General features: G+C 65.9%; 51 protein-coding genes, 1 tRNA gene and 2 pseudogenes (2 of these 54 cut by a window edge). 20 read left to right on the top strand and 34 right to left on the bottom strand.

Features of this window, described 5'->3' with window-relative positions; genetic code table 11:
• From ACSQ2F_RS07635 to ACSQ2F_RS07555, 17 genes are all read right to left on the bottom strand, one after another.
• Positions 1–147, bottom strand: partial view of an ATP phosphoribosyltransferase regulatory subunit gene (locus ACSQ2F_RS07635; RefSeq protein ID WP_436021377.1) — the start only. Its footprint begins 1,017 nt before the window's first position; 147 of the gene's 1,164 nt are visible here — the first part of the coding sequence; the start codon lies at positions 145–147; its stop codon lies off the left edge, out of view.
• A gap of 72 nt (positions 148–219) precedes the next feature.
• The gene (locus ACSQ2F_RS07630) at positions 220–420 is read right to left on the bottom strand and encodes a DUF2065 domain-containing protein (RefSeq protein ID WP_436021375.1); all 201 of its coding nucleotides are present in this window, start codon (positions 418–420) and stop codon (positions 220–222) included.
• A 16-nt stretch (positions 421–436) separates the two neighbouring features.
• Positions 437–1,324 carry a protease modulator HflC gene (hflC, locus tag ACSQ2F_RS07625; protein ID WP_436021373.1) on the bottom strand — a complete coding sequence of 296 codons (888 nt, stop codon included), beginning with the start codon at positions 1,322–1,324 and terminating at the stop codon, positions 437–439.
• A 25-nt stretch (positions 1,325–1,349) separates the two neighbouring features.
• A complete protein-coding gene (gene hflK, locus ACSQ2F_RS07620; RefSeq protein ID WP_436021371.1) occupies positions 1,350–2,675 on the bottom strand; it encodes an FtsH protease activity modulator HflK in 1,326 nt (441 codons plus the stop codon).
• A gap of 2 nt (positions 2,676–2,677) precedes the next feature.
• On the bottom strand, positions 2,678–3,910 hold the full coding sequence (hflX, locus tag ACSQ2F_RS07615) for a GTPase HflX (protein ID WP_436021369.1): 1,233 nt from the start codon (positions 3,908–3,910) through the stop codon (positions 2,678–2,680).
• Positions 3,911–3,944: 34 nt separating this feature from the next.
• Positions 3,945–4,187 carry an RNA chaperone Hfq gene (gene hfq, locus ACSQ2F_RS07610; RefSeq protein ID WP_436021367.1) on the bottom strand — a complete coding sequence of 81 codons (243 nt, stop codon included), beginning with the start codon at positions 4,185–4,187 and terminating at the stop codon, positions 3,945–3,947.
• Positions 4,188–4,288: 101 nt separating this feature from the next.
• Complete coding sequence (gene der, locus ACSQ2F_RS07605) at positions 4,289–5,626, bottom strand: ribosome biogenesis GTPase Der (protein ID WP_436021365.1); 1,338 nt, start codon at positions 5,624–5,626, stop codon at positions 4,289–4,291.
• A 16-nt stretch (positions 5,627–5,642) separates the two neighbouring features.
• Positions 5,643–6,788, bottom strand: a complete 1,146-nt coding sequence (gene bamB / locus ACSQ2F_RS07600) for an outer membrane protein assembly factor BamB (protein WP_436021363.1) — start codon at positions 6,786–6,788, stop codon at positions 5,643–5,645.
• Positions 6,785–7,456, bottom strand: a complete 672-nt coding sequence (locus tag ACSQ2F_RS07595) for a YfgM family protein (RefSeq protein WP_436021361.1) — start codon at positions 7,454–7,456, stop codon at positions 6,785–6,787. Before ACSQ2F_RS07595 ends, bamB begins: the two co-directional genes overlap by 4 nt.
• 78 nt (positions 7,457–7,534) lie before the next feature.
• The gene (gene ispG / locus ACSQ2F_RS07590; RefSeq protein ID WP_436026770.1) at positions 7,535–8,818 is read right to left on the bottom strand and encodes a flavodoxin-dependent (E)-4-hydroxy-3-methylbut-2-enyl-diphosphate synthase; all 1,284 of its coding nucleotides are present in this window, start codon (positions 8,816–8,818) and stop codon (positions 7,535–7,537) included.
• A gap of 29 nt (positions 8,819–8,847) precedes the next feature.
• On the bottom strand, positions 8,848–9,801 hold the full coding sequence (locus tag ACSQ2F_RS07585) for a RodZ domain-containing protein (protein WP_436021359.1): 954 nt from the start codon (positions 9,799–9,801) through the stop codon (positions 8,848–8,850).
• Positions 9,794–10,636, bottom strand: coding sequence for a type IV pilus biogenesis/stability protein PilW (pilW, locus tag ACSQ2F_RS07580; protein ID WP_436021357.1), 843 nt, complete (start codon positions 10,634–10,636; stop codon positions 9,794–9,796). Before pilW ends, ACSQ2F_RS07585 begins: the two co-directional genes overlap by 8 nt.
• Entirely contained in the window at positions 10,633–11,793 is a 1,161-nt protein-coding gene (gene rlmN, locus ACSQ2F_RS07575) for a 23S rRNA (adenine(2503)-C(2))-methyltransferase RlmN (RefSeq protein WP_436026768.1), read from the bottom strand. The genes pilW and rlmN overlap by 4 nt, the downstream gene beginning before the upstream one ends.
• Before the next feature lie 75 nt (positions 11,794–11,868).
• The gene (gene ndk, locus ACSQ2F_RS07570) at positions 11,869–12,294 is read right to left on the bottom strand and encodes a nucleoside-diphosphate kinase (protein WP_436021355.1); all 426 of its coding nucleotides are present in this window, start codon (positions 12,292–12,294) and stop codon (positions 11,869–11,871) included.
• A 121-nt stretch (positions 12,295–12,415) separates the two neighbouring features.
• On the bottom strand, positions 12,416–14,536 hold the full coding sequence (locus tag ACSQ2F_RS07565) for a pseudouridine synthase (RefSeq protein WP_436021353.1): 2,121 nt from the start codon (positions 14,534–14,536) through the stop codon (positions 12,416–12,418).
• Positions 14,533–15,573: an SMC-Scp complex subunit ScpB gene (scpB, locus tag ACSQ2F_RS07560; protein WP_436021351.1), complete on the bottom strand. Its 1,041-nt coding sequence runs from the start codon at positions 15,571–15,573 to the stop codon at positions 14,533–14,535. The genes ACSQ2F_RS07565 and scpB overlap by 4 nt, the downstream gene beginning before the upstream one ends.
• Before the next feature lie 532 nt (positions 15,574–16,105).
• Positions 16,106–17,125, bottom strand: a complete 1,020-nt coding sequence (locus ACSQ2F_RS07555; protein WP_436021349.1) for an RluA family pseudouridine synthase — start codon at positions 17,123–17,125, stop codon at positions 16,106–16,108.
• Between the two features lie 54 nt (positions 17,126–17,179).
• Here ACSQ2F_RS07555 and ACSQ2F_RS07550 point away from each other — a divergent pair, with 54 nt between their 5' ends.
• On the top strand, positions 17,180–17,986 hold the full coding sequence (locus ACSQ2F_RS07550) for an outer membrane protein assembly factor BamD (RefSeq protein ID WP_436021347.1): 807 nt from the start codon (positions 17,180–17,182) through the stop codon (positions 17,984–17,986).
• A gap of 31 nt (positions 17,987–18,017) precedes the next feature.
• On the opposite strand, the gene ACSQ2F_RS07545 is transcribed toward ACSQ2F_RS07550, so the two are convergent.
• Complete coding sequence (locus tag ACSQ2F_RS07545) at positions 18,018–19,997, bottom strand: ATP-dependent DNA helicase (RefSeq protein WP_436021345.1); 1,980 nt, start codon at positions 19,995–19,997, stop codon at positions 18,018–18,020.
• Positions 19,994–20,197, bottom strand: coding sequence for a YdcH family protein (locus ACSQ2F_RS07540; protein ID WP_436021343.1), 204 nt, complete (start codon positions 20,195–20,197; stop codon positions 19,994–19,996). Before ACSQ2F_RS07540 ends, ACSQ2F_RS07545 begins: the two co-directional genes overlap by 4 nt.
• A 50-nt stretch (positions 20,198–20,247) precedes the next feature.
• On the opposite strand from ACSQ2F_RS07540, the gene ACSQ2F_RS07535 reads away from it, so the two are divergent.
• The gene (locus ACSQ2F_RS07535; protein ID WP_436021341.1) at positions 20,248–21,012 is read left to right on the top strand and encodes a PP2C family protein-serine/threonine phosphatase; all 765 of its coding nucleotides are present in this window, start codon (positions 20,248–20,250) and stop codon (positions 21,010–21,012) included.
• Positions 21,013–21,108: 96 nt separating this feature from the next.
• Here ACSQ2F_RS07535 and zapE read toward each other — a convergent pair whose 3' ends face one another.
• From zapE to ACSQ2F_RS07515, 4 genes are all read right to left on the bottom strand, one after another.
• The gene (zapE, locus tag ACSQ2F_RS07530) at positions 21,109–22,206 is read right to left on the bottom strand and encodes a cell division protein ZapE (RefSeq protein ID WP_436021339.1); all 1,098 of its coding nucleotides are present in this window, start codon (positions 22,204–22,206) and stop codon (positions 21,109–21,111) included.
• A gap of 10 nt (positions 22,207–22,216) precedes the next feature.
• Complete coding sequence (lpdA, locus tag ACSQ2F_RS07525) at positions 22,217–23,644, bottom strand: dihydrolipoyl dehydrogenase (protein ID WP_436021337.1); 1,428 nt, start codon at positions 23,642–23,644, stop codon at positions 22,217–22,219.
• A gap of 8 nt (positions 23,645–23,652) precedes the next feature.
• Positions 23,653–24,939 carry a 2-oxoglutarate dehydrogenase complex dihydrolipoyllysine-residue succinyltransferase gene (gene odhB, locus ACSQ2F_RS07520; RefSeq protein WP_436021335.1) on the bottom strand — a complete coding sequence of 429 codons (1,287 nt, stop codon included), beginning with the start codon at positions 24,937–24,939 and terminating at the stop codon, positions 23,653–23,655.
• A 95-nt stretch (positions 24,940–25,034) separates the two neighbouring features.
• Positions 25,035–27,893 carry a 2-oxoglutarate dehydrogenase E1 component gene (locus ACSQ2F_RS07515; RefSeq protein ID WP_436021333.1) on the bottom strand — a complete coding sequence of 953 codons (2,859 nt, stop codon included), beginning with the start codon at positions 27,891–27,893 and terminating at the stop codon, positions 25,035–25,037.
• 225 nt (positions 27,894–28,118) lie between these two features.
• On the opposite strand from ACSQ2F_RS07515, the gene ACSQ2F_RS07510 reads away from it, so the two are divergent.
• Complete coding sequence (locus ACSQ2F_RS07510; RefSeq protein WP_436021331.1) at positions 28,119–28,439, top strand: hypothetical protein; 321 nt, start codon at positions 28,119–28,121, stop codon at positions 28,437–28,439.
• 74 nt (positions 28,440–28,513) lie between these two features.
• Here the strand turns inward: ACSQ2F_RS07510 and ACSQ2F_RS07505 are convergent, their stop codons facing one another.
• The 4 genes from ACSQ2F_RS07505 to ACSQ2F_RS07490 form a co-directional block, all read right to left on the bottom strand.
• Positions 28,514–29,470 carry an NAD(P)H-dependent flavin oxidoreductase gene (locus ACSQ2F_RS07505; RefSeq protein WP_436021329.1) on the bottom strand — a complete coding sequence of 319 codons (957 nt, stop codon included), beginning with the start codon at positions 29,468–29,470 and terminating at the stop codon, positions 28,514–28,516.
• A gap of 26 nt (positions 29,471–29,496) precedes the next feature.
• Positions 29,497–31,290 carry an acyl-CoA dehydrogenase gene (locus ACSQ2F_RS07500; protein ID WP_436021327.1) on the bottom strand — a complete coding sequence of 598 codons (1,794 nt, stop codon included), beginning with the start codon at positions 31,288–31,290 and terminating at the stop codon, positions 29,497–29,499.
• A 76-nt stretch (positions 31,291–31,366) separates the two neighbouring features.
• The gene (locus tag ACSQ2F_RS07495; protein ID WP_436021325.1) at positions 31,367–32,299 is read right to left on the bottom strand and encodes an electron transfer flavoprotein subunit alpha/FixB family protein; all 933 of its coding nucleotides are present in this window, start codon (positions 32,297–32,299) and stop codon (positions 31,367–31,369) included.
• 49 nt (positions 32,300–32,348) lie between these two features.
• A complete protein-coding gene (locus ACSQ2F_RS07490; RefSeq protein WP_436021323.1) occupies positions 32,349–33,098 on the bottom strand; it encodes an electron transfer flavoprotein subunit beta/FixA family protein in 750 nt (249 codons plus the stop codon).
• Positions 33,099–33,282: 184 nt separating this feature from the next.
• On the opposite strand from ACSQ2F_RS07490, the gene murI reads away from it, so the two are divergent.
• Entirely contained in the window at positions 33,283–34,113 is an 831-nt protein-coding gene (gene murI, locus ACSQ2F_RS07485; RefSeq protein WP_436021321.1) for a glutamate racemase, read from the top strand.
• Between the two features lie 144 nt (positions 34,114–34,257).
• Here murI and ACSQ2F_RS07480 read toward each other — a convergent pair whose 3' ends face one another.
• Positions 34,258–35,115, bottom strand: coding sequence for a PEP-CTERM sorting domain-containing protein (locus tag ACSQ2F_RS07480; RefSeq protein WP_436021319.1), 858 nt, complete (start codon positions 35,113–35,115; stop codon positions 34,258–34,260).
• Positions 35,116–35,541: 426 nt separating this feature from the next.
• On the opposite strand from ACSQ2F_RS07480, the gene ACSQ2F_RS07475 reads away from it, so the two are divergent.
• The gene (locus ACSQ2F_RS07475) at positions 35,542–35,892 is read left to right on the top strand and encodes a hypothetical protein (protein WP_436021317.1); all 351 of its coding nucleotides are present in this window, start codon (positions 35,542–35,544) and stop codon (positions 35,890–35,892) included.
• Here the strand turns inward: ACSQ2F_RS07475 and ACSQ2F_RS07470 are convergent.
• Positions 35,865–36,056 carry a hypothetical protein gene (locus tag ACSQ2F_RS07470; RefSeq protein ID WP_436021315.1) on the bottom strand — a complete coding sequence of 64 codons (192 nt, stop codon included), beginning with the start codon at positions 36,054–36,056 and terminating at the stop codon, positions 35,865–35,867. The genes ACSQ2F_RS07475 and ACSQ2F_RS07470 overlap by 28 nt on opposite strands.
• 132 nt (positions 36,057–36,188) lie before the next feature.
• Here ACSQ2F_RS07470 and ACSQ2F_RS07465 point away from each other — a divergent pair, with 132 nt between their 5' ends.
• Positions 36,189–36,407, top strand: a complete 219-nt coding sequence (locus ACSQ2F_RS07465; RefSeq protein WP_436021313.1) for a hypothetical protein — start codon at positions 36,189–36,191, stop codon at positions 36,405–36,407.
• A gap of 1 nt (position 36,408) precedes the next feature.
• Here ACSQ2F_RS07465 and ACSQ2F_RS07460 read toward each other — a convergent pair whose 3' ends face one another.
• Together ACSQ2F_RS07460 and ACSQ2F_RS07455 are read right to left on the bottom strand one after the other, a co-directional pair.
• Positions 36,409–36,606 carry a hypothetical protein gene (locus ACSQ2F_RS07460; RefSeq protein ID WP_436021311.1) on the bottom strand — a complete coding sequence of 66 codons (198 nt, stop codon included), beginning with the start codon at positions 36,604–36,606 and terminating at the stop codon, positions 36,409–36,411.
• A gap of 13 nt (positions 36,607–36,619) precedes the next feature.
• Positions 36,620–37,006: pseudogene (locus ACSQ2F_RS07455) on the bottom strand (SOS response-associated peptidase family protein); the annotation flags it as partial.
• A gap of 96 nt (positions 37,007–37,102) precedes the next feature.
• On the opposite strand from ACSQ2F_RS07455, the gene ACSQ2F_RS07450 reads away from it, so the two are divergent.
• From ACSQ2F_RS07450 to ACSQ2F_RS07400, 11 genes are all read left to right on the top strand, one after another.
• Positions 37,103–37,189: transfer RNA gene (locus ACSQ2F_RS07450), tRNA-Leu, on the top strand.
• 247 nt (positions 37,190–37,436) lie between these two features.
• Entirely contained in the window at positions 37,437–38,648 is a 1,212-nt protein-coding gene (locus ACSQ2F_RS07445; RefSeq protein WP_436021309.1) for an integrase, read from the top strand.
• Positions 38,649–38,650: 2 nt separating this feature from the next.
• A complete protein-coding gene (locus ACSQ2F_RS07440; protein WP_436021307.1) occupies positions 38,651–40,435 on the top strand; it encodes a hypothetical protein in 1,785 nt (594 codons plus the stop codon).
• A gap of 9 nt (positions 40,436–40,444) precedes the next feature.
• Positions 40,445–42,259, top strand: coding sequence for a hypothetical protein (locus ACSQ2F_RS07435; RefSeq protein WP_436021305.1), 1,815 nt, complete (start codon positions 40,445–40,447; stop codon positions 42,257–42,259).
• Entirely contained in the window at positions 42,259–42,651 is a 393-nt protein-coding gene (locus ACSQ2F_RS07430; protein WP_436021303.1) for a hypothetical protein, read from the top strand. Before ACSQ2F_RS07435 ends, ACSQ2F_RS07430 begins: the two co-directional genes overlap by 1 nt.
• A 321-nt stretch (positions 42,652–42,972) precedes the next feature.
• On the top strand, positions 42,973–43,359 hold the full coding sequence (czcI, locus tag ACSQ2F_RS07425) for a cation efflux protein, CzcI family (RefSeq protein ID WP_436021301.1): 387 nt from the start codon (positions 42,973–42,975) through the stop codon (positions 43,357–43,359).
• Positions 43,360–43,452: 93 nt separating this feature from the next.
• Positions 43,453–44,754 carry a TolC family protein gene (locus ACSQ2F_RS07420; protein ID WP_436021299.1) on the top strand — a complete coding sequence of 434 codons (1,302 nt, stop codon included), beginning with the start codon at positions 43,453–43,455 and terminating at the stop codon, positions 44,752–44,754.
• A gap of 7 nt (positions 44,755–44,761) precedes the next feature.
• A complete protein-coding gene (locus tag ACSQ2F_RS07415; RefSeq protein WP_436021297.1) occupies positions 44,762–46,381 on the top strand; it encodes an efflux RND transporter periplasmic adaptor subunit in 1,620 nt (539 codons plus the stop codon).
• Between the two features lie 17 nt (positions 46,382–46,398).
• Complete coding sequence (locus tag ACSQ2F_RS07410; RefSeq protein WP_436021295.1) at positions 46,399–49,587, top strand: CusA/CzcA family heavy metal efflux RND transporter; 3,189 nt, start codon at positions 46,399–46,401, stop codon at positions 49,585–49,587.
• Positions 49,588–49,678: 91 nt separating this feature from the next.
• Positions 49,679–50,110 carry a hypothetical protein gene (locus tag ACSQ2F_RS07405; protein ID WP_436021293.1) on the top strand — a complete coding sequence of 144 codons (432 nt, stop codon included), beginning with the start codon at positions 49,679–49,681 and terminating at the stop codon, positions 50,108–50,110.
• A 249-nt stretch (positions 50,111–50,359) separates the two neighbouring features.
• Positions 50,360–50,968: a D-sedoheptulose-7-phosphate isomerase gene (locus ACSQ2F_RS07400; protein WP_436021291.1), complete on the top strand. Its 609-nt coding sequence runs from the start codon at positions 50,360–50,362 to the stop codon at positions 50,966–50,968.
• A gap of 38 nt (positions 50,969–51,006) precedes the next feature.
• Here the strand turns inward: ACSQ2F_RS07400 and ACSQ2F_RS07395 are convergent, their stop codons facing one another.
• The gene (locus ACSQ2F_RS07395; protein WP_436021289.1) at positions 51,007–51,351 is read right to left on the bottom strand and encodes a CzcE family metal-binding protein; all 345 of its coding nucleotides are present in this window, start codon (positions 51,349–51,351) and stop codon (positions 51,007–51,009) included.
• A gap of 165 nt (positions 51,352–51,516) precedes the next feature.
• Here ACSQ2F_RS07395 and ACSQ2F_RS07390 point away from each other — a divergent pair.
• From ACSQ2F_RS07390 to ACSQ2F_RS07380, 3 genes and pseudogenes are all read left to right on the top strand, one after another.
• Positions 51,517–52,204, top strand: a pseudogene (locus tag ACSQ2F_RS07390) (heavy metal response regulator transcription factor).
• The gene (locus ACSQ2F_RS07385) at positions 52,201–53,562 is read left to right on the top strand and encodes a heavy metal sensor histidine kinase (protein ID WP_436021287.1); all 1,362 of its coding nucleotides are present in this window, start codon (positions 52,201–52,203) and stop codon (positions 53,560–53,562) included. Before ACSQ2F_RS07390 ends, ACSQ2F_RS07385 begins: the two are co-directional and overlap by 4 nt.
• Entirely contained in the window at positions 53,559–53,741 is a 183-nt protein-coding gene (locus ACSQ2F_RS07380) for a hypothetical protein (RefSeq protein WP_436021285.1), read from the top strand. Before ACSQ2F_RS07385 ends, ACSQ2F_RS07380 begins: the two co-directional genes overlap by 4 nt.
• A gap of 26 nt (positions 53,742–53,767) precedes the next feature.
• Here ACSQ2F_RS07380 and ACSQ2F_RS07375 read toward each other — a convergent pair whose 3' ends face one another.
• On the bottom strand, positions 53,768–54,136 hold the full coding sequence (locus ACSQ2F_RS07375; RefSeq protein ID WP_436021283.1) for a DUF3703 domain-containing protein: 369 nt from the start codon (positions 54,134–54,136) through the stop codon (positions 53,768–53,770).
• Positions 54,133–56,182: the 3' portion of a heavy metal translocating P-type ATPase gene (locus tag ACSQ2F_RS07370; protein WP_436021281.1), read on the bottom strand. The gene runs 215 nt beyond the window's last position; 2,050 of the gene's 2,265 nt are visible here — the last part of the coding sequence; its start codon lies off the right edge, out of view; the stop codon is at positions 54,133–54,135. Before ACSQ2F_RS07370 ends, ACSQ2F_RS07375 begins: the two co-directional genes overlap by 4 nt.

Below are 56,182 nucleotides of genomic sequence, written 5' to 3'. Positions count from 1 at the left end.
GAGATGCTCCAGCAGCGGCGGCATCACGAGTTCGAAACCGTAGGCCCGTGCTCCGTCCAGCAGTTCGCGGCGGAGTTCCTCGATGCGCCGTGCCTGGGAAGGCAGGACGTCAGCGATGTGCTCGGGCAGCAGCCAAGCAGACGACATGTGAAATGACCGGGGGATTAAAAAAGAGATTGTACCGGCCGCCGGGATGGCGGCCGAAATATTGCCGGACGTTCAGTGCAGGAAGAACGCCAACATGAGCACGCCGGCGAGCATGCTGCCCAACCCGAACGCGCGGATCTGCCCATCGGACAGACGGGTGGCGGCCTCGAACACCCGGCGCCAGAGCGCCGGGTTGAGAAAGGGCAGCACCCCCTCGAAGACCAGCATCAGCGCCATGGCGCCGATGAGGATGTCGCCCGCCGAGCCCTCCATCAGCTGGCGCGGCGGGTCACTTGCGCGCGCCGCTCGGGGCGCCGCTGCCCATGGCCTTGAAGAACTCGGATTCGGCGTCCACCACCATCACGTCCGTCTTGTTGCGGAAGCTGGCGATGTAGGCGTCGAGGCTGCGGTAGAAGTGGGCGAACTGCGGGTCACGGCCGAAGGCCTGGGCGTACAGGGCCGATGCCTTGGCATCGCCGTCGCCCTTGACCTTCTGGGCTTCACGATAGGCTTCCGCGAGGATCACTTCGGCTTGGCGGTCGGCGTCGGCTCGGATGCGTTCACCTTCGGCGCGGCCGGTCGAACGCAGCTCGTTGGCCACTCGGGTGCGCTCGGACACCATGCGCTGGTAGACGGCGCTCGTGATGTTGGCCGAGAAGTCGACCCGCTTGATGCGCACGTCGATCACTTCGATGCCGAACGACTTGGCCTCGTCGGCCAGGCGTGCCTTGACGCCCTGCATGACGGCATCGCGGTCGGTGGCCAGCATGGCCTGCACCGTCCGCTTGGTCACTTCCTCGTTGAAGGCGGCCTGCACGATCGGGCTCAGGCGCGTCTCGAAGTTGCGCATGTCGGCAGCGCCGTTGCTCAGGATGAAGGCCTTGGGATCGATCAGGCGCCACTTCACGAGCCAGTCGACGACCAGGCTCTTCTTCTCGGCGGTGAAGATGGGGCGCGTCTCCGGGCTGTCGAGTGTCTGCACACGCCGGTCGAGGAAGATGACCGTCTGCACGGGTGGCGGCAGCTTGAACTTGAGCCCCGGCTCGTTGATGACTTCCTTGATCTCACCCAGCCCGTAGATCACGGCGAACTGCCGCTGATCGACGATGAACAAGGTGGACGACAAGACCATCAGCGCCACCAGGACGCTGGCCACGATAAAACCGATGCGGTTCATGAGTTCTGTACCTTATGGCGTGCGTTCAGCGGGTCTCGCGGTCGCGGCTGCGCGCGCCGTCACGTGAGCGGCTGTCGTTGTTGGCGCCGAGCGCCGAGGGCAGTGTCTCGGGTGCCGGAGCCGACGGCGCGGCCGCAGCCGGCGCCGGGGCACCGGAGCTCTGGGCGATCAGCTTGTCGAGCGGCAGGTACAGCAGGTTGGAATTGCTGCGGGCGTCGACCATCACCTTCGTGACGTTGGAGTACACGGTGCGCATGGCGTCGATGTACAGACGGTCGCGGGTCACGCCCGGCGCCTTCTGGTACTCGGCCAGCACCTGGGTGAAGCGCTCGGCATCGCCTTCGGCCTCGGCCACCACACGGGAGCGGTAGCCTTCGGCCTGTTCGCGCAGACGCGCGGCACTGCCCTTGGCTTTCGGGATGACGTCGTTGGCATAGGCCTGACCGTCGTTCTTGAAGCGCTCGCGGTCGGCGCCGGCCTTGAACGCGTCGTCGAAGGCGGCCTGGACCTGCTCCGGCGCCTGAACGCTGCCCACGTTGACATTGACCACCAGGATGCCGGTATTGAGCCGGTCGAGCTGCGCCTGAAGCGACTTCTGCAGGTCGGTGGCGATGGCGTCGCGCTGCTCGTACAGAACCGAATCCATCACGCTGCGGCCGACGATCTCGCGCACCGCCGATTCGGCGGCCTGCACGACTGCGGATTCCGGGTCGCGGTTCTCATAGAGGAAGGCGCGGGCATCCTTCACCGTGTACTGCACGGTGAAGCGGATGTCGACGATGTTCTCGTCCTGCGTGAGCATGGAAGACTCACGCAGACCGGTCGACTGCGCCACGCTGTTGCGGCCCACCTCGACGGTGCGCAGCTGGGTGACGGCCACCGTCTCGTGCGCCTGGAACGGATACGGGAAGCGCCACGAGAAACCGGCGCTCGCCGTGTAGTCGTACTTGCCGAACGAGGTGACGACGGCCTGCTGGCCTTCTTGGACGATGAAGAAGCCGCTGCCGAGCCAGATGAGGACGACGACGCCGGCAATCAGGCCGATGCCCACGCCGGCATTGCGCATGTCGGGCTGGTAGTTGCCGCCGCCCGGCCCGGGCGTTCCGGGCCGCTGGCCGCCACCACCCTTGCCGCCGAACAAGCCGCTCAAGCGGCGGTTGAAGTCGCGCCACATCTCTTCCATGTCCGGAGGACCGTCACCACGGTTGCCGTTGTTGAAGATCGGCTCGGGCCGTCCGCCCAGACGCCAGCGCGCTTGGGCGCCGAGGCCGGCGATCAGCACCGAAAGCGCTGACGCCACGCCGGAGACCCGGGCCGTGAGGCGGTCAGGCGATGAGGAAGATCGGCTCATGGTCATTGTGGTTCTTGAGGATGGGAGTCGGTGGAAGCGGCGTCGGCGCCCGTCTCGGCCACGTCAGCGCGTGTGCCGAAGATGGGGGCTGCATCCGTCGAGTTCAACTGGGTCGACAAGGTTCCCGCCGCAGCCGATGCGAGGATGCGGCGCAACTCGGGCAGACCACGGCCTTCGAGCGCGCTCACGAACACGCGCGGCACGCGCACGCCGGGTTCGAGCTCGAGCACGTCGATCAGCTCGCGGGGCTGCTTCGATTCGTCGAGATTATCGAGCTTGTTGTAGACGAGTACCTGCGGAATGTCCCCTGCCCCGATGTCGCGCAGCACCCGCTGCACCTCGGCCATCTGCTCGTCGAGCACCGGGCTCGCGGCATCGACCACGTGGAGCAGCAGGTCCGCGTCGGCGGCTTCCTGGAGGGTCGCCTCGAAGGCGTCGACCAGCTTGTGCGGGAGGTCGCGGATGAAGCCGACGGTGTCGGACAGCGACACCGAACGCGCCGCCTCCTCGATGTAGAGCTGGCGGGTGGTGGTGTCGAGCGTGGCGAAGAGCTGGTCGGCGGCGTAGGTCTTGGCTTTCACCAGGGCGTTGAACAGCGTCGACTTCCCGGCGTTGGTGTACCCGACCAGGGAGATGCGGAAGGTGCCGCTGCGCTCACGGGCGCGACGCTGCGTGCCGCGCTGCTTCTTGACGCGGACGAGCCGCTCCTTCACCGACTTGATGCGCTCGCCGATCATGCGGCGGTCGAGTTCGATCTGGGCTTCACCCGGGCCACCGCGCGTGCCGATGCCGCCGCGCTGACGCTCCAGGTGGCTCCAGCGGCGCACCAGGCGCGTGGAGAGGTACTGCAGCCGGGCGAGTTCGACCTGCAATTTGCCCTCGTGGCTCTGCGCCCGGGCGGCGAAGATCTCGAGGATCAGCATGGTGCGGTCGGCCACGGCCACGCCGAGGTGGCGTTCGAGGTTGCGCTGCTGGGCAGGCGACAGGGCCTGGTCGAACAGCACCGCCTCGGCCTGGTGGCCCTCGACCAGGGCCTTGATCTCGTCGGCCTTGCCCGAGCCGACGAAGAGTGCCGGGTCGGGCGCCTTGCGGCGGGCGACGACCCGCGCAACCGGCACGTCGCCGGCGGACTCCGCCAGCAAGGCGAGTTCGTCGAGGCTGGCGTCGAACGGCGAGTCGCCGCCGAAGTCCACCCCGACCAGGATGGCCCGAGGGAGGTCGGCCGCTGCAGTCAAGGTGCGAGGCGTCCCGTGAGGGGTGGCACGGGCGTCAGGCTTGTTCAGGGGCTTCGGCCGTGCTGAAGTTGACGGCCCGGCCCGGGACGACGGTCGAGATGGCGTGCTTGTACACCATCTGGGTCACCGTGTTACGCAGGAGCACCACGTACTGATCGAAGGACTCGATGTGGCCTTGCAACTTGATGCCATTGACGAGGTAGATCGAGACCGGCACATGTTCCTTGCGAAGAAGGTTCAGGAACGGGTCTTGGAGGAGTTGGCCTTTGTTGCTCACGATATGCTCCGTGTTTGGAAGAGTGACAGAGAGGGAGAGAGAGGGATAGACGGCACGTTAACACAGTGCTGCGCTGCGCCACCGGCCGCGGCCAATGGACTTCACTCCTTGTCGGTGAAGGGATTGTGCGAGGACTTCATTTCAATGCGCAGCGGTGTTCCGGTGAGCTTGAAGTGCTCGCGGAAGCGCCCTTCCAGGTAGCGCTTGTAGACGGCGGTGACATGCTCCAGCGAGTTGCCGTGGATCACGATGACCGGGGGATTCATGCCGCCCTGGTGCGCGTAGCGCAGCTTCGGTCGGAAAGCGCCGGCCCGCTTGGGGGCCTGGGCTTCCACCGCCTCCTGCAGCAGCCGGGTCAGCACCGGCGTGCTCATCTTGCGGCACGCCGAGGCATGGGCGTCGGCGATGGCCTGCCAGACGGGCCCGAGCCCCTGGCGCCGGATGGCGGAGATGCGCAGCACCGGGGCGAACTTGAGGAAGGCGAGCCGCTGCGCGATGGAGCGCTCCAGCACCTCGCGCTGGTAGTCGTCGATGGCGTCCCACTTGTTGACGGCCACCACGACGGCGCGACCACTCTCGAGGATGTAGCCCGCGATGTGCGCGTCCTGCTCCGACACGCCGAGCGTGGCATCGAGCAGCAGCAGCACGACGTTGGCGTCGGCAATGGCCTGCAAGGTCTTGACGACCGAGAACTTCTCGATGGCCTCGAACACCTTGCCCTTGCGGCGCAGGCCGGCGGTGTCGATCAACTCGAACTTCTGGCCGTTGCGCTCGAAGGGCACCGTGATGGCGTCCCGCGTGGTGCCGGGCATGTCGAAGGCCACCAGGCGTTCCTCGCCCAGCCAGGTGTTGATCAGGGTGGACTTGCCGACGTTCGGTCGACCGGCCACGGCCAGGCGGATCGGCTTGTCCACCAGGTCCTCGCCCTCGGCCTCGTCCTCGTCGACATGGAAGTCCTCGAGCACCGCCTCCAGCAGGCTGCGGATGCCCTGCCCGTGCGCGGCCGACACCGGATGAGGCGCACCCATGCCGAGCTCGAAGAACTCGCCCAGCAGCGGCGACTCGGACATGCCCTCGGCCTTGTTGGCCGCCAGGAAGACGCGCTTGTTCACCGACCGCAGGTAGCGGGCGATGTCGTGGTCTTGTGCGGACAGGCCGCCGCGCACGTCCACGACGAACACGACCGCGTCGGCTTCAGCCACCGCCTGTCGCGTCTGCTTGGCCATCTCCTTGACGATGCCGGTGGCGCTGTCGGGCTCGAAGCCGCCGGTGTCCACGCAGATGAACTCGCGGTCGCCCAGGCGACCATCGCCATAGTGGCGGTCGCGGGTCAGGCCGGCGAAGTCGGCCACGATCGCGTCGCGCGACTTCGTCATCCGGTTGAACAGGGTGGACTTGCCGACGTTGGGGCGGCCCACCAGGGCAATGACGGGTTTCATTGAAAAGCGCTTTGGTTCATTCGGACCGGAAAGCGTGCAACCCGCCTTCGCTGGTGACGATCAGGGTGACAGACCCGATGCGCGCCGGCGCCACGCGAATGGCCTCGCCATCGGTGGATTGGCGAGCGACGGGCGTTCCGTCGTCGCGGTTGAACCAGTGGACCATGCCTTCGCTGTCGCCGAAGACGACCGCGCTGCCGGCAATCAGCGGCGTGGACAGGCCGCGGTAGAGCATGGAATCGATGTTCCAGGCGACGGAGCCGTCGACGGTTCGCCAGCCGGTGATGCGGTCGTTCGTGTCGGCGCCGATCACCATGCGCTCGTCTGCCGAGATGCCGTCGTTGCCAGAGGCGTTGCGGGTCCAGATGAGGCTGCCGCGCTCGGCATTGACGCAGCCGACGGCCACCTGGAAGGCGCGGGCGCAGACCAGTTCGCCGGCCCGCGAACCCGGACCGACCAGGTCGGCCAGGCGCTCCACCTCGTTCGTGCCACGCGGTGAGGCGACCGTGGACTCCCAGCGCACTTCGCCCGTCATCGGGTCGAGGCCGGCGAGCTTGCCGCCCTGCCCCACCAGCAGCGTGTCGCGATACGCCTGCAGCACGCTGGCCTGGGCCAGCGTCAACGCATCTCCCGGGCGTTGCGCCGACCACAGCTTGCGGCCGTCGAGGACGTCGAAGGCGTGCACCGAGCGATCGACGGCGATGACGAACACCCGCTCGCCTGCCACCAGCGGCGCCGTGACGACACCGGAGGGCAGCTTCTTGCGCCAGGTCGGCGTGCCGTTGTCGATGGCAACCAGTTCGTTCTGCTGCGTGACGACCGCGGCGAATCGACCGTCGCTGCCAACCCCGGCGCTCAGCCGGGCCTGCACGTTCGCACGCCAGAGTTCGGCGCCGTTGTCGGCCTGGAATGCCACGACGTTGCCATCGTCATCGGCGACCGTGAAACGGTTTCCGGCGACAGCCACGCCCAGGGGGAAGCTCACTTCGCCCATGTCGTGTTTCCACATCTGGGCCACGACCAGCGTGGCGGCCAGCGGTTGCAGCGGTGTCGGGTCCGGCACATTGGGCCCGAACGAGCACGCGGCCAGCGAGGCGGCTGCCGTGCCGGCTGCGGCCCATCGCAGCAGCGAACGTCCGAAGCGCAGGGACTTCATCATCATGAAGTGGCCTTCTTGCCGGCATCAGCCTCGGGCGTGCCGCCCAGGGTGATGAGCTTGGCCTCGATCATGCGGCGGTATTCGATGCGGCTGTCCATCGCCTTGAAGGCTTCCTGGTACGCCGCGCGGGCCTCGTCGGTCTTGCCCTGGGCCGCCAACACATCGCCGCGACGGTCGGCGACGAGCGCCGCGAACGCCGGGGCATCCGCGCCCGCGAGTTGCTTGAGCGCTTCGTCGGGCTTCTTCTGCTCGAGCAGCAGCCCGGCCAGGCGCAGGCGGGCCACCGTCTTGTACTCGGCCTCGCCCGCGTTTTCCGCAACCCAGCCGAGCGTGGCGACGGCTGCGTCGGCCTGGGCCTTCTCGGCCTGGACCTTGGCCGTCAGCAGGCCGGCCTGCTGGGTGAAGCCGGTGCCGGGAAAGCGCTCCTTCATGTCGCCGAAGACACGCAGCGTCTTTTCCAGGTCGCCCGCTTGAGCCGCGCGATCGAGTTCGTCATACAACAGCCCGGCCTTGGCCGACTGCTCCAGCCCGCGCTTCTCCCAGTAGGCATAGGCGGCGTAGGCGCCAAGCACGGCCACCAGCACCCAGGTGATGAGGTTGCCGTACTTCTTCCAGAACGCTTTGAGCTGGTCGAGTTGTTCTTGTTCTTCGAGGTCGAGTTGCGTGGCCATGGATGTGCTTTCAGACGAAGGCGGGATTATGCGTCGAGCCGCGATGGCGGCCCGGGAGGCGGCGCGCGCCGCCGATGATCAGGCCGGCTGGGCCGCCGAGCCGTAGCGGGTCTCGATGTAGTTCTCGACCAGGGTCTGGAACTCTTCGGCGATGCGGTCGCCGCGCAGGGTCAGGGCCTTCTCGCCATCGATGAACACCGGGGCGGCAGGCGCTTCGCCATTGCCAGGCAGGCTGATGCCGATGTCGGCATGCTTGCTCTCGCCCGGGCCGTTGACGATGCAGCCCATGACGGCCACCTTCATCTTCTCGACGCCGGGATAGCGGGCCCGCCAGACCGGCATCTGCGCGCGCAGGTAGTCATCGATCTGCTTGGCGAGTTCCTGGAAGGTGGTGCTGGTCGTGCGACCGCACCCGGGGCAGGCGGTCACGCTCGGGTTGAAGGAGCGCAGGCCCAGTGACTGGAGAATCTCGAGGGCGACGACCACCTCCTGCGTGCGCGCTTCGCCGGGCTGCGGCGTGAGCGACACGCGGATGGTGTCGCCGATGCCGTCCTGCAGCAGCAGCGCCAGGGCCGTGGCCGAGGCCACCGTGCCCTTGGTGCCCATGCCGGCCTCGGTGAGGCCGAGGTGCAAGGCATGGTCACAGCGGCGGGCGAGCGCCCGGTACACCGTGACGAGATCCTGGACGCCCGACATCTTGCACGACAGGATGATGTTGTCCGGGTTCATGCCGATCTCGGCGGCCCGACGTGCCGACTCCACCGCCGACGTGACGATGGCCCGGTACATGATCTGCTGCGGCTCGAACGGCTCGGCGCGTCGGCCGTTCTCGTCCATCATGCGGGCGAGCAGTTCCTGGTCGAGGCTGCCCCAGTTGACGCCGATGCGCACGGCCTTGTCGTGACGTGCGGCAATCTCGATCATCTGCGCGAACTGGCGGTCGCCCTTGTCGCCCTTGCCCACATTGCCCGGGTTGATCCGGTACTTGGACAACGCTTCGGCACAGGCGGGAAAATCGGTCAGCAGGCGGTGACCGTTGTAGTGGAAGTCGCCCACCAGCGGCACGTCGATGCCCATGCGGTCGAGCTGGTCCCGGATGTGCGGCACCTGGGCTGCGGCCTCGGGTGTGTTCACCGTGATGCGGACCATCTCGGAGCCCGCCACGGCGAGTTCCTTGACCTGGATCGCCGTCTCGATGGCGTCCACCGTGTCGGTGTTGGTCATGGACTGGACGCGCACCGGGGCGCCACCACCGATGGTGACCGTGCGGGAACCCCAGCGGACCGTCGCCTGGCGCGTGCGGCGCTGGGCCGGCGCTGCCGGTTCGATGAAGTCGTCGAGGGCGGTGAAGGCGTCTGGCATGGTGCGGTCGAGCGTGATGGGAGGCAAGGCTATTTCAGTTCCAGCTTGGCGACGTTGTCACGCGAGGTCAGTGGCGTCAGGTCGACCCGCTGGCCCTTGAACGAGACCTCGGTGGCCTGCGCATTGCCGATTTTGACGCGGAGCGGGTATGCCCCGTCGAGACCGACGGTCTCTCCCGGCTGCAGCATGCGCGAGAAGAGCGCCACGCCGCGCCGGTCGATCACCTCGACCCAGCTTTCCGCCGTGGCCCGCAGCTGCAGCGGCGCGGACGATGTCGCGACCGCCGACGCCGGCCCCGAGGCGGCCTGCGCCGCGTCGGTCGGAGCGGAATGCACCGTCTCGATGGCGGGCACGGCGGGGGTGGCGGGCATGGCGGGCACGTCGGACGCGCCCGCGGCCGGCAGCACCGGCGCGGTGGCCGGCACGCCGATCACCGTGTCGATGACGGTCGTTTCCACGCCCGACGCGCCCGTCTCGGTGGCCTCGGGGGAAGTCGACGGCGAACCCGACGAGATCTCGTTGAAGCGCTCACCTACCCAACCGGCCGGCACGAGGTAGACGACGATGGCCAGGACGACGAGCCCGATCGCACCCAGGCGCACGGGACTCTTGAGGAAGCTGAGGTCCGCCGGCGACTGGCGCCCCGGCCGATCCCGGAACGGCTCGTTGATGCCGCGGCTCATGTGCTCCAGGCCGTGCCCGGGTGCCGCCGGCAACAGGGCCAGCACGGGGGAAGGATCGACCTTGAGCGTACGGCACACGGTCTGGGCCAGCGCGCGTGTGAACGCCGTGCCGGGGAGTTCATCGAACCGATCCGCCTCCAGCGCCTCGAGCTTCTGTGGCGCCACCTTCATGGCATTGGCGAGCGCGGCGATGTGCATGCCGCGGGCGAGCCGGGCCTCACGCAACAGGCTGCCGGCCGTGGCTGAGGGCGCGGGAGACGGCGCGGCCGCGCCATCGGGGCCCGGGGTGGTCTCACTCATTGAAGGCACCCCTGTCGAATGCAAGTGACTCCCGCGACTTCGGGAAACGGTTGCGCAGCTTCAGACCGAAGTCGTTGGCGCCCTGCTGGTTGCCGAGCTTCATCTCGATGCGGGCAGCCAGCCAGAGGGTCTGCGCGTTGGAGGTGGCCTCGGACTGGTTGACCCGGCGCACGTAGAAGCGCGCCCGCTCGTAGTCGCCACGGAGGTACAGCGTCTCGGCGTAGTTCACCGCGATCATCGGGTTGCCGGGCTCGAGCTCATACGCCCGGCGCAGCGTCGCCTCGGCTTCGGCCAGGCGGCCGGCACGGGTCTGGCACACGCCCGCGGCCAGCAGCGTTCGCGACGTGCCGTTGTACTGCGGCACGGCCAGCGCCTGGGTGAACTGGGCCTCGGCTTCGGGGAAGCGCTTGCGGCCGCAGAGGTGCCAGCCGTAATTGTGCATGGCGTCGGCGTCGCGCGGATTGATCGACAGCGCGCGCCGGTAGCTGTCCTCGGCAAGGTCGTCGTCACCGAGGGCGGAATAGATGAGGCCGCGCAACACGTAGCCTTCGCCGAGCGAGGGATCGGCCTGCAACGCGAGCTTGACCTCATCGAGGGCGGTGGTCAGCTGGCCACGGCGAAAGTAGGCGGAGGCCAGCTCGAGCCGCACGCGCGCACGACGGGCATCCTTGGTCTCGTCCGAAGCGGTCACCCGGTCCCGCGGCTGGTCACCGCCGAGCGGTGCCCCGGTGGCGTTCGGGAAGTCGGCGTTGGGCACCTGGACGCACGCGGCGATGGCGGCCGTGAGCAGCAGCACCGCGTACAGGGAGAAGCACCTCGGGCGAGCACGGGTCATCGGCGATTTTCCTCGGGAGCGACAAACGGAACGGCATCGTCGCCAGGGGGCGAGCGGTGCACGCGGATCGGGGCACGCGTCATGCGCTCGCTGGCGCGGGTGCGGTCCTGCACCTCGCCGGCGAGCTGCCCGCAGGCCGCGTCGATGTCATCACCGCGCGTCTTGCGCACGGTCGTCACCACGCCGGCATCGAGCAGGATCTGGGCGAAGGCGCTGACGCGTTCCTTCGGCGATCGCTTGAGGCCGGATTCGGGGAAGGGATTGAACGGGATGAGGTTGAACTTGCAGGACACCTGCTGGCTGATCTTCACCAACGCGCGGGCATGCTCCGGCAGGTCGTTCACGCCGTCGAGCATGCAGTACTCGAACGTGATGAAGTCACGTGGTGCCGCCTCGAGGTAGCGCTCGCAGGCCGCCAGCAGCTCGGCGATCGGGTACTTGCGATTGAGCGGCACGAGGTCATCGCGCAGCGGGTCGACGGGCGCATGCAGGGACACGGCCAGCGCCACGGGGCAGTCGACCCGCAGGCGATCGATCATGGGCACCACGCCGGAGGTGGAGACCGTCACGCGCCGGCGCGACAGACCATAGCCGTGGTCATCGAGCATGACCCGGAGCGCCGGAACGAGCGCGTTGTAGTTCTGCAGCGGCTCGCCCATGCCCATCATCACGACGTTCGAGATGGCGCGCTCACCCGGCGCCAGGTTCAGGCGACGGCGCAGGTGATGTTCGGCAAACCACAGCTGGGCGACGATCTCGCCGGTGGTCAGGTTGCGGCTGAAGCCCTGATGCCCGGTCGAGCAGAAGCGGCAGCCCACCGCACACCCGGCCTGCGACGACACGCACAGCGTGCCGCGGTCGGTCTCGGGAATGAACACGGTTTCCACGGCATTGCCGCCGCCGACATCGAACAACCACTTGATGGTGCCGTCGGACGAGGCTTGCTCGCTGATGACGTCGAGCGCCCGGACCTGGGCCACGCCGGCGAGCTTGTCGCGCAGCGATTTGGCCAGGTCGGACATGGCGGTGAAGTCGGCCGCGCCCTTCTGGTGGATCCACCGGAAGAGCTGCGTCGCGCGGAAGCGCTTCTCACCGAGCTTCTCGCAAAACGCGGCCAGACCGTCGAGGTCGTATTCGAGGAGGTTGGCCGGGGTCATGATGTTGGGGTCCTCGCGCATGGCTTTGACGATGGCGTTGTGGCGACGCCAGAGCCCGGCGCGAGGCCAGCCGCTTCAGCGGCTGTAGACGTTGGCGCCGGGGAAGAAGAAGGCGACTTCGGCGGCCGCCGTTTCGGGCGCATCCGAACCGTGGACGGCGTTGGCGTCGATGCTGTCGGCGAAGTCGCCGCGGATCGTGCCCTTCTCGGCCTTCTTCGGGTCGGTGGCGCCCATCAGGTCACGGTTCTTCAGGATCGCGCCTTCGCCTTCGAGGGCGGAGATCACGACCGGGCCGGAGATCATGAAGTCGACCAGGTCCTTGAAGAAGGGACGGGCCTTGTGCACGGCGTAGAACGCCTCGGCTTCGTTGCGCGACAGGTGGGCCATGCGGCAAGCCACGATCTTCAGGCCTGCGCCCTCGAAGCGCGACAGGATCTGGCCGACCACGTTCTTCGCAACGGCGTCGGGTTTGATGATGGAAAGGGTACGTTCGATCGCCATGATTTTTTCTCCTGAATCAAGCACTTGGCAAAGCCTTGGATTCTAACGCTTGAACCCGGGTTCCCAGGGAGTGGGAGCCCGGTGCATTTTTCAATTCTCGTGTGACGGCAGACCCTGTCGGTCAGCGGCCGCGTCGGCCGCCCCCGCCCCCGCCCCCGCCCCCACCGCCACCGCCGAAGCCGCCGCCACCACCGCGGTTGCCGCCGCCACCACCACCGCCGAAGCCACCACCGCCGCCCCGGTTGCCGCCGCGGCCGCCGCCCTTGCCGCCGCGACCGTGGAACGCATCTGCGCCGAGGTAGCCCATGGACGTCTGCAGCGGATCCGGCTCACGCGGACCGCCCTTCTTCTGTGGCGTGCGGGGCGGCGCACTGCCGCCCGCGCCGAAGCCGCCACCGCCGCGGCCGAAGCCTGCGCCGCCCGCCGGGCCGCGCGGCTTCTGCACGAAGCGCTTGTCGAAGGTCTGCTCGAGCGGGTTCGGGATCTTGCTCGGATCGAAGTCGAGGTCCTCGTCGCGGTCGAAGTCGTCCGCAGTGCGTTCCCGGGCCTGCGCCGGCACCGCTTGTTGCTGAGGTGCATTGCCCCGGTTGCCGCTTCGGCCACCGCGGTCATTGCGCTGCTCGTTGCGGCCTGCGTTGGCGTTGGCATTGCCACGGCCGCCCAGGCGATCGTTGCGGTTCTGGTTGCCGCCCCGCTCGCCACGGTCGCCACGCTCGTTGCCGCGTTGCGCCTCGCCGCCCCGTTGGCCATCGTTGCCCCGGGCCTCGCGGCGTTGACCGTCCTGGCCGCCCGCCAGCCGACGGATCGTCTTGACGTCGTCATCGCTCAGGTCGACCCAGACGCCACGCTTGAGCCCGCGCGGCAGTACCACGGTGCCGTAGCGGATGCGGATCAGGCGGCTGACGGTCAGCCCGACGGTATCGAACAGCTTGCGGACTTCGCGATTGCGGCCTTCGGTGATGACGACGCGGTACCAGTGGTTGGCACCTTCACCGCCGCCATCCTCGATGGACTTGAAGCTCGCCGTCTGGCCTTCGACGGGAACGCCTTCCAGCAGCTTCGCCTTGGCGTGCGGCTCGAGGGTGCCCAGCACGCGCACCGCGTATTCGCGTTCGACGCCGAAGCGCGGGTGCATCAGCTGGTTGGCCAGCTCGCCGGAATTGGTGAAGAGCAGCAGGCCTTCGGTGTTCAGGTCGAGGCGACCGACCGACTGCCACTTGCCCTGCTGCAGTCGCGGCAGGCGACGGAACACGGTGGGACGGTGCTCCGGATCATCGTGCGTCACGACCTCGCCCACCGGCTTGTGATACGCGATGATCCGCGGCGGCGGCGGCACGATTCGCACGCGCACCGGCTTGCCTTTCACCTGGATGCGGTCGCCGAAGGAGATGCGCTGGCCGATGTGGGCCGGCTCGCCATTGACGGTGATCTGGCCGTCGAGGATCAGCTCCTCCATGTCGCGGCGGGAACCGATGCCCGCCTGGGCAAGCACCTTGTGCAACTTGGGCGCGTCGGCATCGGGTTGCAGCACCCGCTTCGGGGCGCCAGGCGCCTCTGCCTCGGCTTCGGCCTGCGCTTCGGCGCCGGCGGCGGCCTCGCCCTCGGCCTCGGATGCCAGCTCGGAAGCCGCGTCGGCCACCGCCTCCGCAGGCTCGGGCGACTCGACGTCGAAGTCACCGGAAATCACCTGGGCGAACACGGCGCCGGCTTCTGCGGCAGCGGGGGCCACGAGGCTCTCGACGTCGGGGCGCGGCGCCTCGCCATCACGGGCCTCGCCGCGCGCGCGGTCCTTGCGGCCTCGCCGGCGGTTGCGGCCGCTGCGGGTGCCTTCGCCGCCCTCGCTCTCGCCCTCGGCTTGGGCGCCCTGCTCGGCACCCGCTTCGCCAGCATCGCCAACGTCGGCCGATGCGGCCCGCGCCGGCTCCGCGGCCGGCGCGCCGGCGTTCGACTCGGCCGCAGCGGAGTCGACCGACGCCTCACCACCCGCCTCGGCTTCCGCCTTGGCCTTCGGAGATGCACGACGTTTGCGGGCCGGCTTGGCCGCGCCTTCCGGCTCGGCTGCCCCCTCCGCGGCGGCCGGCGCCTCGGCGGAGGCGTCGGCGGCCTCGCTCACCGCGACAGCGTCGGCGGACGCCACAGCCGCCTTGGTGGTGCGGCGCTTGCGCGCCGGCTTCGCCTCGGAGGCGGGCGCCTCGGTGGAGGCATCCGGCGCAGTCGCCGTGGAGTCTTCGGGTTGGGTCATTTTTCGGGGTCCATCGGGGCGGCGTCTGCCGCAGGCTCGGAGAAGGAGGAAGACGTCGCCGCAGGGTCGCGCCGTTCGTCGGGGGAAGACAGGCCGGCGGCCTCGGGCGTCTCGCCGTCGGAGGCCGCCTCGGGCGGCTCCGTCGACGGGACAGGAAGGGAAGCGTCAGTCAGCTGCGGTTGCACAGCGGCTTCGGCAGCGGCTTGGGGCGGATCATCCGCAAGCGGCAGGTCATGGGGCAGCGGCGGTTCTCGCTCGGGCGTTGCCGAGGGGAACCCTGCCGTCGGTTGAATGGGGGCGGCTGCGGCATCCGCCGAGACATTGTCGCCGGGCGGAGGCAGCGAGGGCGCCGGGGAATCGGACGCGGGCGCGGCGCTGTCGGGATCATCGGCTTCGATGGCCGCCGAGGCATCGGCTGCCGGGTTGTCAGCCGATGCGCCGGCTGCGTCGACGGGCGCTGGCGCCGGCTCGTTCTCGAGCAGCGAGGCCTGCTCGGCCTCGGCAAGTGCGGCCACGGCGCCGAAGGACGCGGCGTCGAGGGCCGGCAGTTGCTCCAGGCTCGACAGGCCCAGGTCATCGAGGAACTGCCGGGTCGTGGCATAGAGGGCCGGGCGGCCGGGCGCTTCCCGGTAGCCGATGGTCTCGATCCAGCCGCGGTCCTCGAGCTGCTTGATGATCTGCGAACTCACCGTGACGCCGCGGATGTCTTCGATGTCTCCCCGCGTGACAGGTTGGCGGTAGGCCATGATGGCCAGCGTCTCCATCACGGCCCGGGAGTATTTGGGCGGCTTCTCCGGGTTGAGGCGGTCCAGGTAGTCACGCATCTCGGGCCGGCTCTGGAAACGCCAGCCCGTCGACAACGCCACCAGCTCCACGCCGCGATCTTCCCAGTCCCGCGTGAGCTCGTCGAGCAGCATGCGCAGGGTGTCGGGGCCGAGTTCGTCGGCGAACAGCGTGCGCATGTCCCGCAGGGGCAAGGGCTGCTGCGCGCAGATGAGCGCGGTCTCAAGGACGCGCTTTGCATCCTGTGTGTTCATGGGCGTTCGTGCAAGTTCTCGGCCGGGGATGCCGGCAGGCTGGGTCGGGGGCGGTTTCTTTCAAACCTGCGGTCTCTGCGACGGGGCTCGGACTCCGGAGCCTGGGGTGGACGACAGTGCCAAAGTGCTGACGGGCGAACGTGGCGCGTGATGTGGTCTTGGGGCGAAGGGCTGAACAGCAATGCAGGCGGCAACCGCTGCGGCAGATCGGCGGCATCGCCGCAGACCGGCTCGACTGCCTGGCTCGCTTGCCCGGCCCCACCTTCGTGATACCTGCCAGACGCCTTGGCGGCGCGTTGCTCGCGCGGCCGAGGCGGACCAGGCAGCGGCCCACGCCCCACTCCCACCACCGTGCCCGGATTCCATCCATGTCGGCACGATCGCTTTCCCGGGCTTGACGCTGGTCACACCGACGACTTCGGGTGCCGCCAGGGAAAGGTGATGGCTGCATTGTATAGGCAATGTGCCGCACGGGTTCGCCGCGTGCATCCGGGCTTGCCCCAGCGGTCGGGCGTCGCCGACGGGCGGGCGATCACGCCGCGGGATCACCCTCTTCCATGATCCGGTTCCAGGCGGGCGCCAGGTCGGCCGGTGGCGGCGCATCGAACCACATCCATTCGCCACTCACCGGATGCGCAAGCCCCAGGCGAACCGCATGAAGCGCCTGGCGTGCCAGACCGAGCGCGGGACGGCCGCCGTACAACGCGTCCGACACCAGGGGATGGCCCCGCAATGCCATGTGGACGCGGATCTGATGGGTGCGACCGGTGTGCAGCTTGCAGCGCACCGCCGTGAGCGCCGGGACACCGTCAGGGGCGAGGATGGACAGTGGCGTGACGTCGGTTCGCGCGGGCTTGCCCTGCGACAGCACGGCCATCTTGACCCGCGACTGCGGATCGCGCGCCAGCGGGGCGTCCACCGTGAAGGTCTCGCCGTGCAGGCTGCCGTTGACGATGGCGATGTACTCGCGGTGGACCTCGCGTGCGGCGATGGCGCGGACGAGCGATGTGACAGCCTGCAGCGACTTGCCCACCACCATCAGGCCCGAGGTGTCCTTGTCGAGACGATGCACGATGCCGGCGCGGGGCAGCGAGGCCGATGCCGGGTGGCGGTGGAGCACGGCATTGAGCAGCGTGCCGGACCAGTTCCCGGCCGCCGGGTGCACGACCATGCCGGGCGGCTTGTCGACCACCATGAGGTGCTCGTCCTCGAACACGACCGCGAGTTCGATGGGCTCCGGCCGGAACGCGCGGCTCTCGGGCGTGGGCACGATGTCCACCACCAGTTCCTGACCGGCCTGAACCTTGCGCGACGGCGTGTCGGCCACGCGGCCGCCGAGCTGCACGTGGCCTTGCTCGATCAGGCTCTGCAGGTAGTTGCGCGAGAACTCCGGTGCCATGGCGACCACGGCCTTGTCGAGCCGCCCGCCGTGGAACTCGCGGCCGAGCAAGGTGGAGCGACGCTCCGGGGCATCGCCGACCGGCGTTTCGACGACGTCGTCGTCGACCTCGGAGAGCCCGTTGTCCGCGGGGGTTTGCACAGGGTGAACCATATAATCGTTGCTCTTCTCTATTGACGGACCGCGCCACTGGCGCCACCCATGCCGATGACCCGGAACTCCCCGACCCGCCGACCCAGCCGCCCTTGGCACGCCGCAGCAGCTGCGCTGGCCGCCTCGATGCTGGTGGCCTGCGGCTCGACCCCGACGGACGAAACCGCCGGCATGAGCATCGAGAAGCTGCAGTCGGAGGCCCGTGACGAAGTCGAGGCCGGCTCGTTCGAGCGGGCCATCAAGCTGTACGAACGGCTGGAAGGCCGCGCCTCGGGCACCATGCTCGGGCAGCAGGCCGAACTCGAACGCGCCTACCTGCTTTACCGCACCGGTGAAAAGGCACAGGCGCTGGCCGTGATCGAGCGCTTCATGAAGCTGCACCCGACCAGCCCGGCGTTCGACTACGCACTGTACCTGCAGGGCATCGTCAACTTCAACGACAACCTCGGCATTTTCGGCCGACTGTCGCGCCAGGACCTCTCCGAACGAGACCAGCAGGCGTCGCGTGATTCGTACCAGTCGTTCAAGCAGCTGGTCGAGCAGTTCCCGCAATCGAAGTATGCCGACGACGCGGTGGTGCGCATGCGCTACATCGTGAACGCGCTGGCCGCCTACGAATTGCATGTGGCGCGCTACTACTTCCGCCGGGCCGCCTACGTGGCCGCGGCGAACCGGGCCCAGCAGGCGATCCAGGAATTCCAGACCTCGCCCTCCACCGAGGAGGCCTTGTCGGTGATGGCCCAGAGCTACGATCGCCTGGGCCTGGTTCAGCTGCGCGACGATGCCGTGCGGGTGCTGCGCCAGAACTTCCCCTCGAGCCGCTACCTGGCCCAGATCCCGACCGACGCCAAGACGCCCTGAGCAACGCGACGCCCCTCGCCGGGGCCGCCGTTCAGAACGGCAGCGCCTCGGCCGAGAGGGTCGAAAGCCACGCCAGCGCCTCGGCCTCGGTCATGACGCGCGTCATCGGCGGCAGCGCCTCGCGCAGGCGCCGGCCGTAGTTCATGCCTGCCATGCGCGGGTCGCACACCACCAGCAGGCCCCGGTCCGTTTCGCTGCGGATGAGCCGGCCGGCTCCCTGCTTGAGCGACACGGCCGCCTCTGCGACGAAGTAGTCCGAGAACGGGTTGCGGCCCTCGCTCTCCAGGCGCTTCACCCGCGCTTCCACCAGCGGATCGTTGGGTGGCGGAAACGGCAGCTTGTCGATCAGCACGCACTGCAGGGCTTCCCCGGGCACGTCGATGCCTTCCCAGAAGCTCTGTGAGCCGACCAGCACCGACCGCGGCTGCGACAGGAACTGCTGGAGCAACTGGCGCTTGGGCGCCGTGCCCTGCAACAGCACCTGGATGGGATCCCCCTCGGCCTCGAATGCGTCACGCAACCGTTCCCCAATGGCGTTCAGCGCGCGCAAGGTCGTGGTGAGCACGAAGGTGCGCCCGCCCAGGGCCCGCGCGCAGCGCGCCGCCAGCGTGGCCACGGCGGCCTGGTGACCCGAATCGCTGGGCTTTGGAAAGCCGGCAGGGATGTAGAGCCGCGCATGGGCGGGATAGTCGAACGGGCTGCCGACGCGCAAGGTGTCGGCGTCCTCGAGACCGGCGGATTCGGTGAACCAGCTCAGGCGGTCGTCGTCGCCCAGGGTGGCGGACGTGAAGATCCAGGCCTTGTCGCTCATCCCCATCTGTTCGCGCAGTGCCTCGCGGACGTCGAGGGGCGACTCCACGAGCCGCGCCTGATGCGGGGTGACGTCGATCCATCGCACCCGGCCTGGCGTGGCCGGCGCGGCGAACATCTCGCACTGGTGCAGGAAGTGGGTCGCCCGCTCGGCGAGCTTCGGAAAATCAGCGGCGGTCTCCGCCACGCGGTCGATCCCGTGGCGAGCGGCCGTGCACGCTTCGCCCACGGCATTGAGCGCGGCCAGGAAGTCGGCGTTGGTGGAGCGTTCGTCCCAGCGCAGCTTGACGGTGCCGCGCAGGTCGCGCAGGTGGCCGGCCGCGGCCAGGCGCAGGTCGCGCGCGGCATGGTCACAGGCGCCGGCGAGTTCCTGCCAGGGCACGAGCCCGCGGGCATGCTGCAGGCCGGCCGCGAGCAGATCGCGTGCGAAGTCGATGACCTGGGCCGTGCCCAGCGTGCTGCCGAGGAACTGGACGCCGGCCTCGGACAGCTGATGGGCCTCGTCGAAGACCGCCACCTCGACGCTCGGCAGCAACTCGGCCACGCCGCTGTCGCGCAGGGCCATGTCGGCGAAGAACAGGTGATGGTTCACCACCACCACGTCGGCCGCCATGGCTTCCCGCCGCGCCTTCATCACATGGCACTGGCGGTAGTCGGCGCATTCGCTGCCGAGGCAGTTCTCGCGCGAGGAGGTGACGAGGGGAATGACGCTGGAGCGCTCGTCGAGCCCCTCGAGCTCCGCAAGATCACCCGTCTTCGTGGACTGGGACCACATCTCCACCTTGGCGAGCGTGCGCACGGCGAAGCGGTCCGGCAGCTGCGCCGACTCGCGCGCCTGGCGCATGCGATGCAGACACAGATAGCTGCCCCTGCCCTTCAGCAGCGCCAGTTGCGTGGGCAGCTTGAGGGACTCGCACAGCCGCGGCAGGTCACGCAGGAAGAGCTGGTCCTGCAGGCTCTTCGTGGCCGTGCTCACCAGGGCGCGCTTGCCCGACAGCAGCGTGGGCACGAGATAGGCGAAGGTCTTGCCGACGCCCGTGCCCGCCTCGGCCACGAGCGCACGTTGCTCGTCGATGGCCAGCGAAACCTCGTCGGCCATGCGCTGCTGCACCTCGCGTTCGGTGTAGCGCTCATCGGCCTCGGACAGGGGCCCGCCCGCGGCGAATGCCTGGGCCACGGCCTCGCGCAACGGACTGCTCATGCGGGTTCGGGGGGCTCGAGTTCGGCGTGCAGCCGCGCGATTTCGTCGCGCAGGCCGAGGCGGCGCTTCTTGAGGCGGCGCAGGGACAGGTCGTCGAGCGGCGTCGACCCGGCGGCCTCGTCGATGAGGCTGTCGAGTTCGGCGTGTTCGATCCGGAGTTCGATCAGGCGCCGCTCGGGGGAGTGGAGGTTGTCATCCATCACGGCGGCAGTGTGTTTGCATCAATGCAAAGCGATTATAGTTTTCGACCATGAGCACCTCCCCTGGATATCGCCTGTCCGCCGCCACCGGCATTCACCGTGGCGACCGCGCCTACCAGCAGGACCAGGTTGAAATCCTCGCCCACCACCGGGTGCCGGGCTGCGCCCTGGCGGTACTGGCCGATGGCATGGGCGGCAAGAGCGGCGGCCGCAAGGCGGCCGACCAGGTGATCCTCACCGCGCGCCAGCTCTTCGAACGTCACGGCGCCCTCCAGGACGACCCGGCCGAGCTGCTCAAGCAGCTGGTGCTCGAGGCGCACCTGATGATCAAGCTCACGGCCATCACCGCCGAAGAAGAGCCGCACAGCACCGTGACGGCCTTCCTGATCAGCCCGTCACGCCAGTGCGACATCATCCATGCGGGCGACTCCCGGGTGTACCACTTTCGCGGCCCCGACCTCGTTCGCCGCACCATCGACCATTCGTTCGTGCAGCGGCTGGTCGACGAAGGGCAGATCGCCGAGGAAGAGGCGAACAACCACCCGCAGTCCAACCTGCTCACGGGCTGCCTGGGCACGTTCCAGGACCCGCCGCTGACCTTGCACCACATCGACCGCCTGGAAATCGGCGATTCGCTGTTGGCCTGCAGCGACGGTCTCTGGCATTACTTCACGCCCAAGGAACTGGGCGCCATCGTGCATACCCTCCCCCCGCGCGAGGCGAGCGAGATGCTGGTGAGCAAGGCGCGCCAGCGTGCGCGCGGTGCGGGCGACAACCTCTCGCTCGCATTGGTGCGCCTCGAACCACTGAACTGACGGCTCCGGTTGCGCCACGCGACGCCGCGCAGCGCGGCGTACCGTGGTGCGTCACCTACCGCAGGCCATGGCGCAGCGGCCTGGCCGCCGCCAGGTTCAGGTGAGCGAGGTGTCGACGTCCCGACGGGCCAGCGCAAGGAACTCGGCCGACTGCATCTCGTTGAGACGAGACACCGTGCGGGGGAACTCGTGCGACAGGGGGCCCTCGGTGTAGAGCTCCTCGGGTGGCACGGCGGCCGACATGATCAGCTTCACGCGCCGGTCGTACAACACGTCGACCAGCCAGGTGAATCGGCGCGCCTCCGAGGCATAACGGGGCGGCATGTGGGGCACGTCCGACAGCAGCACCGTATGGAACTGCGTGGCGATCTCGAGGTAGTCGTTCTGTGAGCGGGGACCGCCACAGAGCGTCTTGAAGTCGAACCACACGACGCCGCCGGCCTTGCGGCGCGCCTGCAGCTCGCGGTGCTCGATGTGCAGCACCGGCTCTTCGTCCCGCGCCTCGGCCAGGCGCTCGAAGGCCTGCGTCATCGCGGCATCGGCGGCCTCGTCCAGCGGCGTGTGGTACAGCTCCACCTGCTCCAGCGAGCGCTGCCGATAGTCGGTGCCGTTGTCCACGCTCAGCACCTCCATCTTCGCCTTCAGCAGCTCGATGGCGGGCAGGATGCGGTCCCGGTGCAGGCCGTTCGGATAGAGATCGTCGGGCTTGAAGTTCGACGTGGTGACGATGCTCACCCGGTGCTCGAAGAGCGACTCGAGCAGGCGATGCAGGATCATCGCGTCCGTGACGTCGGCCACGTGGAACTCGTCGAAGCAGATGAGGCGGTAGCGGCGCGAGATGCGCCGCCCCAGCTCGTGCAGCGGGTTGACCGTGCCCTTCAGCTCCGACAGCTCGCGGTGCACCTCGCGCATGAACTCATGGAAGTGCAGCCGCGTCTTGCGGGTGAGCGGGACGGCGTTGAAGAAGCAATCCATCAGGAAGCTCTTCCCCCGCCCCACGCCGCCATACATGTACACGCCCCGTGGGATGGGCGGGTGGCGCAACATCTTGGTCAGCGCATTGCTGCGCCGGGCCTTGTAGTCGAGCCACTCGTTCTCGCAACGCTCCAGCGCGTCGACCGCGCGCAGCTGCGCGGGGTCGGCGGTGAAACCGTGCTCGGCCAGCGTTTGCGCGTAGAGCTCGCGAACTCCCACGGGCCGGCCGTCAGAAGTTGAGCGTGCGCTTGTCGACCGCCAGCGCTGCTTCCTTCGTGGCCTCGCTGAGCGAGGGGTGCGCGTGGCAGATGCGAGCGATGTCCTCGGCCGAAGCCTTGAACTCCATCGCCACCACCGCTTCGGCGATCAGCTCCGATGCGTAGGGTCCGACGATGTGCACACCGAGGATCTCGTCCGTCTTGGCGTCAGCCAGCATCTTCACCATGCCGGTGGTGTCACCCAGCGCCCGTGCCCGACCGTTGGCCATGAACGGGAAGCTGCCGGCCTTGTAGGCCCGGCCGGAGGCCTTGAGCTGCTGCTCGGTCTGGCCCACCCACGCGATCTCGGGCGAGGTGTAGATCACCCACGGGATGGTGTTGAAGTTCACATGCCCGTGCTGGCCGGCAATGCGCTCGGCCACAGCCACGCCCTCTTCCTCGGCCTTGTGGGCGAGCATCGGGCCGCGCACCACGTCGCCCACCGCCCAGACGTTGGGCAGGTTGGTCTTGCACTCGTCGTCCACGGCGATGGCGCCGCGCTCGTCAAGCTTCAGGCCCACCGCGTCGGCGTTCAGGCCGTTGGTGTTCGGCACGCGGCCGATGGAGACGATCAGGCGGTCTACCGCCAGCGTCTGGGCTTCGCCCTTGGCATTCGCGTAGGCAACGGTCACGCCGCCCTTGCCTGCCTTGACCTCGCCGATCTTGACACCGAGTTCGATGTTCAGACCCTGCTTCTTGAGCGCCTTCTGCGCTTCCTTGGCAATGGTCTCGTCGACCGCGCCCAGGAAGGTGGGCAGCGCCTCGAGCACCGTGACCTCGGCACCCAGGCGACGCCACACCGAGCCCATTTCCAGGCCGATCACGCCCGAGCCGATCACCCCGAGTTTCTTCGGCACCGACGGGATGCGCAGCGCGCCGTCGTTGGAGAGGATCAGATCCTCGTCGAAGGGTGCACCGGGCAGCGCACGGGCGTTGGAGCCGGTGGCGATGATCACGTGCTTGGCGGTCAGCGACTCCTCGGCCGCGCCGGTCACCTTGATCTCGTAGCCGGCGTCACCGCCCTTCACGAAGGAGCCGCGGCCGTGGAAGAACGCGACCTTGTTCTTCTTGAAGAGGAACAGGATGCCGTCGTTGTTCTGCTTCACGACGGTGTCCTTGCGGCCGATCATCTTGGCCACGTCCATCGTCAGGTTGGACAGCCCGATGCCGTGGTCGGCAAAGTGATGGCCGGCCTGCTCGAAGTGCTCGCTGGACTGCAGCAGGGCCTTCGAGGGGATGCACCCCACGTTCGTGCAAGTGCCGCCGGGGGCCGGGCCGCCCTTCTCGTTCTTCCAGTCGTCGATGCAGGCGGTGTTGAAGCCCAGCTGGGCCGCGCGGATGGCCGCGATGTAGCCACCGGGGCCGCCGCCGATGACGACCACGTCGAATTGCTTGCTCATGGTGATCCTCAGATGTCGAACAGCAGGCGGGCCGGGTCTTCCAGCGCTTCCTTCATGGCCACCAGGCCCAGCACGGCTTCACGGCCGTCGATGATGCGGTGGTCGTAGCTCATGGCGAGGTAGTTCATCGGACGCACGACGACCTGGCCGTTCTCGACCACGGCACGGTCCTTGGTCGCGTGAACGCCGAGGATGGCCGACTGCGGCGGGTTGATGATCGGGGTCGAGAGCATCGAGCCGAAGGTGCCCCCGTTGGAGATCGAGAAGGTGCCGCCGGTCAGTTCCTCGAGGGACAGCTTGCCGTCACGGGCCTTGGCGCCGAACTCGGCGATCGTCTTCTCGATGTCGGCGAACGACATCTGGTCGACGTTGCGCAGCACCGGCACGACGAGGCCGCGCGGCGAGCCGACGGCGATGCCGATGTCGAAGTAGCCGTGATAGACGATGTCGTTGCCATCGACCGAGGCGTTGATGATCGGGTACTTCTTGAGCGCGGCGACAGCGGCCTTGACGAAGAAGCTCATGAAGCCGAGCTTCACGCCGTGCTCCTTCTCGAACTTCTCCTGGAACTTCTTGCGCATCTCCATCACGGGCGCCATGTTCACTTCGTTGAACGTGGTCAGGATGGCGTTGGTGGCTTGCGACTGCAGCAGGCGCTCGGCGATGCGGGCGCGCAGGCGGCTCATCGGCACGCGCTGCTCGGGACGCTCGCCCAGTTGCTTGGCGGTGGGCGCGGCGACGGCAGGCAGCGGCTTGGCCACGGCCGGTGCGACCGGCACGCTGACGGCCTTGGCGGCGGGCGCTGCGGCGGCGGCCGGCTTGGCGCCACCCTCGAGGGCGCCGAGCACGTCGCCCTTGGTGACGCGGCCGTCCTTGCCGGTGCCGGCCACGCTGGAGGCCGACAGGTTGTTCTCGGCCAGCAGCTTGGCCGCAGCAGGCATGGCGACATCGCCCTTGCCGCCGACGGCCGGAGCGGGCGCGGCAGCAGCTGCCGACGGCTGGAGGGCGCTCTCGGGCAGCGGCTTGATTTCCAGCGGGCTGACCATTTCCTTGGCTTCGGTGTCGATGCGGGCGATGAGCTCCTCGCTCACGCAGCTTTCACCATCATTCTTCACCAACTGCATCATCACGCCGGCCGCGGGCGCCGGCACTTCCAGCACGACCTTGTCGGTCTCGATCTCGACGAGGATCTCGTCCTGGGCGACGGCTTCGCCCGGCTTCTTCTTCCACTGCAGCAGGGTGGCTTCGGCCACGGATTCGGACAGCTGCGGGACCTTGACTTCTACGATTGCCATGTTGTTCTTCCAGAGAATGGGGGGTGCGAAGTGAACCGGTGCGGACGGTGACGGCGGCCTTCTGAGCCGCCGCCCCGCTCACGCGACGGTGTGCATCACTTCGTGAGGACGAAGCCCTTGAGCTTGCCGAACGCCTGGTCGAGCAGCGATTTCTGCTGCTCCTGGTGCAGGTGGGCGTAGCCCACTGCCGGCGATGCCGAGGCCGGACGGCCGGCATAGCCGAGCTTCTGGCCTTCCACGAGGTTCTCGTGGATGTAGTGCTGCACGAAGAACCAGGCACCCTGGTTCTGCGGTTCGTCCTGCGCCCAGATCACTTCGGTGACGTTCGGGAAACGCTTCATCTCGGCGGCGAACGCCTTGTGCGGGAACGGGTAGAGCTGTTCCACGCGAACGATCACCGTGTCCCACGCCTTCTTCTCGTCGCGACGCTTGATCAGGTCGTAGGCGACCTTGCCCGAGCAGGCGATGACGCGCTTGACCTTGTCGGGCTCGATCTCGGAGCGGCCCGGGCCGATGACGGTGCGGAACTCACCCTTCGTGAAGTCGGACAGCGGCGAGCCGGCGTCCTTGGCACGCAGCAGCGACTTCGGCGACATCACGATCAGCGGCTTGCGGAACATGCGCACCATCTGGCGACGCAGCACATGGAAGATCTGGCTGGCCGTGGTCGGCTGCACGATCTGCATGTTGTTGTCGGCGGCCAACTGCATGAAGCGCTCGAGGCGGGCGGAGGAGTGCTCCGGGCCCTGGCCTTCGTAGCCGTGCGGCAGCAGCATGGTCAGGCCGTTCGCACGACCCCACTTCACCTCGCCGGAGGCGATGAACTGATCGATCACGACCTGGGCGCCGTTGGCGAAGTCGCCGAACTGCGCTTCCCAGATCACAAGGGTGTTCGGGTCAGCGCTCGCGTAGCCGTATTCGAAGCCGAGCACGGCCTCCTCCGACAGCAGCGAGTCGATGACGACGAACGGGGCCTGGTTCTCGGCGATGTGCTGGAGCGGCGTCCAGGTGCCTTCGTCCCACTTCTCGCGGTTCTGGTCGTGCAGCACCGAATGGCGGTGGGTGAAGGTTCCGCGACCGCAGTCTTCACCCGACAGGCGCACGGGGTAGCCGCTCGCCACGAGCGATGCGTAGGCGAGGGACTCGGCCATGCCCCAGTCGACGTTGATCTCGCCGCGGCCCATCGCGGCGCGGTCGGCGAGGACCTTTTCCACGAGCGGGTGCGCCTTGAACTTCGGAGGCAGCGCGGTGATCCGTTCGGCCAGGCGCGTGACCTCGGACAAGGGCAGTGCGGTGTCGGCCGAGTCGGTCCACTTCTTGTTGAGGAAGGGGGACCAGTCGACGGCGTACTTGCTCTTGTAGTTGGTCAGGACCGGGTCGACGGTGTGCTTGCCGGCATCCATCGCGGCACGGAAGGCCTTGACGAGTTCGTCCGGGCCCTCGGCCGCCAGCGTGCCGTTGGCCACCAGCTTGTCGCCGTACAGCTTGCGCGTGCCGGGGTGCTGGCCGATCTTCTTGTACATCAGCGGCTGCGTGAGCGCCGGGGTGTCCTGCTCGTTGTGGCCGAGCTTGCGGAAGCAGACGATGTCGAGGACGACGTCCTTGTTGAACTCCTGGCGGTAGTCGAGCGCCAGGCGGGTGCACAGCACCACGGCTTCGGGGTCGTCGCCGTTCACGTGCAGCACCGGAGCCTCGATCATCTTGACGACGTCGGTGCAGTACAGCGTGGAGCGCGTGTCGCGCGGGTCGCTGGTGGTGAAGCCGATCTGGTTGTTGATGACGATGTGGACCGTGCCGCCGGTGTAGTAGCCGCGCGTCTGCGCCAGCGCCAGCGTTTCCATCACGACGCCCTGCCCTGCGAAGGCGGCATCGCCGTGCACGAGCACCGGCAACACGGTGTCGCCTTCCTGGTCGCCACGGCGGTCCAGGCGGGCCTTCACCGAGCCCTCGACGACCGGGTTCACGATCTCGAGGTGGGACGGGTTGAACGCGAGGCTGAGGTGCACCGGGCCGCCGCGGGTTGACACGTCGCTCGAGAAGCCCTGGTGGTACTTCACGTCGCCGGACGGCAGGTTCTCGGGCGCGGTGTGCTCGAACTCGGAGAACAGGTCCTTCGGGGACTTGCCCAGGGTGTTCACCAGCACGTTCAGGCGGCCGCGGTGGGCCATGCCGATGATGATCTCCTGCACCCCCACTTCACCGGCGCGCTGCACCACTTCGTCGAGCGAGGCGATGAAGCTTTCGCCACCTTCGAGCGAGAAGCGCTTCTGGCCGACGAACTTGGTGTGGAGGTAGCGCTCGAGGCCTTCGGCAGCGGTCAGCCGCTCGAGGATCTTGACGCGCTCTTCAGCGGAGAAGCTCGGCTTGGAGCGGATGGATTCCAGCCGCTGCTGCCACCAGCGCTTCTCGGCTGGATCGGTGATGTGCATGTACTCGGCACCGACGGAGCCGCAGTAGGTTTCGCGCAGCGCCTGCACGATCTCGCGGAGCGTCATCTGCTCGGCGGTCGTGAAGTAGGTGTTCGTGGCGCTGAACGAGATGTCCATGTCCGCCTCGCTCAGGTCGTAGAACGCCGGCTCGAGTTCGGGGATCTTGGGACGCTCCTGGCGCTTGAGCGGGTCGAGGTCGGCCCAGCGCGAACCGAGGAACCGGTAGGCAGCGATCAGGGACTGGACATGGACCTGCTTGCGCGCGACGGCGAGGTCGGCGTTGCTGGCCTTGTTGCCGAAGGCATTGGCCTTGGCGCGTTGAGCGAACGACTCGACGATGGGCGCATGGGCCACGTCGCGGGCCTCGGTGCCATCAGCCGCAGGAACGTTCTGGAGGGCGTCGAAGTACGCACGCCAGTTGTCAGGCACGGAGCCCGGGTTGTCGAGGTAGGCCTCGTACATCTCTTCGACGTACGGCGCGTTACCCCCGAACAGGTACGAGTTCGACCTGTATTCCTGCATCATTTCGCTCACCTTTCACACCGGTTTCCGGTGTTGTAGTGGGTTGATAAACCTTCCGCGACACGGCTGCACCGGTTGGCGGATTGCGACCCGCCTTGACTGTTACCAGCAAGGGGACGGGAAGGACCTGTAGAGTCTGAGGGCGCTACTGTAGCACCGAAGCTTCTACGGGGTTCCCACAGCGCTGTTCGCTCGTTCACGATAACAACACCCGTGGAAAATCGGCGGATGCGCGTGATCGAGATCCATCCGGACGCCCCGGCCAAGCCACCGGCGGGCGCCCCTTGCAACGGGTGCGGCGTGTGCTGCCTGGCCGAGCCGTGCCCGGCGGGGATGGTGGTGAGCGGACGCCGCCACGGCGCCTGCTCGGCGCTCCAATGGGACCCATCCGAGGGCCAGTACCGGTGCGGACTGGTCAGTGCACCCGAGCGGTTCGTGCGCCCGGCGTGGTTGGCGCGACGCTTCGTCTCGCCCCTCGCCCGCCGCTGGATCGCGGCAGGCCGGGGTTGCGACTGCGACCTGGAGCCGCAGCCGCCCGGCGCGCGCTGAGCGGCACCGGTTCATTTCGGCCGGCCGGCAGCGCTGGGCGCGCCGTCAGGCCCGGCCAAGGCGCCTGGGGCGTGTCAGCCGAGCGCCAGACGCTGGCGCGCCGCCTGGTACTCCGCCGCCAGCCGCGCCACGACCTCCCGGGCCGGCAGCACCTGCTTGATGTGCCCGATGCCCTGGCCACAACCCCAGATGTCCTTCCAGGCCTTCTTGGACTCGCCGCCCGAGAAGTTCATCTTGCTGGCGTCGCTGACGGCCAGGTTCTCGGGGTCGAGACCCGCGTTGACGATGGAGCCGCGCAGGTAGTTGCCATGCACGCCGGTGAAGAGGTTGCTGTAGACGATGTCGTCGCTGTTGCTCTCGACGATCATCTGCTTGTACGCATCCACGGCCCGCGCCTCGTCGGTGGCGATGAAGGCCGAACCGATGTAGGCGAAGTCGGCACCCATGGCCTGGGCGGCCAGCACCGCGCCGCCGCTGGCGATGGAACCGCTCAGGGCCACCGGGCCGTCGAACCACTCACGGATTTCCTGGATGAGGGCGAACGGGCTCTTCACGCCCGCATGACCGCCGGCACCCGCTGCCACGGCGATGAGACCGTCCGCGCCCTTCTCGATCGCCTTCTTCGCGAAGGTGTTGTTGATGATGTCGTGCAGCACCACGCCACCCCAGGCGTGCACCGCGTCGTTGACGTCCGCCCGGGCGCCGAGCGAGGTGATGATGATGGGCACCTTGTACTTCGCGCACAGCGCCAGGTCGTGCTCGAGTCGGTCGTTGCTCTTGTGCACGATCTGGTTGATCGCGAACGGCGCGGCGGGCCGATCGGGGTTGGCCCGGTTGTGGGCGGCCAGCGTCTCGGTGATCTCGGCCAGCCACTCCTCGAGCACTTCCGCCGGGCGGGCGTTGAGCGCCGGCATCGAGCCGACCACGCCGGCCTTGCACTGCTCGATGACGAGCTTGGGGTTGCTGATGATGAACAGCGGCGAGCCGATGATGGGCAGCGGCAGGTTCTGCAGGATGGGTGGCAAGGACACGAGCGTCTCTCCAGGCAGCGGGCGGATCAGAAGGAATCGAGGGCCAGCGCCGTCACGCTGTCGGCACCCTCGAGGATGGCGGTGCGCAGGCTGCTCGTGCGGCTCAGGATGTGCTCGGCATAGAAGCGCGCCGTGGCGACCTTGGCTTCGAGGAAGGCACGATCGCCCTCGCCCGCTGCCAGCTGTTTCTCCGCCACGAGCAGGGCGCGGCCGAGCTGCCAGCCGGACACGGCGTTGCCGGCCAGCATGAGGTACGGGACGGAGCCGGCGAACACGGCGTTGGGCTTGGCCTTGGCGTTGGCCACCACGAAATCGACCACTTCCACGAAGGCGGTGCGGGCGGCCGTCAATGCCTTGGCCATGGCGCGTGCCGCAGGCGAGTCGCTCCGGGCGAGCTCGGCCTCGGTCGCTTCGATCTGGGCGGCGATGCCCCGGGCCGTGGCACCACCGTCGCGAGCCGTCTTGCGGCCGACCAGGTCGTTGGCCTGGATGGCGGTCGTGCCTTCGTAGATGGTGAGGATCTTGGCGTCGCGGTAGTACTGCGCCGCCCCGGTCTCCTCGATGAAGCCCATGCCGCCGTGCACCTGCACGCCGAGGTTGGTGACCTCGAGGCTCATCTCGGTGCTGTAGCCCTTGACCAGCGGCACCATGAATTCATAGAAGGCCTGGTTCGTCTTGCGGGTGGCGGCATCCGGGTGGGCGTGCTGGGCGTCGTACGCCGCGGCCGCCGTGAGGGCCATGGCGCGGCAGCCTTCGGTGAGCGAGCGCATCGTCATCAGCATGCGGCGCACGTCCGGGTGGTGGATGATGGGCGCGCTGCCGGGCATCGAACCGTCGACAGGGCGCGACTGCACGCGGTCGCGGGCGTACTGCACCGCCTTCTGGTAGGCACGCTCGGCCACCGCGATGCCCTGCATGCCGACGGCGTAGCGGGCGGCATTCATCATGATGAACATGTACTCGAGGCCGCGGTTTTCCTCGCCGATCAGCTCGCCGATCGCGCCGCCGTGGTCACCGAACTGCAGCACCGCCGTGGGGCTGGCCTTGATGCCCATCTTGTGTTCGATGCTCACGCAGTGGGCGTCGTTGCGCTCGCCGGGATTGCCGTTGGCGTCCAGCCGGAACTTGGGCACGAGGAAGAGGCTGATGCCCTTCACGCCCTCGGGTGCGCCCGTCACGCGCGCCAGCACGAGGTGCAGGATGTTCGACGCCATGTCGTGCTCGCCGAACGTGATGAAGATCTTCGTGCCGAAGAGCTTGTAGGTGCCGTCACCCTGCGGCTCGGCGCGCGTGCGCACCAACGCCAGGTCGGAGCCGGCCTGCGGCTCGGTGAGGTTCATGGTGCCGGTCCACTCGCCGGAGATCATCTTCGGGAGGTACTTGGCCTTCTGCTCGTCGGAGCCGGCGGTGAGCAGCGCCTCGATGGCGCCATCCGTCAGCAGCGGGCACAGGGCGAAGCTCATGTTGGCGCTGTTGAGCATCTCGATGCACGCGGCGCCGATCGTCTTCGGCAGGCCCTGGCCACCGAAGTCCTGGGGGTGCTGCAGGCCCTGCCAGCCGCCTTCACCGAACTGGCGGAACGCCTCCTTGAAGCCCGGCGTCGTCGTGACCTTGCCGTCCTTCCAGGAGGACGGGTTCTTGTCGCCCTCGATGTTCAGCGGCGCGAGCACGCCTTCGTTGAACTTCGCGCATTCCTCGAGCACGGCCTGCGCCGTCTCGGGGCCGGCTTCCTCGAAGCCCGGCAACTGGGCAACGGCCTCCAGACCGGCGAGTTCCTGCATGCAGAACAGCATGTCCTTGACGGGGGCGACGTAGCTCATGGCAACTCCTGGAATCGTGATTCAGACAAGAAAAAGCCCGTCGGCCATCGGCGAACGGGCTGGGAGCGAACAGGCCTTACAGGGCCTTGACCAGTTCGGGCACGGCGGTGAAGAGATCCGCCTCGAGACCGTAGTCGGCCACGCTGAAGATGGGCGCTTCCGGGTCCTTGTTGATCGCCACGATCACCTTGGAGTCCTTCATGCCGGCCAGGTGCTGGATGGCGCCCGAGATGCCCGCGGCGATGTACAGCTGCGGCGCCACGATCTTGCCCGTCTGGCCGACCTGCCAGTCGTTGGGCGCATAGCCGGCGTCCACCGCGGCGCGGCTCGCGCCGAGGGCTGCGCCCAGCTTGTCGGCCAGCGGCGTAAGCACTTCGTTGAACTTGTCGCTGCTGCCGAGCGCCCGGCCGCCCGAGACGATGATCTTGGCGCCCGTCAGTTCAGGCCGGTCGTTCCGGGCGATCTCCGAGCCGACGAAGGTGGAGCTGCCGTTGTCGGCCGTGGCCGCTGCGCTCTCGACCGCGGCGCTGCCGCCGGTGGCCGCTGCCGCGTCGAAGCCGGTCGTGCGCACGGTGATCACCTTCACCTTGTCGGTCGACTGCACGGTGGCGATCGCGTTGCCGGCGTAGATCGGGCGCTCGAAGGTGTCGGGGCTCACCACCTTGGTGATGTCGCTCACCTGGCCGACGTCGAGCAGTGCGGCCACGCGCGGCGCCACGTTCTTGCCGCTGGCCGTGGCCGGGAAGACGATGTGGCTGTAGTTGGCGGCGATGGCCAGCACCTGGGCGGCCACGTTCTCGGCGAGGCCGTGCTCGAGGCCGGGAGCGTCGGCGTGGATCACCTTGCTCACGCCGGCGATCTGGGCGGCGGCCTTGGCGGCTTCAGCCGCGTTGCTGCCCGCGACCAGCACGTGCACGTCGCCGCCCAGTTGGCTGGCGGCCGTCACGGTGTTCAGCGTGGCGCCCTTGATGGAGGTGTTGTCGTGTTCTGCAATGACGAGAGAGGACATGTCGTGTTCCTGTTCGTGCTTCTGTTCGGTCTTGTTCGTCGGGCGCCGGTCAGATGACCTTGGCGTCGTTCTTGAGCTTGCTCACCAGCGTGGCGACATCGGGCACCTTGATGCCGGCGCTGCGCTTCGGGGGCTCGCTCACCTTGAGCGTCTTGATGCGCGGGGCCACGTCCACGCCCAGGTCCGCCGGCTTCACGACTTCCAGCGGCTTCTTCTTGGCCTTCATGATGTTGGGCAAGGTCACGTAGCGCGGCTCGTTCAGGCGCAGGTCGGTCGTCACGACCGCCGGCAGCGTGAGCTTGAGCGTCTCCAGGCCGCCGTCGACCTCGCGGGTGACGCTCACGCCGTCGGCGGCGAGCTCCACCTTGCTGGCGAACGTCGCCTGCGGCAGCTTGCCGAGCGCGGCGAGCATCTGGCCCGTCTGGTTGCAGTCGTCGTCGATCGCCTGCTTGCCCAGGATCACGAGGCCCGGCTGCTCCTTGTCGACCAGCGCCTTGAGCAGCTTGGCCACCGCCAGCGGCTGCAGCTCATCGGTGCTCTCCACCAGGATCGCGCGGTCAGCGCCGATGGCCATCGCCGTGCGCAGCGTCTCCTGCGACTGCGTCGGACCGCACGAGACGGCGATCACCTCCGTGACCACGCCCTTCTCCTTCAGCCGCACGGCTTCCTCGACGGCAATCTCGTCGAACGGGTTCATGCTCATCTTCACGTTCGCGATGTCCACACCGCTGCCGTCGCTCTTCACGCGGACCTTGACGTTGTAGTCCACCACCCGCTTGACTGCCACCAAGACTTTCATGCTCGAAGCTCCTGAGATACCGCTGTTGAAGTTGCACGGATTCTAGGTTTGCCCAACGCCCACACCGCTGGCGTGGCTGGCAAAAGGAAACGAACGATCGTGCTATTTTTTCGATTGTGCCACGACTCTTTTCGGGGGGCGAGCTTTTTCTGGCCGCCATGGGCTCCGGTAGACTGCCGCCGCCATGCCCTCGCCCGCCGCCCCCCTTCACGATCCGACCGAGACCTTGCTCGGCGTCTTCGATTCCGGCCTGGGAGGCCTGTCGGTGCTGAGCGCGCTGCACGACACACTGCCCGCCAACCCGAAGCTCTACGTGGCCGATTCGGCCCATGCGCCCTACGGGGAGCGCAGCGACGCATTCGTCACCGAGCGCACCCTGAAGATCGGCGAGCACCTCGTGGACGCCGGCGCAGGCCTCATCGTGGTCGCCTGCAACACGGCCACGGCTGTGGCCGTCGCGGCGCTGCGCGAGCGCTGGCCCGGGGTGCCGGTCGTCGGTGTGGAACCGGCCATCAAGCCGGCGGTGAAGGCGTCCCCGACGGGGCGCATCGGCGTGATGGCAACCCCCATGACACTGCGCAGCCAGAAGTTCGAGCGCCTCGTCGAAGCGCACGGTGCTCAGGCCACGATCGTTCGCCAGCCCTGCCCCGGCCTCGCCGGGCAGATCGAGCGGGGCGACCTCGACTCGCCCGAACTGCGCGCCATGATCGACGGGTTCTGCGAGCCGCTGCGCGCCGCGAGGGTCGACACGGTCGTCCTCGGCTGCACCCACTACCCGTTCGTCAGCCGGCACATCCAGGCCGCCATGGGGCCGCAGGTCAGGCTCATCGACACGGCCTGGCCGGTGGCCCGCCAGACCGCCCGCCTGCTCGGCATGGATCCCGACCTCATACAAGCCACCGAACGGTTGGGCAGCGTGCGCCTCCAGACCACCGGCGATGTGGCACACCTGCGCGAGGTGGCGTCGTTGTGGCTCTCGTTTCCTTGCGAAGTGGGCGCCGCGCCGGTCATGTGACCCTTCGAGCCTCGGCTGCGAGGCGGCCGGCCGCGCTTCAGCAGCGACGAGCTCCGCCTTGCGCGTGAATTGGTCGGCGCATGCCCTCGCAGCCGCGACGCGCTCGCGGCGAGCCTCAGCCGGTCGGTTCGCAAGCAGGCCGCGTCAGGCTCGACGGCGACTCCGACGGGCCGACACGCTGACAACCGCCACGCCAAGCGCAAGCAGCACGACCGTGCCGGGCTCCGGGATCGGCGCGCTGACGTCGACGTAGGTGCCCGCGTTCATCCATCCCGTCATGACGTTGTCCGTCGGGTTGGTGATGGACAGCACGAACGAGCCGCCATCACCGAGGCGGTAGCTGAACACGTCGGACAGGCTGCCGCCGTAAGCGCTGGTGATGGAGGCAAACAGGCTTGCGCTCACGCGGTTGCCGAGGTCGGCCATGGTGAGGCTGGCGAACGAATTCGTGGCGTCGATGTTGAACCACGTCGCTGCTTCAAGTGGCAGCGCGTCGCCGAGGATGCTCAGCGTGCAGAGCGTGGCGAACGACATCGTGACCCCGGCGCCGAGCGAGAAACCCCGGCGCCACTCGGCCGACATGTTGAGCTCCGAACCGTTGCCCGCCTTCGCCCGGCCGGTGGCACTGAGGCCATAGAGGTATACCTCTGCAGAGCCAGACCCGTAGTAGTCCAGCGCATAGGATCGCGCAATCGTCTCGCCAAGGGTCGGGGGCGGCCCGCTGGAATTGTGAAGGCCGGGGCTGCCTCGCCAGCCATCCCAGCTTGCCAAGCCCGCCTCGTCGATGCCCACTTGGTCGCGCGCTCGCGCGCTCGCAGTGCGCTCGCTCAACGACGCCCAGTCGCCGTCGAGGCTGTGTGGCCCGTTGAACTCCGGCGAACTAAAGCGCAACGGTGGCAGGCCCCCATCAAGGACGAGGCGTGCCGTGTAGTCGGTGGCGTGGGCGAGGACCGCCCAACCGACCAGGAGCGCAGCCGCGGCGCTTTTTGCGATGGCTTTCATGCTCTCACCCCCGTACCCCGGTCATGCGTCAGGGTCGAGTCGATGGTAGAGGGCCAAGCGCGCCGGCAGTCCCCCTCGAACCGGGGTTCACATTGCAATATGCGGTCCTGTTTCCGCCCAATCGGTACGGGGGGCATCTTCGCCGCCGAACGGAAGTCAGCATGCAGCGCCGACGCGGTCGATGCGCCGCCCGATCTCCTCGATCGACGGCACGCGCCGGCCGACCTTCCGGCGGGTTCGCCCCGCGCGCACGACCGCGGGCGCACGAAGTGCGCGAAGCCGATTCGGTCGCCCCTTGTGGTACCCGGGACGGGAACCAAATCGCTAGGATTGGTGCGGTCTCGCACGCGGTGAGCGGGATCCACGCGGGATGACCGCGAGTTTCACGCATGGGGACCGAACCGTGGCACTGGATAGAATCCCAGCATGCTCGTCGAAGTCGTCGAACTCCGCGCCACCGGGATGAAGCTCACGCCCGAGGAGGTCGCCGCGGCCACTCGCCACACCGGCAACCTGACGATCACCGCCGACGGCGTGGCCTACCTGCACGCCGGGGCGCACTACGCCCGCGACCACATCATCCAGCCCATGATCGAGGTCCAGGTCGGCCCGATGAAGGGCGACGACTTCATGCTCCGCGGCCGGCAGTACGTGGCCTACGGGAAGACCTCCGCCATGAACCCGCAGGCCTGGTGGTGCCGGAACCTACGCGGCGACCACATCCCGGCGACCGTCCAGCAAATGCACCGCTACTCCGGCGGCGACTCGCATGCGTAGATCTCGGCCGCCTCCTCGGGCGACAGGTCACAGGCCTCGTCCCAGAGGTGACCGGACACTATCTCTGCAATGTCCGCCGGGGACTTCCCAGGCATCAGCCGGCCGAGCGCCATGGTGGCGCGGTCAAACCATTCGGCGCGGTCGCAGTGGGGCGGAAGTTCCATCTACTCATCGTAGCGCTGCGGGGCTCCCCTGCGGAATACCGCACAACCCGCGAGCCACATTGCGGCGCCTGGCTCATGCCATGAGCCCCTACCCTGGGACTATCCCTCTGTCATCCAACAGAGGAGTGTGGAATGAGCCGATACGAACGAGTGAACCAGCATGCGCGCTACCGCGCGACGCCTGCGGCCGGCGGGCCGGCACAGGTCAAGGAGTGGGAGGTGCGCTTCTTCGAGCCCGGCGGTGCGGCGAATTCGGCGTTCTACGCCTCACGGCGTGATGCGCTCGCAGACATCCAGCGCGAAACCGGGCGCGGCCGGAACTGCGAGGGCCCGTTCGCTGTCGGCTGGTAGGTCAGAACGGCGCCGGCTCGACCGAGGAGGCGGTGCGGGTCACCTCGGCGTGCAGGCGCCGCATCGACTGGAGCATCAGGGCGACCTCGGCCGGCGGCATGCCGTTCCGGCTGCGCTCGAGCAGCTTGATGAGGGCCTCGAGGTGCTCGACGTTGCCGCGGGTGAAGCTGTAGGCGTGCGGAAGCACTGGTTTCGGCACCGGCATGCTCGCCTCAGAAGAGTTCACCGGTGGCCGGGTCAAGCGCAACAGGCGTCGCCTCGCTCACCGTCACGAGCGGGCCGGCGCTGAACTTCTCGACAGGCCACTGGCGGACCATAGTGGCGGCCTCGTCAGGCGTGCCGCGCAACCACACGTCTTCGTCCGCCTCGTCGATGACCACGACCATGCGCTTGTCCTGCTGCTCTGGTGGCAGGACGTTGCCAGCCTTGTCGACCTCGGGCCGGTGCATGCGGCGCATCAGCTCGTGGCTGTCGGCGTTGATGGTGATCATGGTGTAGGTCTCCACGACCTCGCCGGCCGGGCCGTGCCAGCGGTTCCAGAGCCCGGCCAGGCCGATCGGCCCGCCATCCGCTGCGGCGAACTTCCAGGGCTCGTGCTTCCCGCTCTCCCAGTTCGGCTATTCGGTACTTATGAAGCCGCTTGCGAAATCGGGCGCTTCCTGCAGAATGGACACATTACTATTGATGTGTCCGCTGCCGGCGTGGCGAAATGGGTATACGCAAGGGACTTAAAATCCCTCTTCCTTGCGGAAATGCGGGTTCGAATCCCGCCGCCGGCACCATGGCGGACGCGCTCATCGCGCAATGTCAACTCTGGAAAAGTCTGGCGTTCGTACGCTGCCCTCGCTCCGCCTTACTTTGGCGCAGCCCATCGCGGTCCCGGGCGGCCTGTGCGTGGAACTCACTCACCGGGACAAGCCGGTCACGTACTGGCGAAGGCCCCTCGGCAGTACATCCACGCGCTCGACAGAGTTTCGCTCCCTTCCTCTAGTTCTAGATGGTTCTGGGGCCCCGTGGATTCCAGGCTGCTTGTGGCTGCTTGAAAGGGCTCAGCTCAAGCCAAGGAACATCAGCTCTCTAGGGCCTATCGCGCAGGATCTTGCCGCGTATAAGGCCTTTCTTGACTTCCTGTCGCTGCAATGGGATGACTTCTCGGCTGTCGAGAAGTACCTACGCCCCACCTACCTGTACCACAACCGGCTTCAACACCTCGTCGACGCTGGCGAGTTGAAAAAGTCGACGGCCGCGCGCCGCATGTCGACGGTCATTAGCTTCTATCGATTCCTCATGCGGACCACCCGAATGCGCTTCTCGCCGGCCAATGAGCCGTGGGTGGAAAAACAGGTGGGCATTGAGTATCGAGACAGCAAGGGGTTCAGGCAGGTGGCAGCGGTCACGACGACGGACGTGTCCATCAAGGCATCTAGGCGCGAGGACGCGTGGGGCGAAACCATTAGCGATGGTGGTCAGCTCCGTCCCCTGACCGTGCCGGAGCAGCGAGTCCTCGTGGCTGCCCTGAAGGAACTGGGGAACGTAGAGTACGAGCTGATGCACTACGTGGCTTTGCTTACGGGCGCCCGTGAGATGACGGTATTAACGCTCCGACTTCGAGACGTGATGTGCTCGCCGGCCCTGGTTCCCCAGTGGTCGCACAAGATCCGGTGTGGCCCCGGCACAGGCGTGGACACCAAGCGGGATGCCACCAACGTCTACCTCTCAATTCCCCGCGCACTCTACGAGATGCTGCACAACTATGCCGTCTCGGCCAGGGCGAAGCGGAGGCGAGCAAAGACCAGACTTGGCGAGGATCCTGAAAATTACCTGTTCCTAACGCAGCATGGGCAACCCTACTACGAGTCCAAGTCGGACCGCACAGTGGTAAGCAGCTTCGATGCGCCTCTGCGTCGCTCCGCGCTCAGTGGCCGACCCCTGCGCAAATTCATCAAGGAAAGCGTCATTCCCCATGTGCGCAAGACAACTCCGAGGTTCAGCTATCGATTCCACGATCTTCGAGCCACATTTGGTATGAATTGGGTTGACTACCAAATGCTTCAGGCTGGCCCTGAAGGCTTCGCCAACCGATACCTGTGGGCAAGGGATCAGCTCAGAAAGCTGCTGTGGCACCGGAGCGGGACTACCACCGACAGGTACTTGGAATACCGAGCGCACATGAAGCACCTGGAACTGGCGCAGCAAGGCTGGAGCGACCACTTAGTCCATCTGATTAAGGGAGTGGCATAAGCGTGTCAAACGTCGGGCCTGCGCCCCCGTGGCAGCGATGCACGCCCACCTACCTCAAAACGCTGCCCGTCCTGGACTTCCCGTTCGTGCAGCCGCTCAACATTTACAACCCGGCCAACACTGTGCTGCGCTTCGCCGAAGGACAACGGCTATTGGCATTCCAGTGGTGCTACCTTCGCCGAGACGGAAAGGGACGCAATACCTCCTTCGACGCCTCCTCGCTTTCCCAGCAAAGGGTCAAAGCGATGCCTTTGGCCTTGGAGCGACTGTGCATGTGGTTCCGCTTCAATAACTCGAGGCCGCGGTCTGTCCAACATGCACTTCACACCTTGAGCGCCATGCTCTCGTGGGCTGACCTACCTCGACACTTGGGCCGCTTCGAGGCGCTGCTCAGTGACCCCGATCTGGCTTTGGAGGCACTCAAAACCTACCACGCCTTTCTTCGCAGTCAACTGCAAAGCCATGGAGCCGCCTCCGGGACAGTTGCCGGAAGGGACCAGTTTGCTATTGCCTGCCTGTCTGAAATTCACGGTCGGACATACAAGGACCAGATCGAGCCGCTGCAGCGTGGAATGCCCAGACGGACCACGGCTCCCGAGGCAGAAGTTGTCAGGGAGTTCAGCTCCAGGCTTCAGGCCATCTTCGACTCGGCGGCCGGAATCATTTTGGGCGGCGGCCCACCGGGATCTTCCCGGTTGCTCAAGGTCTCGGCCTCCGACAAATCAATGGCAATTGAGTTGCGAGACGGTTACGGTCCTCTACGGCTCATGGAGCTGGCCTGCGTGGCATTCGCTGGCCTCGTGCTTGTAGATTCCGGCGCGAACTTATCGGTTCTACAGGCGTATGAAGAGCCAGACGACCTGGAAGAACAATTGGCAGATCCCGACCGCATCAGCCTCACGCAGAAGGCAGTGAAGTTCCGTGCTGGTGGTAGAGCCGTCGAGGTGCACCTGTCCGCCACCTCGATAACTCGTCTGAAGACATATCTTCAGGTGCGCGAGACGCTCGTTACCTCGCTCGGAGGGGACGACATCGCGCAAATGTTCATTCGGTGCAGCTACGCGCACCCCACCAGCGAGCCGACCACAATCAGCCCGCTTGACCAAGCCTTCTTGTGTTACATCAGGCGCAAAGTTGCCCGGATCGGCGCGACGCTTCCTAGCGTGACACTGCGACAGCTGCGAGCGTACAAACAGCAGGACTTGGTCAAAAAAGCTCCGCTTGCAGCCGCTGCTAAGCTCATGGGCCATAGCATCCAAACCGCCATCCTCGCCTACTGCACGGCCCAGGAATCTACGCGACGTGGCGAACTAGGTCAGTTCCTAGGTTCGCTACAGAAGACCGTGATGACTGCATCTGGAACCGCTCAGAGTCAATCGCACTCAGAGGTCATCCCCGTCGGTATCTGCGCAGACTTTGGAAAACCTTCTGCTTTAGATTCTTCGGCCGTCGTATCGCCAGACTGTAGGAAGGTCGAAGGGTGCTTCTTCTGTGACAACTACCGCCTCCACGCTGACGCGGAGGACATAAAGAAGTTGATGTCATGTCGGCGTGTGCTCACGACAATCATGCCTCTGAACGACGATGCCATGCGCGCTGAGCGGGTCTACACCGCCATCGTAGATCGCATCAACACACTGCTCGGTGAACTCAAGCGGTGCCAACCTCAGGTCTATGAGACCGTGCGCATGGCAGTCGAAGAACAGGGCCAACTCACGCGCTACTGGACCAACAAGCTGCAGCAATTGCACCTACTGGGCATGCTGCGGGAGTCAACCACCCGATAGGCGTACCTGATGCACGATTCACTCCACACGCCTGTTGGCGTCGCCGCATTAGGCGAAGCTCCGCCGCGGTTCTTTTTCCCTTGCGATACGCCGGTGAGTTACGACACGTGCGGCGCGGTGGCCTCGCGATTCGGTGACCACGCGTGGGACTTCACAAGCATGAGCACCGACGGCACGACGACCAAAAAGCTCCACTTCTACGCTGCGGACTTCGTGTCCACGCCGGCGTCGGAACTTAGCCGTTTAATCCGAGAGCAGCACAAAGCTCTGATGTGGCTTCACATCGATGCAGGGAGGACCAGAGCGTGGGTGACCTTGCAAAACACAAACTTTGCCTTGCACGCTTGGTGTAGAAAGGCGGCCGACAAGGAAGTCGACCTCTACACCTTCCTGACCAACCCTGAATGGGTTGCCGAAGGAGCCCTCGACCTCAACGCGCACTACCTCACCATGACGCCTGCCGCCTTGCAGACGCTGTGGCGGCACCGTCGTCAGTTGGGCGCGCCCGTAGACCTTCCGCTTCAAAGACTTCGGAGTGCCCTGAATGAGGAGGTCAGGCGGCGTCCCAGCACGAACCAAACACCGCTCATTCCGTCACGCCTCTATTGCGAAATTCTGGCGACCCTTGGCGACCGAATGAGCGCGATTGAACACGAACTGGACGACCTGATAGATGCCTACGCGGATTTCCAGGCCGCTTCGCCAGGCGTCTCGGAAGGTGTTGGGAAGCTCATCCTGGGACGGCTCACCGAGCATCAGGCCACCCTGATGTTGGTGGTTGCTGCGTACACCGGGATGCGCATCGGAGAAGTATCTGTTCTTCCGCTCGAGGGTGCACTTATAGAGTTCGAACACGTCGGCGCAACGCACTACGAGGTGAGAGGGCCCACCTATAAGTTGAACAAAGGGGTGAAGCGCTGGACCACGTGGGTAACGAGCGATCAAGGCGCTCGTGCTGTGCGACTCGGTCAACGGATCGCGCGAGTGATTGCAAAGCAGCACGGTAAGCCCTCGAAAGCCGGCCAGCAAACACTTCTGTTCCCGTCGACGCAAAATCCCTTTAGGTCTATGACCCCGACGATTCGGAGGCGCTCATTGCTTCGGTTGCGGGAGCGCATTTGTCCGCTGATCGAGCAATCAGACATCGACGAGCTCGACCGCTTGGAACTTGCACGCGGGTGGTCACGCGACAACATCCTGGTCGGCAAAAGTTGGCCTCTGGCGTTTCACCAGTTGCGCCGTAGCTTGGCTGTCTATGCTCACCGTTCAGGCATGGTCGGCCTGCCTGCGCTCAAGGCGCAGTTGCAGCACATTACCCAGGAGATGACCTCGTACTATGCCGACGGGTTCTCTAGAGCCGTGAACCTAGTGTTCGACAGCAATCACTTCTCGCATGAATGGAACGCCGCCAAGGCTGAGAGCAGCTACTTTGCGTATGCCTTTGGAGTCTTGTTCTCCGACGAGACCCTGCTTGGGCAGGGAGCGCGGCGAATGGCCGACACGTTGGAGTCGCGGAGCCGTCAGGACACCCTCCGCTTGTTTCAGCAGAACAAGCTGGCTTACCGCGAGACCCCTCTAGGAGGCTGTTCATCAACCGAGGCATGCACAACCCATCCCCTGGAGCCAATCCCGTATGACTGCTTGGAGAGGAACTGCGTGAATCAGGTGGTCTTCGGGAGCCGCCTCGACGGCGTCATCACGTTTCAGCGAGGAGCTGTTGCCACTTTGGAGAGGGACGAAGCCGGGAGCGTCGAGCACCGATTGGAAGTTCGCAACCTGGAGGTTCTGCTTAGGGCCCGTGACCGGTTCTCGAAAGGTACCTAATGGCGGCGAAGAGCCAGGTCGAAAAATACTATCAGGCCCTTGCGCGGCTTCAGAGGCGCGGGGAGGTAATCAACAACGATGCCGTGGCCAGGGAAGCTGGCTCGGGCAAGGGCAGCATAAAAAAGTCGAGACCGGGGTACGCGGCACTCGTTGAGGCCATCGCTCTGGCCGCGCTCGAGCAGAAGAAGGTCAAAGCGTCGGCAGATCCCGTCCCTCGGCTCAAGCAGCAGATTGCAGTTCTAGAGCAACGCATCGATCGCGCATTGGAACGAGAGCTGTGTTTGTTGAACGAGGTGTACCACCTTCGGGAGGAGAACGCTCAGTTGAAGCAGGGCCGCCTGGCTGTGGTCAAAGTTGACCGCCCCGGGTCTCGAGGAAGTTCAAGCCTCTAGAACTGCGATGGGCCGCGAGCAAGTCGAAGACGTTACAGCCGAACGCGTGAGCATGCGGTCAGGAGGGGTCGAAACTTCGGGGACGGGTTGCTTTGCGGCCATCGAGTTCAGGACTGTCTAGAGAATGCGGGGCGATTCACCTTAACAACGTCGCGTCGTCGCAACGGTGAGCGACAACCTAACGGCACCTGTCCGGGGTCCCCACACATTACGGAACGGTAATGCGGCAGTCGGACGACTGAGGGTTGATGCGGCATACATTTCGCGGCAGTCATTCCCGCGCTGCACCGCCAAAAACAAGTCCACGTATACTTTTCGATCATGCGCCGCGCCTTGACGGTATTCCTTCTGTTGATCTTGCCCCTGCAGCTCTCCTGGGCTGTAGCCGCTGGCTATTGTCAGCACGAGAAAGCCACGAACGTGGCAGGGCATATGGGGCATCACGAGCATCAACACTCGCCAGGTAGCGAGAAGGCTGTCGGCGAGCTGGCAAAAACGAGTGCCGCTGAGAAGCAGGACACCGACGAGAAGCCGCAGTGCGTCGACGATGACTGTGCGTATTGCCACTTGGCCAGCCTCAAGGCGGTCGGGGCGCCAAGCATCGCCCTCGAAGTCGGCGCCGAATCGATCCTCACGCCGCAGATGCTCCCAGCGATCGAGTCGCCCATGAGCGCTCGCATCGACCGTCCCAATTGGCGTGCCGACTAGTCCGGCGCGTTCATTCCTCTCATCAGTCCTTACTGACAGCACGAACGCACCGCCGGACTCTCCCCTCGTTGTTCTTCAACTTTGGAGTGTTCGATGCGCTTGCACCTCGCGCCGCTGCTTGCGGCGGCTTTTTCCATACCGGCTTCCTTTGCGCAAACAGGCGGAGCTGCCACTGCCGCTCCCTCGGCATCGCCAGCCGTCGCCCCTGTCTCGTCCAAGACCATTTCGTTGAGGGAAGCCCTCGAAACAGCGCTGGCGCAGAACCCTGAGCTGAAGTCGGCCCGCTACGAGCTCGAGGCGACAGAGGGTGCGCGCCAGCAATCGACGAGTCGGCCGAACCCGACGATCGGCCTTGACGTCGAAGACACGCGACGGGCCACGCGCTCCACCACCGTTCTGCTGACCCAACCATTCGAACTCGGCGGGAAGCGCGCCGCGCGCATGGCCGTGGCGGACCGCTCACGGGACGTCGCAGAGGCGCAACTGGCCGCTCAGACCGCTCAAGTGAGGGCGGCCGTGACCTCCGCCTACTTCGACGCGCTTGTCGCGCAGGAGCGTGTGCGTTTGGCCGAGAGTTCCCTTTCATTGGCCGAAGGCGCTTCCGCCGCTGCCAACAAGCGAGTGACTGCCGGGAAGATCTCTCCAGTCGATGAGACCCGCGCGCGGGTTGCGGAATCGGGTGTGCGTATCGAGCTATTGCAGGCCCGTAGCGAACTGCGTTCGGCCATCTATGCGCTTCGGGCCGCGACCGGCGCACCTCAAGGCGCGTTTGACGCCGTCTCCGGGGCCGCCCTCGAATTGCCGACGCCGGTCAATGACGCTGAATTGGCTCGGGGGCTTGCCGATGCGCCGGCCGTTCGTCAGGCACAACGTGACTCCGAGCGTTTTGCTGCGCTTGCCGAAGTCGAGCGTTCGCGCGCCACACCTGATCTGACGGTCAGTCTTGGGGCGAAACGCGATGCCGAGGCGGGGCGCAACATGGCCGTCTTTGGGGTGTCAGTGCCGATCCCAGTCTTCGACAACAACCGGGGAGCGCAGCTGGAATCGCTGCGGCGCCTCGATAAAGCAATTTCAGATGCGCGAGTCACTGCCACACGCGTTGAGACCGAGGCCCTGCTATCCCAAGAGAAGCTTCTGACCGCCCGAGCCGAGGTCGAGTCGCTTCAGCGCGAGGTGTTGCCTAGCGCTCAGGGCGCGTATGACGCCGCGGCGAAGGGTTTCGACCTCGGCAAGTTCGGCTTCCTGGACGTGCTTGACGCACAGCGTACCCTGCTGGCCGCCAAGGGGCAGTACCTGCGCGCCTTGGCTGAAGCTCATCGCTCTCGCATCGAGCTCGACCGCTTGCTTGGCATTTCCGAACAGATCACCTCGGCCGAGCGGCCGGGTCAGCCCTGAGGTTCTGATGAAATTCGATATGAACAACGCTGCGTCCAACGTCGGACGCAAGCAACTGATTGCGATCGTGCTCCTGGTCGTCCTGGGGCTTGTCGCGGCCGTCGCAATCCTCCGCACCGATCCGGCAAAACCTGCCGGGGACGGTCACGGTGAGCACAGTGAGGGCGGCGGGCACGGGCACGATGAGGCCAAAGGCCATGCCGACGGTGAACACCACGGGGACAAGGCTGGCGACGCGCATGACCACGATATAGGGCATGGCGATGGCGAACACCACGACGAGGCCGTGAAGAAAGGCCCGCATGGCGGGGATCTGTTCACAGAGGAGAAGTTCGGCATCGAAGTGCAACTGGCGGAAGACGGTGGCAAGGCCAACTTCAAGGCGTGGCTCTTCCAGGACGGCAAGCCGGTGGCGCCGACGACGGCCAAGGTGTCCATCAAGCTGGTCCGTCCGGGCGGCGAAGAAGAGGAACACGCTTTCACGGTGGACGGCGATGGGCTGAAAAGCGCGAAGCCGGTGGCGGAGCCGCATGTCTTCGAGGCCACATTGGCGGCTCAGACGGCGACCGAACCCTTTGTCTTCACCTTCTCTAAGGAGGAAGGCCGTATTGCCTTGTCGGATGCGCAGCTCAAAGCCTCGGGCGTCGTCGTGGAATCAGCGTCCGCTGCGGCCATTCGTTCTACGCTGCAGCTGCCGGGTGAGATTAGGTTCAACGAGGACCGCACGGCGCACGTTGTCCCCCGCGTGGGCGGAGTCGTGGAGAGCGTCGCCGCGAACCTCGGCCAACAGGTGAAGAAGGGTCAGGTGCTGGCGGTGGTCTCGAGCGCCAGCGTCTCCGAGCAGCGCAGCAGCTTGCGCTCCGCGCAGCAACGCCTAGCGCTGGCGCGCACGACGTACGAGCGCGAGAAGAGGCTGTGGGAAGAGAAAATCTCGCCGCAGCAGGACGTGCTCCAGGCCGAGCAAGTCTTGCGTGAAGCCGAAATCACGGTCGCCAACGAGCAGCAGAAGCTCGGCGCCATCGGTGCTGGGAGTGGAGCAGGCGCCCTCGGCCGATACGAGTTGCGCGCACCGTTCGACGGCATGGTCGTGGAGAAACACATTGCGCTCGGTGAGATGGTCAAGGAAGACGCGAACGTCTTCACGATCTCCGATCTGTCGTCAGTCTGGGCAGAACTCAGCATCGGCGCAAAGGATCTGGACCAGGTGCGGGTGGGCGGCAAGGTGCTCGTTCGTTCGACAGCCTCCGATGCACGAGCCAACGGCACGGTGTCCTTCGTTGGGTCGCTGATCGGGGAGCAGACGCGAACAGCAAAGGCCCGCGTAACGCTAAGCAACCCGGAACTGGCCTGGCGGCCGGGGTTGTTCGTGAACGTCGACATCGTTGCGTCCGAGGCGGCCTCACCTGTCACGGTGTCGGCAGACGCTGTGCAATCCATCAACGAGCAGCCCGTGGTGTTCATCAAGGTGCCTGGCGGCTTCGTGCCCCAGCCTGTGCGCACCGGGCGTTCCGACGGCAAGCGCACCGAGATCATTAGCGGTCTGCGCCAAGGCGCCACGTACGCGGCAGCAGGCAGCTTCATCGTGAAGTCGGAGCAGGGCAAGGGCTCGGCGACGCATGAGCACTGAACGGATCGGACCTCGTCATGTTTGAAAAGTTGATCCGTTTTGCCATCGAACAGCGATGGCTTGTGTTGCTGGCCGTGCTGGGCATGGCCGGGCTGGGTGTCTACAACTACCAGCGACTGCCGATCGATGCGGTGCCGGACATCACCAATGTCCAAGTGCAGATCAATACCGAAGCGACCGGCTACTCGCCACTCGAGACCGAGCAGCGCATTTCCTATCCGATCGAAACGGTCATGGCAGGTCTGCCGGGCCTGCAGCAAACTCGTTCGCTGTCGCGATACGGGTTGTCGCAGGTCACTGTGATCTTCGCCGACGGCACGGACATCTACTTTGCACGCCAACTCGTCAACGAACGCATCCAGGCTGCGCGTGAGCAAATGCCTCCGGGCATTTCGCCCGTGATCGGGCCCATCTCCACGGGCCTGGGCGAGATCTACCTGTGGACGGTGGAAGCAAAGGACGGCGCGAAGAAGCCTGACGGTACCGACTACACGCCCACCGATCTGCGCGAGATTCAGGACTGGATCATCAAGCCGCAACTGCGCAACGTGCCCGGTGTGACCGAGATCAACTCCATCGGCGGTTACGCCAAGGAGTACGAGGTTGCACCGAGTCCGGAGAAGCTCTTGGCCTACGGTCTCACGATGGGTGATGTGCTGACGGCATTGGAACGAAACAACGCCAACGTCGGCGCCGGCTACATCGAGAAGCGCGGCGAGCAGTACCTGATTCGGGCACCTGGCCAAGCCCGCTCGCCCGATGACCTGCGCAACATCATTCTCGGCAACGCCGACGGCGTTCCTATCCGGGTGCGCGACGTGGCCAACGTCGGTGTAGGCAAGGAGCTGCGGACGGGCGCGGCCACGGACAACGGCCGCGAAGTCGTCCTCGGCACAGTCTTCATGCTGATCGGCGAGAACAGCCGCACGGTTTCGCAGGCCGTTGATCGCAAGATGGTGGAGATCAATCGCAGCCTTCCTGAAGGCGTGCATGCGGTCACCGTCTATGACCGCACAGTGCTGGTCGACAAGGCGATCAACACCGTCAAGAAGAACCTCTTCGAGGGCGCAGTGCTGGTGATCGCCGTACTGTTCCTGTTCCTGGGCAACATCCGCGCGGCTCTGCTCACAGCGATGGTGATCCCGCTGGCCATGTTGTTCACGTTCACTGGCATGGTGAATCAGAAAATCAGCGCGAACCTGATGAGCCTCGGGGCGCTCGACTTCGGCATCATCATCGACGGTGCTGTCGTGATCGTGGAGAACTGTGTGCGTCGCCTTGCTCATGCACAGGCGCACCACGGGCGCCCGCTCACACGCAGTGAACGGTTCCACGAAGTCTTCGCCGCATCGCAGGAAGCGCGCCGACCGTTGCTGTTCGGGCAACTGATCATCATGGTCGTCTACTTGCCGATCTTCGCCCTGACCGGTGTGGAGGCAAAGCTCTTTCACCCGATGGCTTTCACGGTCGTGATCGCATTGCTGGGCGCCATGATTCTGTCGGTGACGTTCATTCCGGCGGCGGTTGCCCTGTTCATCGGCAATCGCGTCGCTGAGAAAGAGAACCGCCTCATGCAATGGGCCTCACGCGGCTACGCGCCGCTTCTCACGCGTGTGATGGGCGCCAAACCCCTCGTGCTGACCTTCGCCGTGGTTGCGGTGTTGCTTTCGGGTCTCCTCGCCACGCGTCTAGGCACCGAGTTCGTGCCCAACCTGAACGAAGGCGACTTTGCGGTGCAGGCGCTGCGGATCCCTGGAACAAGCCTCAGCCAATCGGTCCAGATGCAACAGCAGTTGGAAGCGACGCTGAAAGCGAGATTTCCGGAGATCGAACGTGTATTCGCACGCACCGGCACGGCCGAAGTCGCATCTGACCCGATGCCCCCAAACATCTCCGACGGCTACGTGATGCTCAAGCCAATGGACCAATGGCCGGAGCCGAGGAAGACGCGCGATGAGCTGCTGGCCGCCGTTCAGGAAACCGTCTCGCAGATTCCTGGCAACAACTACGAGTTTTCGCAGCCGATCCAGCTGCGATTCAACGAGTTGATCTCGGGAATCCGGAGCGACGTGGCGGTGAAGGTGTTCGGCGACGACATGGACGTGCTGAACAAGACGGCCATTGAGATCTCCGAGGTGCTGGAGAAGGTGCCTGGCGCCGCTGAAGTCAAGGTCGAGCAGACCACGGGCCTGCCCATGCTGACCGTCAACATCGACCGGGAGAAGACCGCACGCTACGGTCTGAACATCGCAGACGTTCAGGACACGCTGGCCACGGCCGTCGGTGGTAGAGAAGCGGGAACCATGTTCGAAGGCGATCGCCGGTTCGACATCGTGGTGCGCCTGCCCGAAAACCTGCGCAGCGACCTGGAAGCCATCAAACGGCTTCCCGTGGCCCTGCCGAAGAGCGAAGGCGCTTCACGGGTCACGTTCATCCCTCTGGGCGAGGTGGTGACACTGGAGCTGGCACCGGGTCCCAACCAAGTCAGCCGTGAGGACGGCAAGCGCCGGATCGTGGTCAGCGCCAACGTGCGGGGCCGTGACCTGGGCTCGTTCGTGGGTGAAGCCAACAAGGCCGTCCAGGAGCAGGTCAAGGTGCCGCCAGGGTACTGGACCACGTGGGGGGGGCAATACGAGAACCTGCAGTCCGCAACGACGAGGCTCCAGATCGTGGTGCCCGTGGCACTCCTCCTGGTGTTCGTCCTTCTGTTTGCCATGTTCGGCAACCTCAAGGACGGACTGCTGGTCTTCACCGGCATTCCCTTCGCCTTGACGGGCGGCATCGTGGCGCTGTGGATGCGCGGCATTCCGTTGTCCATCTCGGCCGCGGTGGGCTTCATCGCGCTGTCTGGCGTGGCCGTGCTCAACGGCCTGGTGATGATCTCCTTCATTCGCAACTTGCGGGAGCAGGGCATGCCGCTGGACCGAGCCATCCACGAAGGTGCGCTCACCCGGCTGAGGCCGGTGTTGATGACTGCGTTGGTCGCGTCTCTGGGCTTCGTGCCGATGGCCCTGGCCACTGGTACGGGGGCAGAAGTTCAGAGGCCGCTGGCGACTGTCGTGATTGGCGGCATTTTGTCGTCGACCGCGTTGACGTTGCTCGTTCTGCCATTGCTCTACAAGCTGATGCACCGACGGGATGAGGAGGAAGAGGTGTTCGAAGAACCTCCTGCCCTGACGAGCGCCGTAGCGACCGGGACGCCCTGAGTTCCCTGGTCAACTCCCCGACTGGCGCGCCCTGCCTTCGAGCGCCAGTCTGCAACCCGAAGGTCTTTTTCACCAACCAAAGAGGTAAACCATGAAGCACAAACAACTGAAATCGCTTACCGCCGTCGCATTGTTGGCCTGCATGGCCGTGCCCTCTTTTGCCGCCGATGATCACAAGGACCACGATCACGGCGACAAGAAGGGCGCCGCACACGCCCATGAGGACAAGGCGCGTTTCGGTGGTGTCGTCGCAGTGGTCAAAGACGTCAACTATGAACTGGTGGCCAAGCCTGACGGCCTGACCCTGTACGTGACCGACCATGGCAAAGCCGTTGACCTCAAGGGCGCGACGGCGAAGGTGTTGCTGCTCAGTGCGTCGGACAAGTCCGAGGCGACGCTCGCCCCGGCAGGTGACAAGTTCGAAGCGAAGGGGACATTCAAGGTCGCAACGGGAACCAAAGCCGTAGCCACCGTCACGCTGCCGAATAAGCCCGCCGCAACCGCGAAGTTCACGTTCAAGTAAGAACACCTCTCGAGCGCAAAGCAGGCCGAATGGGAAGCGAGGCTCTCAGATGAAACACGGAACGCACAGCCACGACGATGAAGGACCCTGGTCGGCGGAGGCGCATTCGCATGGAGGTCCGACGCTCTACGTGGATGCCGGTCGAGTGTGCGCCGAGGCGCTGGTGCACGCGGGCATTCCGGATGCGTAGCAGCCGTGCTTCCGTCGGACCATCACAGTCCGCTCGCTTCGCAATTCAAGGAGGATCTCGTGAAAAACCTACTTCAACACAGCGCCAACGAAGTGATTCAACTGGTCGATGAACTGCGGCGCGATGAGGAAATCCTCCGCCAGATGGAAGCGTTGGGCGCGTCGTGTGTGAAGGCGTTGCGTGACGGAGGACGAATCCTGTTTGCAGGCAACGGCGGGAGCGCCGCCGACGCCCAGCATTGGGCCGCGGAACTGGTGGGGCGCTTCAGCTTCAACCGGCCCGCTCTCGCTGGGATTGCATTGACGACCGACACCTCGGCCATCACCGCCATCGGAAATGATTTTGGCTACGAACAGATCTTCGCGCGACAGCTGGAGGCCCTCGGCCGACCCGGTGACGTGTTCGTTGGCATATCCACCTCAGGCAACAGCAAGAACGTCTTGCTGGCCGCTGAGTACGCCCGATCGAACGGCATGGTGACGGCAGGATTCACAGGGCTAGGAGGGGGCGCGTTGGCTGAACTGTGCGATCACTTGCTGGCCATGCCGTCGACCCATACGCCCACCATCCAGCAAGGTCACGCCCTCTTGGGACATGTACTGTGCGATCACGTCGAGCGTGAGACCTTCGGAAATCGACGCCTGTCAAACGACGTGGCGCCGAGATGATCTGGCCGCACTGCGCGGGCAGATCTCGTTGCCGCAGCTCAAGAACGGCCGCGCTCTGATTCATTCGGGGAAACGTACACCGTTCCCAGCTTGCCGCCGAAGTCCGCGGGAGCGATCTTGGTCAGGGGTACCACACGGTGGCTCGCCACGTCGAACTTCCACGAGAACTTTTTGTCGCCATTGACGAACGTGACGGTGTCTCCGCAGCGCACGTTCAGCTTGCCAGCCTGAGCGACGTCGACCAACTTGGCACCCGTCGTTTCGCGGGCCGGTTGGCCGTACAGGGACTTGCCGCTGATATAGCTGTCGCCGGCAGCGAAGGTGGCGCCGGACACGAGCAGAGTGGCACCAGCAGCGATGTTGAGAACGTATTTCGAGTTCATCGATATCTCCAGTCAGTAGGTTTGGAACGGAGTGCGTTGCCGCTGATCCGGTAGCGCAACGTGAGCGCCACGAATGAACTTTATTGAGGTGGTCCCAGCAGCTACCCGCCAACCAGATGACGAAACTGCAATGTGCGGTTGAAGAGACCGCGCCAAGGAGCCCCTATGCGACTGCTGCTTATCGATGACGAGCCAAAGATCGGACAGTACGTGGCAAAGGGGTTGTCCGAGAGCGGCTTCGTCGTTGACGTTGCGCAGACCGGGATCGATGGGCTGCATCTGGCTTTGGAGGCGGACTACGATTCTCGTCCTGCTCGATGCCATGCTGCCCGGCCTGGATGGGTTTGCGGTGCTCGCCGCGCTTCGCAAAGTGAAGTCGGTGCCTGTACTGATGCTCACGGCGCGAGACGAAGTGCAGGACCGGGTCCGCGGCTTGGAGAGCGGCGCTGACGACTACCTCATCAAGCCCTTTGCATTTTCCGAGCTGCTCGCACGCGTGCACGCTCTGTTGCGGCGCGGTTCGGCAGTGCGCGACGCGCAGGTCAACATGACCTTGAGACTGGAGGATCTCGAACTGGACCTGGCCCGTCGCAAGGTTCAAAGAAGCGGGCGTCGCATCGACCTGACTGCCAAGGAGTTCAACCTACTCTCACTTCTACTTCGCCGCAAAGGCGAAGTGCTGTCTCGCACGTTGCTGACCGAGCAGGTCTGGGACATGAACTTCGATGGTGGGACAAACGTTGTCGAAGTGGCGGTCCGTCGTTTGCGAGGCAAGATCGACGACCCGTTCGCGCGCAAGCTGCTGCACACCGTCCGTGGCATGGGCTACGTGCTGGAGGCCAGGGAGGAATGAAAGTGACGCAACCGAGGTCACTGGGACACTGGCTCTCCTGGTGGCTCGCGGTACAAACGCTGGCCGGTCTCGGCGCGGTTTGTCTTGGCGTGTACCTTGCCACCAGCGTGAGCTTGACATCGCGGCAGCGAAGTGAACTCGCCCAAAAGGAGCAGGTGATACGCCATTTGGTCGCTGAGGCTTCGAAGGGCGGCAGCATTGACGCGCTGCGGCACAAGTTGGACGATTTCTTTCTGGGGCGGTCGGACCTGCGCCTGGTCCTGCGCGCTGTGCCCAGCGGCACGATCTACGAGAGTTCGGATCCACCCGTGTCGAGTGTGAACTACCTGCGCACGAGCTTCGAGATGCCGTGGTCGCTCAGCCCGGAGGGGCTCCTTCGTGTTGTCATGGAGGTCGATTCCTCCGCGGATCGCGTCGTGCTCAACAGGTTAGCTTGGACCCTGCTCGCATCGGCCTTGATTGGATCAGTCCTCGTATCGGCAGGAGGTTTCGCGTTGGTCCGTTCCGCTCTTCGGCCCGTCGCCCATCTGGCAGATCAGCTCAGGCAGAGGGTGACGCTGGACTTGGTGCAACCCCTGAACGGATCCGCTCAGGCGAAGGAACTGCAACCTCTCGTGCTCCAGTTCAATGAACTATTGGAGCGCGTCCGAGCGGCACATGTGCAGCTGGAATCATTCAATGCTGACGTCGCCCATGAACTGCGGACGCCTCTCACTAACCTAATTGGAGAATGCGAACTGGCGCTGAGGCGGCCGCGGGATGCGGTGGCCCTGCAGGAGGTCATTGGGTCGAATTTGGAAGAGATCCAGCGTCTCTCGAGCATCGTGAATGACATGCTGTTCCTCTCGCGGGCCCAAATAGGCGTCGAAGCACGCCGGCAGTTGGCTCCCAGCTTGGCCAAGGTGGCAAGAGACGTGATCGAATTTCATGACGCGGCGCTGCAGGACGCGGACGTTTCCGCCTTGGTCGTAGGCGACGCATCGGGATGGGTCGACGTGGCGCTCCTGAAACGCGCCCTCTCGAACCTGCTTTCGAACGCAACTCGGTTCGCGGAACGTGGGTCATCAATTCATATACGCATTTCGGAGCCCGCGAGAGGAAGTATTCGCCTAGTGGTGGCCAACCGCGGCCGAGCTATCCCCGTTGAGCAACTGCATCGAATCTTCGACCGCTTCTATCGGGTTGATGCGGCCCGCCAAGGAAGTGGCGTGAACCACGGACTGGGGCTGTCGATCGTGAAAGCGATCGCAATGATGCACGGGGGAAGGTCGCTGGCGGCTTGTGGTGCAGGCGTCACCGAAATTGGCATGGAGTTCGAGGCAACGAAGCCAGATGCGTCCCGTTTGGAGGCGACATGAACGACCCACACCGTTCAGTCGTTCTCTTTCTGTGCACGGTAGGCGCCATCGGTTTAATCGTCGGCGTCAGCTATGCGCTTTACCTGAATTTCAAGGACCGCCGGAAGCGGCTCGCAAGGCGAGAGGCGCGGCGCAATGCGCGTGCAGCTGAAAGAAGCAAGGGCAAGCGGCGCGAATGAAAAAGGCCTTCAGCCCGCTGCCCCAGTCAAGGACGGCCGCGCTCGGCGTCGGCGATCACCCGGGCGAGGTCTTCGGGCACCGGCATCGGCTTGAAGGGACTGACGTTGGCGCCGCCGGTATTGCCGGCTGGGATCCAGCCCAATGCGGTTTTGGTGGCGGCGCCGACGACGCGCAGGATCTGACCCACCACCTCCTTCAGGTGGCGATGGCGAATGGCCCAGCTCAGCATCCGCAGGTGCGTGCGGACGTGAAGAAATGTGGACGCCTGACCGAGGACGTGGGCCCGTTCCAGGTGCGCGAAACCCAAGCGTCCATTGCCGACCCTTTCGGCTTGCCGGGCGGCGGCCAGCTCCGCCTCGACATGCGGACGGATTCGCTGCGCAAAGTCGCTCACGCCGCTCCTCCTGCCCCTGCAAGCACGGGAACATCGACACGGGCCTTGAGCAACCGCAGGCCGTTGGCCACCACCAGCAGCGTCGCGCCCATGTCTGCAAAGACCGCCATCCACATCGTCGCAGCACCGAACAGGGCCAGCACCATGAACACCGCCTTGATGCCAAGTGCCAGGCTGATGTTCTGCCAGAGCACGGTGTGCGTCTTGCGCGAGAGGCGGATCGTGTCTGGGATACGGCGTAGGTCGTCGTTCATGATCACAACGTCGGCCGCTTCCATCGCCGTGTCGGTGCCGGCGCCGCCCATCGCGAAGCCGATGTCGGACTGCGCGAGAGCTGGCGCGTCGTTGATGCCGTCACCGGTCATGCCGGTCGCGCCGTGGCGCTTCTGCAGGCCCTGGATGGCCACCAGCTTGTCCTCGGGCAGCAGGTTGCCCTGCGCTTCCTGGATGCCTGCCTGCTGGGCGATGGTCTGGGCGGTCGCGCTGTTGTCGCCGGTCAGCATCACCGGGGTGACGCCGAGTGCCACCAGCTCCGCCACCGCTTGGCGGGACGATTCCTTGATGGTGTCGGCGACCGCAAAGACTGCGAGCACGCCGGTTCCGTCGGCAAGCAGCGTAACGGTTCGTCCTTGGGTTTCATGGCGCTGCAGCAGAGCCTCGATCTCCGGTGTGGACTGGGCGCGCTCTTTGATGAGGCGGTGGTTGCCGAGTACATGCACACGGCCTTCGATGCTTCCCTCGACGCCGCGCCCGGCGAGCGCCTTGAACCCGTCCACGTTGCTCGCGGGCATACTGAGTCCCTGGGCGATGGCTTGGGAGACCGGGTGATCGGAGCGACCGGCAAGGCTCGCGGCAAGTTGAGCCGCCCGATCCTTGGCAGCACCTCCCAGCACCGTCCAGTCGACAAGCTTCGGCTTGCCTTCGGTGATTGTGCCGGTCTTGTCGAGCGCGATCGCCTTCAGATTGCGGGCATCCTCCAAGTAGGTTCCGCCTTTAATCAGAATGCCGCGTTTCGCGGCCGCAGCCAGTGCGCTGACCACCGTCACCGGCGTCGAGATTACGAGCGCGCAGGGGCAGGCCACCACCAGCAGAACGAGCGCTTTGTACACCGCCTCCAGCCAGGTCAGGCCCATGAGCCACGGAGCGAGCACCGCCACCGCGAGCGCCAGCAAAAAGACGGCGGGTGTGTAGACCGCGGCGAAGCGGTCGACGAAGCGCTGTGTCGGCGCGCGGGTGCCCTGAGCGGCTTCGACGGCGTGGATGATGCGGGCGAGCGTCGTGTTCGATGCGCCCGCGGTGACGCGGAATTGCAGCTCCCCGGTGTCGTTGATCGTGCCAGCGAACACCTGGTCGCCCACGGTCTTGTCGACCGGCAGGCTCTCGCCGGTGACGGGTGCCTGATTGATCGCGCTGCTGCCTTCGGTAATCACTCCGTCCAGCGGCACACGCTCGCCGGGGCGGATGCGGGCAACTGCCCCAACTGCAATGTCGCTGGCCGGGACCTCTTTCCAGCTTCCGTCGGTCTGCAGCACGTCCGCTTTCTCTGGAGCGAGGGCCAGCAAACCTTGAATCGCGTTGCGGGCCCGGTCGGCAGCCCGCGCTTCGATCATTTCTGCGATCGCGTAGAGCGCCATTACCATCGCCGCCTCAGGCCACTGCCCGATCAGAACCGCGCCGGTGACGGCCACACTCATCAGCGCATTGATGTTGAGCTTGCCGCGGCGCAGGGCATGAAAGCCCTTGGTGTAGGTCTCAACCCCGGACAGCCAGATCGCCACAGCGGCGATGGCCAGGCCGACGCCCTTCATGAGAGTTGTCTCAGGAGCAAGGAAGTCCAGCGCTTCCGCGGAGATGGCCAAAACGAGCGCAAAGACAAGGCGAGCGATGCCGGTGCCGACCTCGCTTTCCGCGTGGGATGCTTCGCCGACGACCTCCTGAGGCCGCGCAAGAGGCTCCGGCTTAAAGCCGGCAGCTCGGATGGCGGCCAACGCTTCTGGGATTACCTTGGAGTCCGCAGCAATTGTCAGGGTGCGGGCGCCCAGCTCG

The organism is Rhizobacter sp. LjRoot28 (assembly GCF_964253025.1).
Lineage (GTDB): Bacteria > Pseudomonadota > Gammaproteobacteria > Burkholderiales > Burkholderiaceae_C > Rhizobacter.
The sequence above is the reverse complement of the archived record's forward strand: the minus strand, read 5'-3'. Positions and strand labels throughout refer to the sequence as shown.

Excerpts from the sequence above, each read along its gene's own strand:
- ACSQ2F_RS07515 (WP_436021333.1), bottom strand. The coding sequence starts at position 27,893 with ATGATGCAGGAATACAGGTCGAACTCGTACCTGTTCGGGGGTAACGCG.
- hflK (WP_436021371.1), bottom strand. The coding sequence starts at position 2,675 with ATGAGCCGATCTTCCTCATCGCCTGACCGCCTCACGGCCCGGGTCTCC.
- ACSQ2F_RS07510 (WP_436021331.1), top strand. The coding sequence starts at position 28,119 with ATGCGCGTGATCGAGATCCATCCGGACGCCCCGGCCAAGCCACCGGCG.
- ACSQ2F_RS07490 (WP_436021323.1), bottom strand. The coding sequence starts at position 33,098 with ATGAAAGTCTTGGTGGCAGTCAAGCGGGTGGTGGACTACAACGTCAAG.
- ACSQ2F_RS07385 (WP_436021287.1), top strand. The coding sequence starts at position 52,201 with ATGAAAGTGACGCAACCGAGGTCACTGGGACACTGGCTCTCCTGGTGG.
- ACSQ2F_RS07435 (WP_436021305.1), top strand. The coding sequence starts at position 40,445 with ATGCACGATTCACTCCACACGCCTGTTGGCGTCGCCGCATTAGGCGAA.
- ACSQ2F_RS07565 (WP_436021353.1), bottom strand. The coding sequence starts at position 14,536 with ATGACCCAACCCGAAGACTCCACGGCGACTGCGCCGGATGCCTCCACC.
- bamB (WP_436021363.1), bottom strand. The coding sequence starts at position 6,788 with ATGATGATGAAGTCCCTGCGCTTCGGACGTTCGCTGCTGCGATGGGCC.
- pilW (WP_436021357.1), bottom strand. The coding sequence starts at position 10,636 with ATGACCCGTGCTCGCCCGAGGTGCTTCTCCCTGTACGCGGTGCTGCTG.
- ACSQ2F_RS07585 (WP_436021359.1), bottom strand. The coding sequence starts at position 9,801 with ATGAGTGAGACCACCCCGGGCCCCGATGGCGCGGCCGCGCCGTCTCCC.
- ACSQ2F_RS07480 (WP_436021319.1), bottom strand. The coding sequence starts at position 35,115 with ATGAAAGCCATCGCAAAAAGCGCCGCGGCTGCGCTCCTGGTCGGTTGG.
- ACSQ2F_RS07410 (WP_436021295.1), top strand. The coding sequence starts at position 46,399 with ATGTTTGAAAAGTTGATCCGTTTTGCCATCGAACAGCGATGGCTTGTG.
- hflC (WP_436021373.1), bottom strand. The coding sequence starts at position 1,324 with ATGAACCGCATCGGTTTTATCGTGGCCAGCGTCCTGGTGGCGCTGATG.
- odhB (WP_436021335.1), bottom strand. The coding sequence starts at position 24,939 with ATGGCAATCGTAGAAGTCAAGGTCCCGCAGCTGTCCGAATCCGTGGCC.
- ACSQ2F_RS07420 (WP_436021299.1), top strand. The coding sequence starts at position 43,453 with ATGCGCTTGCACCTCGCGCCGCTGCTTGCGGCGGCTTTTTCCATACCG.
- ACSQ2F_RS07495 (WP_436021325.1), bottom strand. The coding sequence starts at position 32,299 with ATGTCCTCTCTCGTCATTGCAGAACACGACAACACCTCCATCAAGGGC.
- czcI (WP_436021301.1), top strand. The coding sequence starts at position 42,973 with ATGCGCCGCGCCTTGACGGTATTCCTTCTGTTGATCTTGCCCCTGCAG.
- ACSQ2F_RS07500 (WP_436021327.1), bottom strand. The coding sequence starts at position 31,290 with ATGAGCTACGTCGCCCCCGTCAAGGACATGCTGTTCTGCATGCAGGAA.
- ACSQ2F_RS07430 (WP_436021303.1), top strand. The coding sequence starts at position 42,259 with ATGGCGGCGAAGAGCCAGGTCGAAAAATACTATCAGGCCCTTGCGCGG.
- ACSQ2F_RS07540 (WP_436021343.1), bottom strand. The coding sequence starts at position 20,197 with ATGGATGACAACCTCCACTCCCCCGAGCGGCGCCTGATCGAACTCCGG.
- scpB (WP_436021351.1), bottom strand. The coding sequence starts at position 15,573 with ATGAACACACAGGATGCAAAGCGCGTCCTTGAGACCGCGCTCATCTGC.
- ndk (WP_436021355.1), bottom strand. The coding sequence starts at position 12,294 with ATGGCGATCGAACGTACCCTTTCCATCATCAAACCCGACGCCGTTGCG.
- ACSQ2F_RS07395 (WP_436021289.1), bottom strand. The coding sequence starts at position 51,351 with ATGAACTCGAAATACGTTCTCAACATCGCTGCTGGTGCCACTCTGCTC.
- ACSQ2F_RS07535 (WP_436021341.1), top strand. The coding sequence starts at position 20,248 with ATGAGCACCTCCCCTGGATATCGCCTGTCCGCCGCCACCGGCATTCAC.
- der (WP_436021365.1), bottom strand. The coding sequence starts at position 5,626 with ATGAAACCCGTCATTGCCCTGGTGGGCCGCCCCAACGTCGGCAAGTCC.
- murI (WP_436021321.1), top strand. The coding sequence starts at position 33,283 with ATGCCCTCGCCCGCCGCCCCCCTTCACGATCCGACCGAGACCTTGCTC.
- lpdA (WP_436021337.1), bottom strand. The coding sequence starts at position 23,644 with ATGAGCAAGCAATTCGACGTGGTCGTCATCGGCGGCGGCCCCGGTGGC.
- ACSQ2F_RS07595 (WP_436021361.1), bottom strand. The coding sequence starts at position 7,456 with ATGGCCACGCAACTCGACCTCGAAGAACAAGAACAACTCGACCAGCTC.
- rlmN (WP_436026768.1), bottom strand. The coding sequence starts at position 11,793 with ATGACCCCGGCCAACCTCCTCGAATACGACCTCGACGGTCTGGCCGCG.
- ACSQ2F_RS07475 (WP_436021317.1), top strand. The coding sequence starts at position 35,542 with ATGCTCGTCGAAGTCGTCGAACTCCGCGCCACCGGGATGAAGCTCACG.
- ispG (WP_436026770.1), bottom strand. The coding sequence starts at position 8,818 with ATGCCAGACGCCTTCACCGCCCTCGACGACTTCATCGAACCGGCAGCG.
- ACSQ2F_RS07470 (WP_436021315.1), bottom strand. The coding sequence starts at position 36,056 with ATGGAACTTCCGCCCCACTGCGACCGCGCCGAATGGTTTGACCGCGCC.
- ACSQ2F_RS07380 (WP_436021285.1), top strand. The coding sequence starts at position 53,559 with ATGAACGACCCACACCGTTCAGTCGTTCTCTTTCTGTGCACGGTAGGC.
- ACSQ2F_RS07415 (WP_436021297.1), top strand. The coding sequence starts at position 44,762 with ATGAAATTCGATATGAACAACGCTGCGTCCAACGTCGGACGCAAGCAA.
- ACSQ2F_RS07465 (WP_436021313.1), top strand. The coding sequence starts at position 36,189 with ATGAGCCGATACGAACGAGTGAACCAGCATGCGCGCTACCGCGCGACG.
- ACSQ2F_RS07405 (WP_436021293.1), top strand. The coding sequence starts at position 49,679 with ATGAAGCACAAACAACTGAAATCGCTTACCGCCGTCGCATTGTTGGCC.
- ACSQ2F_RS07550 (WP_436021347.1), top strand. The coding sequence starts at position 17,180 with ATGACCCGGAACTCCCCGACCCGCCGACCCAGCCGCCCTTGGCACGCC.
- ACSQ2F_RS07630 (WP_436021375.1), bottom strand. The coding sequence starts at position 420 with ATGGAGGGCTCGGCGGGCGACATCCTCATCGGCGCCATGGCGCTGATG.
- ACSQ2F_RS07555 (WP_436021349.1), bottom strand. The coding sequence starts at position 17,125 with ATGGTTCACCCTGTGCAAACCCCCGCGGACAACGGGCTCTCCGAGGTC.
- ACSQ2F_RS07545 (WP_436021345.1), bottom strand. The coding sequence starts at position 19,997 with ATGAGCAGTCCGTTGCGCGAGGCCGTGGCCCAGGCATTCGCCGCGGGC.